Annotated in this window: 51 protein-coding genes, 1 other RNA gene and 2 pseudogenes (1 of these 54 running past the window's edge); 23 read left to right on the top strand and 31 right to left on the bottom strand. The window is 43.6% G+C overall.

Features of this window, described 5'->3' with window-relative positions:
* From QLG00_RS11665 to QLG00_RS11650, 4 genes are all read right to left on the bottom strand, one after another.
* Positions 1 to 388, bottom strand: the beginning of a protein-coding gene (locus tag QLG00_RS11665; protein ID WP_282471050.1) for a ShlB/FhaC/HecB family hemolysin secretion/activation protein. 1,370 nt of this gene lie to the left of the window's left edge; the window shows 388 of its 1,758 coding nt (coding positions 1-388); the start codon lies at positions 386 to 388; its stop codon lies off the left edge, out of view.
* A 210-nt stretch (positions 389 to 598) separates the two neighbouring features.
* Positions 599 to 1,945 (bottom strand): OprD family outer membrane porin, encoded by a 1,347-nt coding sequence (locus QLG00_RS11660; RefSeq protein ID WP_282471049.1) that lies wholly within the window; start codon positions 1,943 to 1,945, stop codon positions 599 to 601.
* Positions 1,946 to 2,025: 80 nt separating this feature from the next.
* Entirely contained in the window at positions 2,026 to 3,411 is a 1,386-nt protein-coding gene (locus tag QLG00_RS11655) for an MFS transporter (protein WP_282471048.1), read from the bottom strand.
* A 171-nt stretch (positions 3,412 to 3,582) separates the two neighbouring features.
* On the bottom strand, positions 3,583 to 4,527 hold the full coding sequence (locus tag QLG00_RS11650; protein ID WP_282471047.1) for a dihydrodipicolinate synthase family protein: 945 nt from the start codon (positions 4,525 to 4,527) through the stop codon (positions 3,583 to 3,585).
* 181 nt (positions 4,528 to 4,708) lie between these two features.
* On the opposite strand from QLG00_RS11650, the gene QLG00_RS11645 reads away from it, so the two are divergent.
* Positions 4,709 to 5,599, top strand: a complete 891-nt coding sequence (locus QLG00_RS11645; RefSeq protein WP_004935706.1) for a LysR family transcriptional regulator — start codon at positions 4,709 to 4,711, stop codon at positions 5,597 to 5,599.
* Between the two features lie 32 nt (positions 5,600 to 5,631).
* On the opposite strand, the gene QLG00_RS11640 is transcribed toward QLG00_RS11645, so the two are convergent.
* Positions 5,632 to 6,540 carry a LysR family transcriptional regulator gene (locus QLG00_RS11640; RefSeq protein WP_151815623.1) on the bottom strand — a complete coding sequence of 303 codons (909 nt, stop codon included), beginning with the start codon at positions 6,538 to 6,540 and terminating at the stop codon, positions 5,632 to 5,634.
* 253 nt (positions 6,541 to 6,793) lie between these two features.
* On the opposite strand from QLG00_RS11640, the gene QLG00_RS11635 reads away from it, so the two are divergent.
* From QLG00_RS11635 to QLG00_RS11620, 4 genes are all read left to right on the top strand, one after another.
* Complete coding sequence (locus QLG00_RS11635) at positions 6,794 to 7,672, top strand: NAD(P)-dependent oxidoreductase (RefSeq protein WP_004935700.1); 879 nt, start codon at positions 6,794 to 6,796, stop codon at positions 7,670 to 7,672.
* 14 nt (positions 7,673 to 7,686) lie between these two features.
* Positions 7,687 to 9,195, top strand: a complete 1,509-nt coding sequence (locus QLG00_RS11630) for an aldehyde dehydrogenase family protein (RefSeq protein ID WP_282471046.1) — start codon at positions 7,687 to 7,689, stop codon at positions 9,193 to 9,195.
* A gap of 3 nt (positions 9,196 to 9,198) precedes the next feature.
* Complete coding sequence (locus QLG00_RS11625) at positions 9,199 to 10,353, top strand: M20 aminoacylase family protein (protein ID WP_282471045.1); 1,155 nt, start codon at positions 9,199 to 9,201, stop codon at positions 10,351 to 10,353.
* Between the two features lie 362 nt (positions 10,354 to 10,715).
* Positions 10,716 to 12,065 carry a DUF3100 domain-containing protein gene (locus QLG00_RS11620; RefSeq protein WP_125268705.1) on the top strand — a complete coding sequence of 450 codons (1,350 nt, stop codon included), beginning with the start codon at positions 10,716 to 10,718 and terminating at the stop codon, positions 12,063 to 12,065.
* 86 nt (positions 12,066 to 12,151) lie between these two features.
* Here the strand turns inward: QLG00_RS11620 and ssrA are convergent.
* Positions 12,152 to 12,511, bottom strand: a transfer-messenger RNA (tmRNA) gene (gene ssrA, locus QLG00_RS11615).
* Positions 12,512 to 12,641: 130 nt separating this feature from the next.
* Here ssrA and glpK point away from each other — a divergent pair.
* Entirely contained in the window at positions 12,642 to 14,129 is a 1,488-nt protein-coding gene (glpK, locus tag QLG00_RS11610) for a glycerol kinase GlpK (protein WP_282471044.1), read from the top strand.
* Between the two features lie 56 nt (positions 14,130 to 14,185).
* Here the strand turns inward: glpK and QLG00_RS11605 are convergent, their stop codons facing one another.
* The 4 genes from QLG00_RS11605 to QLG00_RS11590 all read right to left on the bottom strand — a co-directional run bounded on the left by QLG00_RS11605 (position 14,186) and on the right by QLG00_RS11590 (position 19,852).
* Complete coding sequence (locus QLG00_RS11605) at positions 14,186 to 16,153, bottom strand: gamma-glutamyltransferase family protein (RefSeq protein ID WP_104124517.1); 1,968 nt, start codon at positions 16,151 to 16,153, stop codon at positions 14,186 to 14,188.
* Between the two features lie 198 nt (positions 16,154 to 16,351).
* Positions 16,352 to 17,884: a DHA2 family efflux MFS transporter permease subunit gene (locus QLG00_RS11600; protein ID WP_004935520.1), complete on the bottom strand. Its 1,533-nt coding sequence runs from the start codon at positions 17,882 to 17,884 to the stop codon at positions 16,352 to 16,354.
* 6 nt (positions 17,885 to 17,890) lie between these two features.
* Complete coding sequence (locus QLG00_RS11595) at positions 17,891 to 19,027, bottom strand: HlyD family efflux transporter periplasmic adaptor subunit (RefSeq protein ID WP_282471043.1); 1,137 nt, start codon at positions 19,025 to 19,027, stop codon at positions 17,891 to 17,893.
* Positions 19,028 to 19,354: 327 nt separating this feature from the next.
* Positions 19,355 to 19,852: a thioesterase family protein gene (locus QLG00_RS11590; protein WP_151746691.1), complete on the bottom strand. Its 498-nt coding sequence runs from the start codon at positions 19,850 to 19,852 to the stop codon at positions 19,355 to 19,357.
* Positions 19,853 to 19,961: 109 nt separating this feature from the next.
* On the opposite strand from QLG00_RS11590, the gene hemB reads away from it, so the two are divergent.
* Positions 19,962 to 20,975, top strand: coding sequence for a porphobilinogen synthase (gene hemB, locus QLG00_RS11585; protein ID WP_004935513.1), 1,014 nt, complete (start codon positions 19,962 to 19,964; stop codon positions 20,973 to 20,975).
* Positions 20,976 to 21,004: 29 nt separating this feature from the next.
* Complete coding sequence (locus QLG00_RS11580) at positions 21,005 to 22,132, top strand: FAD-binding oxidoreductase (RefSeq protein WP_282471143.1); 1,128 nt, start codon at positions 21,005 to 21,007, stop codon at positions 22,130 to 22,132.
* On the opposite strand, the gene QLG00_RS11575 is transcribed toward QLG00_RS11580, so the two are convergent.
* The 4 genes and pseudogenes from QLG00_RS11575 to QLG00_RS11560 form a co-directional block, all read right to left on the bottom strand.
* Positions 22,129 to 23,034, bottom strand: a complete 906-nt coding sequence (locus tag QLG00_RS11575) for a TIGR01777 family oxidoreductase (protein ID WP_282471042.1) — start codon at positions 23,032 to 23,034, stop codon at positions 22,129 to 22,131. The two genes, QLG00_RS11580 and QLG00_RS11575, sit on opposite strands and share 4 nt — an antisense overlap.
* Positions 23,035 to 23,105: 71 nt before the next feature.
* Positions 23,106 to 23,552, bottom strand: a complete 447-nt coding sequence (locus tag QLG00_RS11570) for an ABZJ_00895 family protein (protein ID WP_048763854.1) — start codon at positions 23,550 to 23,552, stop codon at positions 23,106 to 23,108.
* A 279-nt stretch (positions 23,553 to 23,831) separates the two neighbouring features.
* Positions 23,832 to 24,287, bottom strand: a complete 456-nt coding sequence (locus QLG00_RS11565; RefSeq protein ID WP_048763856.1) for a GNAT family N-acetyltransferase — start codon at positions 24,285 to 24,287, stop codon at positions 23,832 to 23,834.
* A 260-nt stretch (positions 24,288 to 24,547) separates the two neighbouring features.
* Positions 24,548 to 24,646 (bottom strand): annotated as a pseudogene (locus QLG00_RS11560) (OsmC family peroxiredoxin); the annotation flags it as partial.
* A gap of 121 nt (positions 24,647 to 24,767) precedes the next feature.
* Between QLG00_RS11560 and QLG00_RS11555 the strand changes: the two are divergent.
* From QLG00_RS11555 to QLG00_RS11545, 3 genes are all read left to right on the top strand, one after another.
* The gene (locus tag QLG00_RS11555) at positions 24,768 to 26,018 is read left to right on the top strand and encodes an exonuclease SbcCD subunit D (RefSeq protein ID WP_151977541.1); all 1,251 of its coding nucleotides are present in this window, start codon (positions 24,768 to 24,770) and stop codon (positions 26,016 to 26,018) included.
* A gap of 9 nt (positions 26,019 to 26,027) precedes the next feature.
* Positions 26,028 to 29,624, top strand: coding sequence for an AAA family ATPase (locus QLG00_RS11550; protein WP_282471041.1), 3,597 nt, complete (start codon positions 26,028 to 26,030; stop codon positions 29,622 to 29,624).
* Positions 29,625 to 29,804: 180 nt separating this feature from the next.
* The gene (locus tag QLG00_RS11545; RefSeq protein WP_076032902.1) at positions 29,805 to 30,596 is read left to right on the top strand and encodes a transglutaminase family protein; all 792 of its coding nucleotides are present in this window, start codon (positions 29,805 to 29,807) and stop codon (positions 30,594 to 30,596) included.
* A 93-nt stretch (positions 30,597 to 30,689) separates the two neighbouring features.
* Here the strand turns inward: QLG00_RS11545 and QLG00_RS11540 are convergent, their stop codons facing one another.
* Entirely contained in the window at positions 30,690 to 31,535 is an 846-nt protein-coding gene (locus QLG00_RS11540) for an undecaprenyl-diphosphate phosphatase (protein ID WP_282471040.1), read from the bottom strand.
* Positions 31,536 to 31,640: 105 nt separating this feature from the next.
* Positions 31,641 to 32,333, bottom strand: coding sequence for a YggS family pyridoxal phosphate-dependent enzyme (locus QLG00_RS11535; RefSeq protein WP_282471039.1), 693 nt, complete (start codon positions 32,331 to 32,333; stop codon positions 31,641 to 31,643).
* A gap of 125 nt (positions 32,334 to 32,458) precedes the next feature.
* Here QLG00_RS11535 and QLG00_RS11530 point away from each other — a divergent pair, with 125 nt between their 5' ends.
* Positions 32,459 to 33,493 (top strand): type IV pilus twitching motility protein PilT, encoded by a 1,035-nt coding sequence (locus QLG00_RS11530; protein ID WP_004935479.1) that lies wholly within the window; start codon positions 32,459 to 32,461, stop codon positions 33,491 to 33,493.
* A 32-nt stretch (positions 33,494 to 33,525) separates the two neighbouring features.
* Positions 33,526 to 34,677 carry a PilT/PilU family type 4a pilus ATPase gene (locus QLG00_RS11525; RefSeq protein WP_282471038.1) on the top strand — a complete coding sequence of 384 codons (1,152 nt, stop codon included), beginning with the start codon at positions 33,526 to 33,528 and terminating at the stop codon, positions 34,675 to 34,677.
* A 50-nt stretch (positions 34,678 to 34,727) separates the two neighbouring features.
* Here the strand turns inward: QLG00_RS11525 and fur are convergent, their stop codons facing one another.
* The gene (fur, locus tag QLG00_RS11520) at positions 34,728 to 35,165 is read right to left on the bottom strand and encodes a ferric iron uptake transcriptional regulator (protein WP_004935475.1); all 438 of its coding nucleotides are present in this window, start codon (positions 35,163 to 35,165) and stop codon (positions 34,728 to 34,730) included.
* 111 nt (positions 35,166 to 35,276) lie between these two features.
* On the opposite strand from fur, the gene bamE reads away from it, so the two are divergent.
* Entirely contained in the window at positions 35,277 to 35,675 is a 399-nt protein-coding gene (bamE, locus tag QLG00_RS11515) for an outer membrane protein assembly factor BamE (RefSeq protein WP_004935473.1), read from the top strand.
* Between the two features lie 56 nt (positions 35,676 to 35,731).
* On the opposite strand, the gene QLG00_RS11510 is transcribed toward bamE, so the two are convergent.
* The 9 genes from QLG00_RS11510 to QLG00_RS11470 form a co-directional block, all read right to left on the bottom strand.
* Positions 35,732 to 36,043, bottom strand: coding sequence for an RnfH family protein (locus QLG00_RS11510; protein WP_282471037.1), 312 nt, complete (start codon positions 36,041 to 36,043; stop codon positions 35,732 to 35,734).
* On the bottom strand, positions 36,040 to 37,128 hold the full coding sequence (locus QLG00_RS11505; protein ID WP_282471036.1) for a hypothetical protein: 1,089 nt from the start codon (positions 37,126 to 37,128) through the stop codon (positions 36,040 to 36,042). Before QLG00_RS11505 ends, QLG00_RS11510 begins: the two co-directional genes overlap by 4 nt.
* 139 nt (positions 37,129 to 37,267) lie before the next feature.
* Positions 37,268 to 38,116: a class II glutamine amidotransferase gene (locus tag QLG00_RS11500; RefSeq protein ID WP_004935463.1), complete on the bottom strand. Its 849-nt coding sequence runs from the start codon at positions 38,114 to 38,116 to the stop codon at positions 37,268 to 37,270.
* A gap of 100 nt (positions 38,117 to 38,216) precedes the next feature.
* Complete coding sequence (locus QLG00_RS11495) at positions 38,217 to 38,999, bottom strand: GNAT family N-acetyltransferase (RefSeq protein WP_282471035.1); 783 nt, start codon at positions 38,997 to 38,999, stop codon at positions 38,217 to 38,219.
* Between the two features lie 118 nt (positions 39,000 to 39,117).
* The gene (argB, locus tag QLG00_RS11490; RefSeq protein ID WP_282471034.1) at positions 39,118 to 40,029 is read right to left on the bottom strand and encodes an acetylglutamate kinase; all 912 of its coding nucleotides are present in this window, start codon (positions 40,027 to 40,029) and stop codon (positions 39,118 to 39,120) included.
* A 14-nt stretch (positions 40,030 to 40,043) separates the two neighbouring features.
* Entirely contained in the window at positions 40,044 to 41,465 is a 1,422-nt protein-coding gene (locus QLG00_RS11485; protein WP_282471033.1) for a phosphomannomutase/phosphoglucomutase, read from the bottom strand.
* 186 nt (positions 41,466 to 41,651) lie between these two features.
* Positions 41,652 to 42,104, bottom strand: coding sequence for a dUTP diphosphatase (dut, locus tag QLG00_RS11480; protein WP_004935452.1), 453 nt, complete (start codon positions 42,102 to 42,104; stop codon positions 41,652 to 41,654).
* A gap of 21 nt (positions 42,105 to 42,125) precedes the next feature.
* Positions 42,126 to 44,165: a UvrD-helicase domain-containing protein gene (locus QLG00_RS11475; RefSeq protein WP_004935448.1), complete on the bottom strand. Its 2,040-nt coding sequence runs from the start codon at positions 44,163 to 44,165 to the stop codon at positions 42,126 to 42,128.
* Positions 44,166 to 44,290: 125 nt separating this feature from the next.
* On the bottom strand, positions 44,291 to 44,944 hold the full coding sequence (locus QLG00_RS11470) for an OmpA family protein (RefSeq protein WP_004935445.1): 654 nt from the start codon (positions 44,942 to 44,944) through the stop codon (positions 44,291 to 44,293).
* 244 nt (positions 44,945 to 45,188) lie between these two features.
* Between QLG00_RS11470 and QLG00_RS11465 the strand changes: the two genes are divergently transcribed.
* The 5 genes from QLG00_RS11465 (at position 45,189) to minE (ending at position 49,173) form a co-directional block, all read left to right on the top strand.
* On the top strand, positions 45,189 to 46,115 hold the full coding sequence (locus tag QLG00_RS11465; RefSeq protein WP_025096197.1) for an acyltransferase: 927 nt from the start codon (positions 45,189 to 45,191) through the stop codon (positions 46,113 to 46,115).
* Positions 46,116 to 46,128: 13 nt separating this feature from the next.
* Positions 46,129 to 47,178 (top strand): hypothetical protein, encoded by a 1,050-nt coding sequence (locus tag QLG00_RS11460; RefSeq protein WP_004935437.1) that lies wholly within the window; start codon positions 46,129 to 46,131, stop codon positions 47,176 to 47,178.
* A 122-nt stretch (positions 47,179 to 47,300) separates the two neighbouring features.
* Positions 47,301 to 48,020 carry a septum site-determining protein MinC gene (gene minC, locus QLG00_RS11455; protein WP_004945850.1) on the top strand — a complete coding sequence of 240 codons (720 nt, stop codon included), beginning with the start codon at positions 47,301 to 47,303 and terminating at the stop codon, positions 48,018 to 48,020.
* Positions 48,021 to 48,085: 65 nt separating this feature from the next.
* On the top strand, positions 48,086 to 48,898 hold the full coding sequence (minD, locus tag QLG00_RS11450; RefSeq protein ID WP_004935432.1) for a septum site-determining protein MinD: 813 nt from the start codon (positions 48,086 to 48,088) through the stop codon (positions 48,896 to 48,898).
* Between the two features lie 2 nt (positions 48,899 to 48,900).
* Positions 48,901 to 49,173 (top strand): cell division topological specificity factor MinE, encoded by a 273-nt coding sequence (gene minE / locus QLG00_RS11445; RefSeq protein ID WP_004935430.1) that lies wholly within the window; start codon positions 48,901 to 48,903, stop codon positions 49,171 to 49,173.
* A 54-nt stretch (positions 49,174 to 49,227) separates the two neighbouring features.
* Here minE and QLG00_RS11440 read toward each other — a convergent pair whose 3' ends face one another.
* On the bottom strand, positions 49,228 to 49,527 hold the full coding sequence (locus QLG00_RS11440; RefSeq protein WP_282471032.1) for a hypothetical protein: 300 nt from the start codon (positions 49,525 to 49,527) through the stop codon (positions 49,228 to 49,230).
* A gap of 106 nt (positions 49,528 to 49,633) precedes the next feature.
* Here QLG00_RS11440 and QLG00_RS11435 point away from each other — a divergent pair, with 106 nt between their 5' ends.
* Positions 49,634 to 49,921, top strand: coding sequence for a PA4642 family protein (locus tag QLG00_RS11435; RefSeq protein WP_004935429.1), 288 nt, complete (start codon positions 49,634 to 49,636; stop codon positions 49,919 to 49,921).
* A 47-nt stretch (positions 49,922 to 49,968) separates the two neighbouring features.
* Here the strand turns inward: QLG00_RS11435 and QLG00_RS11430 are convergent, their stop codons facing one another.
* Positions 49,969 to 52,983, bottom strand: coding sequence for a DNA translocase FtsK (locus QLG00_RS11430; RefSeq protein WP_282471031.1), 3,015 nt, complete (start codon positions 52,981 to 52,983; stop codon positions 49,969 to 49,971).
* 263 nt (positions 52,984 to 53,246) lie between these two features.
* On the opposite strand from QLG00_RS11430, the gene trxB reads away from it, so the two are divergent.
* The 3 genes from trxB to QLG00_RS11415 all read left to right on the top strand — a co-directional run bounded on the left by trxB (position 53,247) and on the right by QLG00_RS11415 (position 55,831).
* A complete protein-coding gene (trxB, locus tag QLG00_RS11425) occupies positions 53,247 to 54,194 on the top strand; it encodes a thioredoxin-disulfide reductase (RefSeq protein ID WP_282471030.1) in 948 nt (315 codons plus the stop codon).
* A gap of 73 nt (positions 54,195 to 54,267) precedes the next feature.
* On the top strand, positions 54,268 to 54,993 hold the full coding sequence (gene aat / locus QLG00_RS11420; RefSeq protein ID WP_004935421.1) for a leucyl/phenylalanyl-tRNA--protein transferase: 726 nt from the start codon (positions 54,268 to 54,270) through the stop codon (positions 54,991 to 54,993).
* A 22-nt stretch (positions 54,994 to 55,015) separates the two neighbouring features.
* Positions 55,016 to 55,831 carry an arginyltransferase gene (locus QLG00_RS11415; RefSeq protein ID WP_004935419.1) on the top strand — a complete coding sequence of 272 codons (816 nt, stop codon included), beginning with the start codon at positions 55,016 to 55,018 and terminating at the stop codon, positions 55,829 to 55,831.
* Between the two features lie 7 nt (positions 55,832 to 55,838).
* Here QLG00_RS11415 and rimI read toward each other — a convergent pair whose 3' ends face one another.
* The 3 genes and pseudogenes from rimI to QLG00_RS11400 form a co-directional block, all read right to left on the bottom strand.
* On the bottom strand, positions 55,839 to 56,297 hold the full coding sequence (rimI, locus tag QLG00_RS11410; RefSeq protein ID WP_039910016.1) for a ribosomal protein S18-alanine N-acetyltransferase: 459 nt from the start codon (positions 56,295 to 56,297) through the stop codon (positions 55,839 to 55,841).
* A 109-nt stretch (positions 56,298 to 56,406) separates the two neighbouring features.
* Positions 56,407 to 57,288 carry a metal-dependent hydrolase gene (locus tag QLG00_RS11405; protein WP_004935416.1) on the bottom strand — a complete coding sequence of 294 codons (882 nt, stop codon included), beginning with the start codon at positions 57,286 to 57,288 and terminating at the stop codon, positions 56,407 to 56,409.
* Positions 57,289 to 57,597: 309 nt separating this feature from the next.
* Positions 57,598 to 57,671: pseudogene (locus QLG00_RS11400) on the bottom strand (elongation factor Tu); the annotation flags it as partial.

The following is a 57,671-nucleotide window of genomic DNA, read 5'->3' as shown; positions in this document are numbered from 1 at the left end:
CTTGATTTAAGCCTTGTACACCAAGGCATCTGCCGATGACATTATTTTGCCCATGCGTCACGTCTTTAAGTGTGTACTGAAATTGCTGAGCATCATCCCCCTCAAGCAGAATCGACTGAATGGCAAAGCACGGCGTTTCAGAATTTGATTGTAGGAACTGACGTTGATTCGCCGTGAGCGCGGGAGCGTTTTGCCCCAAATTAACGTTGACCGACGGCTGAATCTGTTTTTGTAAGGCCTCATCACGCTGTTGCTGCAAAATCTGATAATTTGCCGCATCAATCTGCTGCTGCGGATTCGGTTCAGCAGCCATTGCTGCGCTATACGTACCCGTTAAAGCTAAGGCCAATACTGTTTTTTTTAAAGATATTTGAAGCTGAGCATTCATATTTTTCATTATTGTAAAATAAAAGTGAGAACCAGTTAACAAAATAATAGCAAGCTTTACATTTTTGTAAATATTTTTTAGACAGATTTGTCTTTATGATTTAAAAAAAATAATAAAAGACCCAAATGATGAATTTGGGACTGGTTGTCATTGTTTCACTTTCTTAGATACTTATTATTTCCAAATTTTCATTTACAGTTTAATAGCGCATTAAAATGTATAACGATAATTGATCAGTAAGCGATGCTGATCCCAATCTTTTCGGGTCATTCCATTAATTTTTTCGCCTAACGCAGCATGCTCAAATTTGGAATCATAATGCAGATATGAATAACGAAAATCCAGATTCTTTATCCAAGGTACACTGTAGCTAAAGCCAATATCGTAATAACGTTCCTGACCTTCAATCTCGCTGCTGATGTTGCTCTGGTGCGCACCAAATCCATAAGCGTATTTAAATTCAGTCTTGAGGCCCTGAATCACATCCGACCAGTTATATCTAAAGCGAAGCGCAACCGCCGTCTCGTCATTGTTGGTAAAATCTGGCCCTATAGCAGAAGACGTCGGAAAAGGATTGGTTCCGTGATCCTGAGTCAGTCCCCCTGTACGATCTGAATGCGTCGAAAAGTTATCTTCAATCCAGAAACCATCAAATTTTGAGATTGCTACACCCAGTTCGAAGCGCTTGATCATCCAGTTAATATCAAAAAAATAGCCGTTCCCACGATTAGATATCTGTTGTCCTTTTATACAATCCAGATCCGCTTCTGCTGCGCACTTAAACAAATTTCCATCATCTCTTGAAAAGAATGCACCGCCTGTCAATAACCATGTACTGGACGCAAACGGCAATTTATATTGAATCGTTGTGCCGTACTTTTCTAAATAATCCTTACTCTTTAAGTATTCGGTATTTAGCGTCCATTGCTGCGTTTGATATTTCGCACCCATCAAAGCCACATAAGGAATATGTTCGTTGTTATCTGTGACTAACTTTTCAAAGCTGTCCATACTACGTGGCTTCCAGCGGTCATAGTAGGACAGATAAGTATTGAGCTCGGGATTCAGCTTAAATTGAGCACTAACGCCTGAAAATGTATCGGGTACAGTTCGGGTATTGGTACTTTTTAATAATAGTGAATCTTGCAGCTGACGACCGATTTTAATCTCGCTCCCCTCGCCCAATTTGGCTTTAACATAGAGCTGCCCCAAAACTGCAAAATTCTGTGCCAGTTTGCCATTATTTTCAACTTCAAGCAGCTGCGCCGTAGGTTTACCCGTATCAAACAGTTTCGATACCGCATATACAGAACCATCTATTCCCAACCAGTCACGCCAATATACCGAACGGTAATTTAGTTCCATCCCTAGCGCACTTTGCTCATAGCGGCTGGTCGTCGGGTTGGGATTGAGTAATGTTGGATGTGCAACGCCTTGATCATTCCAGTAACGGGTATTGAGTTTAAGTTCGAGTTGGCCATAGTTCTGAGGTATATCTGCATGGCAAAATGCAGTGTATCCCAAGCCAAATACGCTTAATAATAAGCCCTTATTCATTTTAAATATCCTTTTTTAAGCATGAATAAAAACACTGCCTAACCTTTCAGCTAGGCAATTTTTAGATATGTCATATAAAGTTAAGGAGAGAGTTTCTCTAAGACTTGGCCCTTGGTTTCGATGGCAAACCAGAACGTCACCAATCCACCAATTAGTGCCACGATTGCCAGTACGCTAAATACATACTGAATGCCATAGCCTCCAACAATTAATCCAACAATTACTGGCCCAATTGCAGATCCTGCACGTAACCAAGCGGTACTAAAGCCGATTCCCATCGCACGTAAACGTGTCGGATACAGCTCAGCAGCATAGAGATATAGAGAAAATGAGATGGTTTGTAAAATTGCATAACTGAGCGTAGCGAGTACCACAACCTGTATCGCAGATGTTGCGCCAAGCACAGACAGGCTCATTAAAGGAATAATCGCCAAAAAGAAAGCAGCACTATACCAAGGGCGGCGGCCCACTTTATCAATCATGAGCGCACAAATGATCGAAGCAATCACCCCGACTCCCGAGGTAATCCAGCCATAACCAAGGCTGGTCTGCAATGGTAAGCCAAAATGCTGTTTATATAGTGAAGGTAACCAGGTCACCATAGCGTTATTCACCATATATACGCAAAACCACATTCCCCACAAAGTGAAAGTACGTTTACGGTAGATTCCCTGAAATAGCTCACGCCAGTTGGTTTTCGCCATTGCCTGTGGATTGATATCTTTCACGACAGGTTCAGGAAGTGCCTTACCTTGTTTTAACGCCCCCTGTTCGAAAATTTTCACAACTTTATCGGCTTCAGTAAAACGTCCCTTCGAGGCGAGCCAGCGTGGTGATTCAGGTAAGAAAAAACGTAATGGAATAACCAATAAAGATGGAACCAGCCCGACAATAAACATAACTTTCCAACCATAAATCGGCATCAGAAAATATGCAGCCATGCCTGCAAACATCAGTCCCATCGGGAAGAGCACTTCATAAAGCAAGAAAAACTTGCCACGTTTTTCTGCTCCAATAAACTCATTGATATATGCACTCGCGACAGGAACCTCACCACCTGTACCTACACCTTGTAAAAACCTAAAAACCAGTAACGATAATCCGCTCCATGCAAATAAACATGCAATATCCATCATCACAAACAACATGATGGTAAAAAACAAGACCCGTAGCCGCCCAACTTTTTCAGCCAAAGAACCAAAAAAAATGGCACCTATGAGTTGGCCAACATAACCCGCTGCAATGATGGCACCCACGTAGGCTGGAGTTAAATGCCATTCTGTAATCAGCTGGGGTAAAGCAAAGGCAATTGCAAGTACGGTATAGGCATCAAAAAAAGTGGCTATTCCAATGGTGATTCGCATGAATTGCAATCGTTTAGTGACGGGTAGTCGCTCTAATCGTGCAATGATGTGTGCATTTTGTTGATGATGATGAATTGATTCTACATCCGCTAGATTGGTCATCTCCGTTCTCCTTATCAACTACATTCCTCGTAGTTTTGTTGTTTTATACCTAAACCGTTTGACTAAAAATCGCACGCATATTTTCTTGTTATTTTTAAATGACATGCCCGATTTTTGCCTCAGGCAGAGTAAACTGAAAAAAAGGCTAGCGCATAGGCTAGCCTTTTTTCTTCAAGCGATGGCTTGAGCGAGATTGACCTTTCCAATGCCAGCTTGGCGCATCGCTTCATGAATCTCCTGCTCTGCTCCTTCTGCCAGTGGAAGTAAAGGTGAACGAACAGTTGCATGATCTAGAATCCCGCGTGCAACCAAAGCATGTTTGAGTGCGACGGTGCCTTCCATATGCGATCCGCGGTGGTAAACATTACGTGTGACAGGAAGCAGCTGATCGTGCAATGCTCGTGCTTTCTCGTAATCTTTGGCTTTGCCTGCCTTGATCATTTCAATCAATAGCTCTGGAGCAATATTGCCATAGCCGACCAAAGCGCCATCCACATCAAACATGGTATGTAGAAGATATTCATCGTGGCAGGTCAATACCTGTAAATCAGGACGCTCACGGCGAATAATCGGAATTTCGACATCCCAACGACGCATGTTTCGCACACCATTTTTCATGGCAAATACGCCAGGCTGTGCAGAAATATCGAGTAAGGTATCTAAATCATAAGTGGCTTTAGTGGCATCTGGATATTGAAATAAAATTGAAGGTAAGCCACTCTCTTCATAAATTGCTTTATAACGATCTTGTGGAGCACCTTTTTGATATCCAAAACGTAGCCAGCCATGCGAAGGATAAATGAGTCCTGCCGATGCACCTGCACTGACTGCACGCTTTGCTTCTTCTGCCGCAACAGACGTACCTTCAAGCGTGATCCCTGCAATTACAGGAATTCGATCATCGACAGATTTGACAAAGCTTTCAATCACCTGCATCTGCTCTTTTTGTGAAAGAAATGTACCTTCACCTGCGTGGCCTAAAACCACTAGACCTTTTACGCCATCGATACTACCTAACCAAGAACCCAAGCGCTGAATCGCGTCGTGATCTACCGCACCATCGCATGTGAATGGTGTTACTGGTGCTGGGGTAAGTCCACGTAAATCTAAGCTCATAATCGTACTTCCTATACTATGTGATTTATCATTCTCATTCGCCCTTAAGCAGGGCTCATTTTTGATTTCAGAGAACATAAATAGAGTATAGAAAGAGTTCAGATATAGAGGAATTACCATTTCTTGCATTTCAGTTATACTGTTTTTGTATACCTTTTTTAAAACGATTCAGGATTGATCGATGAATTACGCGTTATGGAAAACCTTTTTAGATGCAGTTGAATTAGGAAGCTTAAGTAAAGTCGCAACGCTACAAAATACCAATCAGCCGCAAATCAGCCGACAAATCAATGAACTTGAAGCCGTATGTGGAGGCCGGCTATTTAACCGGACAGGCCGAGGTGTCGAACTGACCGATTTGGGTCAGCATTTATTGCCCAAAATCTATGCATGGATCAATGTAACCGACCAGTTTAATAATGAGATTTTACACTCAACCGATACGCCTGTTGGCACAGTCAGGATTGCCAGCTTACCCTCTACCGCGCACCCATTGCTCACCACGCTCTATAAAGTACTTCAGCAAAAATATCCGCGTATTAAGTTATCGGTCCGCGAGGGGCAAGGCGTACATTTGGAAAAATGGCTTGAAGAAGGTAATGTCGATCTCGCTTTGCTGTATCGGTTTAGTCCAACCCCTAAACATGGTGATATTTATCTGGCCGAAGCGGATACCTATCTGGTCAGTTGCGCAAATGACCCTCTCACCCAAGCCAAAGAGATCGAGTTTAAAGCCATTGAGCACCTTCCTCTGGTTACCTTTTGCCGGCCAAGTAACTGGCGTAATTTTCTTGATCATATGGCTTATGAACACGGGCTAAATCTAAATATTGTATTTGAAGCAGATTCAATTAGCCTGCAGACACATCTGGTTGCTGAAAATGGGCTTTATAGCTTGTTGGGCCCTCAAGCATTAATCAAGGCATCTCAATATACTGCAGTGAACGCCGCAAAAATCGTAAATCCTGAGTTGAAACGTTATATTTCGCTATCGGTTTCAAAGCATGGTTATCTTACACCTGCCTGTAAAGCGGTGATGGAAGAGATCAAGCGTATCGCAGATCTTCTGTAAGTTTGTCTTAAAGCTTTTGAAGTTCGAGTAGTTTAATCGTGATCACGCTTTTTCATTTCATAAACTAACATGTGCAACAGTGTATTAGCAGCGTTGCCCAATTGCCTGCCTAATCGAGTAATAATATGCGATTTTGTTTGCGCAAATGTCGGATGGTGCAACGGAAGTGCGATGAGATCAGGATATAAATGTGCGTGATGTTCGATGGTGAATTTCGGTAAAAGGGTAATTCCGCCATTTATCGCATAAGCTTTTAAAGTAGATAGATTGTTGCACTCCAAAGTTGGGGTTAACACGACACCTGTGAGATTTTCCACCTGAGAAATAATTTGTCGAATTCCGTGTGAAACATCCGTTAAGGCAAGTCGATATTGATTCAGTTGACTCAATTCAATTGGACTTATTTGTGCAAGCGGATGCTCTTTATGAAGAATAATAGACAACGGATGATCCATTGCTAAGTGACTACGAATTTTGGGATCTCTTGCCGGATTAAACACCAATCCTAGATGTGCCTCATCTTCCGTTATTTTTCGAATCACCTCGTTACTGCTACAAATCGATAAATGCAACTTAATCTCGGGAAATTGTGAAGAAAACTCACTGAGCAAGCCCGCAACATCGTCAATATATCCTTCACCCATTGCAATAAAGATGTGTCCCTTTTGCAATCCCTGTAAAGATTGAAGATTTTCTAATAGCAATTCCTGCTGGATTAAATAGGCTTTGTAATATTTGAGAACTTCTTCGCCAGCTTCAGTGGCTTTTATCCCACGTCGATGACGTTCAATTAATGTCACCGCAAGTTCTTGCTCAAGTTGGCTGATCTGTCGACTCACCGCAGAAGGTGCAACATCCAGCGCATCCGCAGCAGCACGGACACTCCCTTTATTCACCGCTTCAAAGAAAAATTTAATACGGTTTTCGTGCACATAGCTCATTCTTTTAACCTAACTTGTGTGTTGCGTTAAAAGCAACAAACTTTAAGAATCGTTGTTATTGATAACCAATTTGTCTGATATCTATACTCGTATTCGTAAATCTTGTAAAGCATATTTGACCGTTATAAAAGCTTAAACAGACCAAACCAATCATGACTTGGTCAACATCTCAAACGCTTCTAAATACGCTTTGGCTTTGCACAGATCTTGATTTAAACCATCTTTAGCGCATTGAGCGTTACGAGTATCAAATATGAAAGTAGGTGTATTAGGGTTAGGTAATATGGGAGCGGGTATGGCCGCCACACTCGTTTCAAAAGATTTTGAGGTTTACGGATTTGACTTATCAACACAAGCAATTATCGAAGCGCAAAAGCATGGTGTACAGCCAGTAAAAAATTTAAAAGAACTTCTGGATCATATTGAGATTCTAATTATTTCATTACCCAAAGCTGAACATGTTGAAGCAGTTATTTTCGGTGAAAACGGTGTACTAACACGGGGTCACGCTGGCTTAATTATCGTCGATACAACCACCTCGACACCAGAAACGAGTCGCAAAGTTGCCGCAGCGCTTGCAGAAAAACAAATGTATTTTGCTGATACACCTGTATCTGGTGGGCCAAAAGGTGCTGCAACTGGCACGATGAGTATGGTGATTGGTGCAGAAGATGACGTCATGCATAAAATTAAACCTGTGCTGGAAGCAATGAGTACAACACAAGTGCATGTAGGTGGAGTTGGCGCAGGAAATATTACCAAAATTGCCAATAACCTTTTGGCAGCAGCACATTTAATTACCACCGCAGAGGCCATGAGCCTTGCTGTTCATTGCGGAATAGATCCAGAAAAATTGCTAGCGGGCATTAATGCTGGTTCAGGGCGTAGCGCTGCAAGCCAAGCCATGTTTCCACAGTGGGTACTCAATAAAGCCTATAACTCTGGATTTAGTATGGGGCTCATGCGCAAAGATGTAGGACTGGCCCAAGATATGGCTGATGCGCTTGAACTCGACTTACCTGTATCTAAAAAAATCGTGGCTTTGTGGCGTGAAGGCAGTAAGCCACAGCTCTCCGACACAGAGGATTTTACAGCGATTGTAAAACATACCGATCTCGAATTTTTTGGATAAGGACAAAGAACATCATGTTTCAAGAATTAAAAAATATCATCAAGTCTTACTTAGGTACAGAACAACTCGGAAGCTGGATTAATGGTGAACTCGTCATTGGAAAAGGCGAACTCATTGAAATGCATTCAGCACATGACAATCAGGTTACGTTTAGCTATCCAGATGCAGATGCGTCAATTGTTGCCTTAGCAAGTGATGCGGCAAAACAGGCACAAAAACAATGGTGGAAACTGACTGCTAAAGACCGTGGTCGAATCATGTACATGATAGGTGCCGAGATTAGAAAAGAAATTGATGGTTTAACACACATTGAATGTGTCACCTCAAATAAACCTTACAACGACGCACGCGGTGATGTGGTTCGTGTGGCAGAAATGTTTGAATACTATGCAGGTTGGGTTGATAAATTTCATGGTGAAGTTATTCCGGTACCGACCAGCCATTTGAACTATGTGCGTTATGAAGCCATGGGTACCATCATGCAGATTACCCCGTGGAATGCCCCCATGAATACGTGTGGCTGGCAGGTTGCTCCTGCCCTTGCTGCAGGCAATGCCGTCATTTTAAAACCATCCGAATTAACCCCGATTAGTTCGCTGGTTGTCGGCATTTTAATTGAGCGTGCAGGTGCACCTAAAGGTCTGGTCAATGTTATTTTGGGTTATGGCCACACAATTGGCCAAGAACTGATTGCCAAAGCAGATATTCGAAAAATTTGTTTTGTCGGTTCACCTGCAACGGGTAGTCATATTGCGATGGCAGCAGCAAAACGTTGTTTACCATGTGTCTTAGAGTTAGGTGGAAAATCTGCCAATATTGTCTTTGAAGATACCCATTGGGATCATGCCGTCAAAGGTGCAATCTCCGCAATTTTTGGTGGCGCAGGTCAGAGCTGTGTATCTGGGTCACGTCTTTTGGTCCAAGAAAGTATTTACGAAAAATTTGTATCTGATGTTGCCAAGGCAGCTCAAAAAATTCGTGTTGGTCATCCTGAAAGTAAAGATACAGAAGTGGGCCCAATCAACAATATCAAACAATATACCCATGTTTGTAATATGCTAGAAAAGGCAGCACAAGAAGGTGCAGAAGTAGTGGGCGATGTGATTTCAGTGCCTAAGATAGATGGCTTCTATATCAACCCAACGGTGCTTAAAGGCCATAATGACATGTATGTCGCGCGTGAAGAAATCTTTGGTCCAGTGGTCATTGCCATTCCATTTAAAGATGAAGAAGATGCTATCCGCATTGCCAATGACAGTCGTTTCGGTTTGGCAGGTGCAGTCTGGACCAATAATGTGGCACGCGCACATCGTGTAGCAGCGCAAATCAATGCGGGTACATTCTGGATTAATGGCTATAAAACCATTCATGTCAGTTCACCATTTGGGGGTTACGGTGACAGCGGTTATGGCCGATCTTCAGGAATTGATGTACTTCGAGAGTATAGTGAAGTAAAAAGTGTTTGGGTCGAAACATCTGATTCCCCCACTTTTAGTTTTAATTATGGTGCTGGAGAGGGATAAGCTATGAACATTTCTAAAGTCTTTATTGATGAAGTCATTACTTGGCGTCAACAATTCCATCGCTTCCCTGAAATCGGATTTCAGGAAATTCAAACCTCAAAACGTATCGCTGATTTGTTACGCTCGTTTGGCTTGGATGTGCTAGAAGGCATTGCTGGCACAGGTGTGGTGGCAACTTTAGAAAATGGCTCTGGCCCAGTAATTGGACTTCGTGCCGATATGGATGCCCTTCCCTTTACCGAGCTGGCAGATATTCCGCATAAGTCATGTCATCACGGTACCATGCATGCCTGTGGTCATGATGGACATACTGCAATACTTTTAGGGGCGGCCAAATACCTAAGTGAACACCGAAATTTTCATGGAAAAGTGCATTTCGTATTTCAGCCTGCCGAAGAAGGTTTAGGCGGTGCAACCAAAATGCTTGAAGAAGGTTTGTTAGATCAGTTTCCAATGTCTGCTATTTATGGTTTACATAACTGGCCAGGACTTCCTGCTGGCCATATTGCCGTCAATCCTGGCGCAATGATGGCATCTATGGATACCTTTGAAATCCAGCTTGAAGGTAAAAGCTGCCATGCTGCTATGCCGGAATTAGGGTTTGATCCAATTGTGGCAGCTGCCCAGCTCATTCTGTCGATTCAGACCATTATCTCTAGACGATTGGCTGCTCAAGATTCTGCTGTACTCAGTATTACTCAAATTCAGGGAGGTGAAGCAATTAATATCATCCCTGAATATGTCACGATCAAAGGTACCTTTCGTTGTTTAGACCCTCAAGTTCGTCAGCAGGTCAAACAACTCCTTCAAGATCAGGTTGAGGCGCTCCCTCCTGTACACGGTGTAAAAGGAAGTATCCAATTTTTTTCCGGTTATCCAGTGACAATGAATCATACAGATGCAGCCATCACCATTCGCGATGTCGCCCAAAAACTATTTGGAGATTCTAAAGTTCACTGGAATATCAAACCTTCTATGGCATCAGAAGATTTTTCATATTTTTTAGAAAAATGTTCTGGTGCATATTTTTGGCTAGGCGTCGATGGAGTAGAACCATCCAAACCACTACATAATGCTTATTATGATTTTAATGACAATGTCATTGAAACGGGTATAAAATTTTGGATCGGTTTGGTTGAAACCACCTTATCAAAATAATCGTCAAAATAAATATTAAAAAATCTCTTATAGCCTCTATAAGAGATTTTTTATTTCCATTAGTAAATTTAAAATGCACTTTTATTATGCAAATTTATTTTAATTCTAAAAAATATTTTGAAAACCTCATGTTCTAATTTAAGCAACAAAATTTTATGTTTTTAGCGCTCAACCATCCATCCAAAAATTCACAACAAGTTATTGAAAAATAAATAATTAAACATGAAATTTAGTGTTTTTATTTTGATGCACATCATTTGAGCATTGTATACATATTGCGTATTATAAAAACAGGAAATCATGGCATATATTTTGCAATTTTATTAATAAATAAATTATGCCCACTAAAAGGAAGAAGTAAAATGCGAGATAATGTTTTTAATATGAAAACCAACGCAAGAAATATAAATTATGGATACGGATATATAATATTATCTGCATTTCTCATCATTTGTATTGCCGAATCTATTGGTACAATTAATATCCCTTTAGGCTCCGGAAAAATTGCCTTACTTCCGATGGTATGGGCTCTGATTTTAGGTTGTACATTTGGCTTACTGAGTCAAAAACAATGGATGCCACTTAAAATAGATAAGCCTTTACAGATTAAAAGTGCACATATTCTTTACCCTGCACTGCTTGTTTTTATCGCCAAACAAGGGCTGATTGTAGGCTCATCGATTCCACTGATTATTCAATCGGGTTGGGCATTATTGTTTCAAGAGCTCGGGCATTTTGTCGGTACTATTTTATTTGCAATGCCAATTGCCTTGCTACTAGGTATCAAACGCGAATCAATTGGTGCAACATTTTCTGTCGGACGCGAACCTAGTCTAGCCATCATTACCGAAAAATATGGATTAAATTCTGCCGAAGGCCGTGGTGTTTTAGCTGAATACATAACGGGAACATTAATTGGTGCTTTATTTATTGCAATCGTTGCCGGTTTTATCGCGAGCTTGAATGTTTTTCATCCATTATCTTTAGCTATGGCCTCAGGTATTGGCTCTGGTAGTATGATGGCTGCAGCAGCGGGTGCTATTTCTGCTCAAGTCGATCCGGCCACGGCTGAACAAGTGATGGCTTTGGCTGCCGCGTCTAATCTATTAACCACAACACTTGGCACCTACTTTACTTTATTTATTTCACTCCCGTTGGCCATTTATGCTTATAAGATACTCGAGCCAGTTTTAGGGCGTTTTTCTAAAAGAAATCAAGTAGAACAGCATGACAATGAGTTTCTTTATAGCACCGTAAAAGAATCTGAAGAGGAAAAAACCAAGTTAAGCTTAGCTGAAAAAGCCTTCACTTGGATTGCACTTATTGCATTAGCGACAACAGCAAATACCATTTTAACTGGAAAATTTAGCGCTACCGTGATCATTGCGGGTGTTATTTTAGTTTTGATCTCAATATTGGGAGATCTGATCTACCATCTTACTGGCAAGAAAGTTCCAACGGTTTGCTATGTATCGATTATCGCGATGTATATGGCTTCTCCATGGTTTCCTTGGCATGAAACAGTTACAGGAATTGTGGGTGAGATTCATATATTATCTGTAATTACCCCTATGCTGGCATTTGCAGGCCTTTCAATTGCAAAAGATATTCCTGCTTTTAGAAAACTGGGCTGGCGTATCGTGGTCGTTTCTTTATGCGCAAATTTTGGAACTTTTATTGCAGCGGCGTTTGTGGCTGAATTTTTTCACTAAAAATTGAATGTGTTATCCGATTTTTAAAAACATTAAAACAAAATAAAAAAAGCCCCGAATGATGAATTCGGGGCTTTTTCGAATTTTGGTGGAGATGGCGGGAGTTGAACCCGCGTCCGCCAGCACTACACTCGAGAATACTACATGCTTAGATATCGTCTATTGATTTAACACCAAGCGACCCGACGAACAGGGTACAAGGCGCGATCCTCTAAGTTTGGTATAAAGCCCCGAGGCTTGGCTCTATACGGACTTGTGTGCGTGCGCTTCGGTCGGGTTCCTAAACCACAAGTATTCTAGGAAGCGGACAAGCTGCCCTTAGGCAGCTAGAGCGTAAGTTTCGTCGTTTGCGACTATAAAAATGCAAATTTTATTTACGAGAGAAAATGCGCTCTCGGCATGCATCTATGAGCTTCATCACCAGCGTCGAAGCCAATAACATCCCCAGATGAGTTTTACACTATAGCACAACCCTGAAAAATTGCTATGCAATTTATAACCAACTAAACAGCAGTCATGTATTTAACCTGATAATTGAGCTACTATTTTATTTTTCAAGACCATCACTATAAAAATATGAGCTACTTGCTTGCACTCGACCAAGGAACCACCTCTAGCCGCGCCATTATTTTTGACGAAAAAGGTCATATCCATGCCACTGCTCAGCGCGAAACCCGTATTAAAACACCGCATTCTGGCTGGGTGGAGCAAGATGCCAATGAGATCTGGTCTAGTCAGATTGCGGTCATCCAGCAAGCGTTGGCTTCCGCTCATCTTCTGGCCAAAGATATTAAAGCGTTAGGGCTAACCAATCAGCGTGAAACTACTGTGGTTTGGGACAAACGCACAGGCAAAGCGTTGGCGCCAGCGATTGTCTGGCAAGATCGGCGTGCTGCATTGTGGTGCAATCATTTAATCGAACAGCAAATGCTGGATACCGTACAGCAAAAAACTGGGCTACGCATCGATCCGTATTTTAGTGCAGGCAAACTGGTGTGGTTACTCGAACATATTGACGGACTTCGTGCTCTGGCCGAACAAGGCCATGTGGCGTTTGGCACCATCGACAGTTGGCTGGTATGGAATCTAACCCAAGGTGCCGAGCATATTATTGAAGCCAGTAATGCCTCTCGTACCATGCTCATGAATCTTTCAACACAAACATGGGATGAACAACTTCTGGCTCAGTTTAATATCCCCCATCAAATGCTGCCCAAGATTATTTCATCAGATGCCTACGTTGCAGACACGGCACCTGGCTTACTCGGCAGTACCATTCCCATTACCGGTATTTTAGGCGACCAGCAAGCTGCGTTGTTTGGTCAGTCGTGCTTCGATGCAGGGGCAGCCAAAAATACCTATGGCACTGGTTGTTTTATGCTGTTCAATACGGGCGACCACCTCAAATTAAGCCAAAACCAGCTCCTGACTACCTTGGCGTGGCAATGCCAAAATCAAACCCGTTATGCTCTTGAGGGCAGCGTATTTATGGCTGGAGCAATTGTACAATGGCTACGGGATGGACTTGGAATTATTCAAAACAGTGCACAGGTCGAACAATTGGCGCAGCAAGTCAAAAGTAGTGACGGCGTGATTTTGGTGCCTGCATTTACCGGACTTGGCGCCCCTCACTGGGACAGCGAAGCCCGAGCACTACTATGTGGAATGTCACGCGGAACCACAAAAGCGCATATTGCACGCGCTGCACTTGAAGCGATTGCCTTTCAGGTTTCGGATGTGCTGTGTGCCATGCAATCTGATTTGTCTCAACCGCTTAAAGAATTACGCGTCGATGGTGGCGCTAGTCAGAACGATATGCTGATGCAGTTTCAGGCCGATATTTTAAATGTACCCGTACTTCGGCCCAAAATGCTTGAATCGACCGCATGGGGCGCTGCTGCCATGGCGGGTTTGAAAGCGGGCGTGTTTTCAAATCTGGATGAAATCTCTGCCTCTTGGCAGCTTGATCGTACCTTTGAGCCTGCCATGCAGCAAGATCAACGTGAATCACGATTGTTTGAGTGGAATCAGGCACTGAAACGCGCAAAATCTGAGTTAATTTAATTCAAAAAGCTGCAACGAATTGCAGCTTTTTTTTACAGTTAAAAATAGGCTTTTGATTACAACGCACCATTGCCCAAAACGATACCTTCACGGCGCGGATCTACACCCCCAACGTACTTCGCTTTTTGGTTTTGCACAGCAATACGCATAATGGTAGCAACACCACTACTTTGCGCAGCGGAATTGATTTTATGGCCTTTGGCTTCCAGCCCTGCCACAAGCGCTTTTAAATCTAGCGATGTATTAGAGCTGTCGACATTGGTGGTAGCACTATTGGTTGCGCCAAAATTTACCAGTGAGGTCGCTTGCTGTGCATCGAGTTTCCAATCTAGCGCACCCACCAAGGTTTTCACCACATATTGAATAATCGTTCCACCGCCCGGTGAACCTGTAGCCATATAAAAGTCGCCCGGCGCAGTTCCCTTAAATACCAGTGTCGGTGCCATGGTACTTCTTGGGCGCTTGTTTGGCTGAACACGATTAGCCACCAAATTGCCAGAACTGTCCATCGGTTGTGCGCTAAAATCGGTTAACTGGTTGGTGAGCAAAAATCCATCGACCATATGGAACGAACCCATGCTCGATTCAACTGTAGAGGTCATGGAAACCACGTTTCCATAGGCATCCACAATAGTAAATTGGGTGGTGCCATGCTCCACTGTTTTATCAATTGCAGCACTACTATTAAAATCACCGGCAGTAGCAACGCCCATCGACTTTTCAGTGTTAATCAATCCAGCGCGTTTTTTCAGGTAAGCTTTATCAATCATGCTGCTAATACCTTGTGCTGGTAAAGCCACAAAATCGGTATCTGCTACATACTTATCCCGATCGGCATACGCCAGACGCTCAGCCTCAGACACTAAATGTACGCCCATGACACTTGGTACACCGCCTTCGTTTTCAGGCTGTGTTGGCGCATATGATGCAAGATCAAAATTCTCTAAAATTCCCAGCGTCTGAGCCACGGCAATCCCTCCTGACGACGGCGGTGGCATGGTACATACATGATACTGGCTACGATACGTAAAGCAGATCGCATCACGCTTTTTAGCCTGATAGTTCGACAAATCATTGAGTGTCATCAAGCTTGGCGTAATCGGAGTTTTGGCTGCATCATCGCCTACGCTTTGCTGGGCTTTATTTACAATTGCCTGTGCAATCGGGCCTGAATACATCGCCTGTGCACCATTGGCCGCAATCGTACGGATGGTTCTGGCATAGTCCTGATTGGTCATGGTTTCACCCACAGCGTAGGCCGTTCCATCTGGGTGAAAATAGGTTTTGACTGCATTGGCATCGAGAGCTAACGATGCTGCATTACTTTGAATGGCTGCCGCTAGACGTCCTGGTACTTTAAAGCCGCCTTCAGCCAGTTGTACCGAATTGTCAAACAACTGATTCCATTTAAGTTTGCCATGCTCATTATGTGCCATTTCCAGCATGCGCATCACGCCGGGCACCCCAATTGAACGTCCACTGCGTCGTGCGCTAGGTACAGGTGCTGATGAGCTGGCATCGTCAATATTTTGTCGAACCAGATAATATTCATTGGCAGCCGCAGGTGCCGTTTCACGACCATCATATGCCGTGACTTTCTGGGTTTTTGCATCGTAATACATCATAAATGCACTACCGGCAATGGTACTTGATTGCGGCTCGACCAAGCCCAGTACTGCCTGTACGGCAATCGCAGCATCCACTGCACTCCCACCGGCTTTTAAAACATCACAGCCAGCTTTGGTCGCAAGTGGTGTATTGGCAACCACCATATATTGATCTGATGTTTTGGCCTTAAGCCCCAAACGGTAAGCCGATGCTGGCTCAGGCGCTGATGGATCGCCTGCCTGCCCGCTCCCCACGACTACCGTTGAGCCATTACTTGCGAGCTGATTACAGCTATTGGGATTATTGTCGGTGATGGTGTAGTTTTGAGTTTGTTCTTGATCATTAGAATCGTTACAACCGTGTAGTAATCCTAAACTTAAAAACCCGCCAAGAATCAGGGTGTATTTTTTTTGCATTGAATCTCCATGCTTTACTTGTTATCGAACGTCCTGTGTCAGCAATTATGAAGCCAATATGGAGAAAAAATACAATGTTTTTTGATCAATCGATCAATTTTCTAGCATATTATTTTATACCATTGAATTTTATTATTTTTTACTTAAAAAATAAAAACGTGGCTCAATACGGCCACGTTTGATCAAAACAAAGATGACTTAATGCGGCGGTGGACCTTCCATCATATGCTTTGGTTTAGGGCTTAACCAGATAATCAGACCAGCCACCAAAAACACCAATGAAAATACCAAGAAAACATGATCGGTGGCCAATGTAATCGATTCTTTATCAACCAAATTGGAAATGGTGCCCAGCGCTGTTTCAGTGCTAAATCCATTTTGCGTTAAGGTATTTTGTACCTCTTGCGGCTGTAGTTTTGACACCAACTCACTGCGCGACACAATGGCGTGGTCATCCCATAAGGTAACTGCAATCGATGCACCAATTGCACCGGCCATGGTTCTCAAAAAGTTCATGAGTCCCGCAGCCGAGGCGATTTCATGTGGCTCGACGGCTGCTAGCGCCAGATTCGAGAGCGGTACAAAGAAAAACGGCACCGCAAAACCTTGCAGGATTTGAGGCCATGCCAAAGCCATAAAGTCGGCGTCGGATGTCCAGAAAGCACGCATCAAGGTCACAACACCCAGCAAGATCAAGCCAAAACAGGCCAATGCGCGCGGATCATGCTTGCTGGCCAGCTTGGCCACAATTGGCGACATCGTAATACTACCAATCCCCATAGTAGCAGTCAGATAGCCTGCCCATGTGGCGGTGTACCCCAAATCCATTTGCAACCACTGAGGAATGAGTACGATACTGCCAAAAAATGCACCAAATCCAAAGGCCAGCGCCAGTACAGAAACGGTAAAACCTCGGTGCCTAAATACCCTCAAATTCACAACAGGCTGTTGATCGGTCATTTCCCAGATCAAAAACAAGATAAAGCCGAGTACCGCAATTACTCCAAAACTTACAATGAGACTGCTACTAAACCAGTCGTGCTCATGTCCCAAATCGAGCATTAACTGTAACGCGCCAATCCAGAGCACCAGTAAAAACAATCCGATCCGATCGATACGTAATTGCATAGTGTCTGTTTCAGCAACACGTAACAGCCGTAAAGTTGCCATGACACAAATAATTCCGACCGGAATATTAATGAAGAAAATCCAGTGCCATGACAGATTGTCGCTGATCACCCCACCTAAAATCGGACCTAAAATCGGACCCAATACCGTGGTCATGGCCCATAAGCCCATGGCCTGCGCGTGTTGTTCTTTCGGGAAAATTCGCATCAGTAAGGCTTGACTCAGCGGCATGAGTGGGCCGCCCGACAAACCTTGCCCGATTCGGCACAGCACCAGTAATTCAAGACTGGTCGACAGGCCACATAAAAAAGAAAACAGGGTAAAACCGATCAATCCCGCGACAAACACACGCACAGTGCCAAAACGGCTGGCCAACCAGCCAGTCAGTGGAACACAAATCGCTTCGGCCACCGAATAGGATGTGACTACCCACGTGCCTTGTGAGGCAGAAACTGCCAGATTGCCCGTAATGTGTGGCACCGAAACGTTGGCAATGGTGGTATCGAGCACCACCATAAAGTTTGACAGTGCGATCACGAAGGCGGCCAGAAAAAGTCGTGCGCCGCTGAGTTCAGCAAATGGAGTTTTTATCTGGGTTGTCATGAGAACTTACTTCTTAGACAAATCAATCGTGGCTTCCATCGACAAGCCCACACGCAAAGGATGCTGTTTGAGTTCGTTCGGATCAAGTGCAATACGAACCGGCAAACGCTGTACCACTTTAATCCAGTTACCCGTGGCATTTTGTGCAGGAATGAGTGCAAATGCCGAACCCGTACCGCCTGAAAAACCAATGACTTTTCCGTGATACACCACATCATCGCCATATAGATCGGAGGTCAGCGTAGCTGTTTGGCCCACACGTACTTTAGTAAGCTGGCTTTCTTTGAAGTTGGCATCGACATAAAGCTGCGAAACTGGCACAACTTTCATCAGCACAGTACCCGGTGCAACACGCTGCCCCACCTGAATGCTTCGACCTGCAATCACACCATCGACTGTGGCACGGATCACGGTACGATCTAGATCTAGCTGTGCTTTTTGAACCTGTGTTTGCGCACTCAGTACATCCGGTGCAGAAGCTTCAGAAGTGCCTTTAATTAATGCCTGTGTGGCATCGAATGTGCTCTGTGCTGCATTATGATTCGATTGCGATTGCGACAGTGCGGCTTTGGCCACATCAAGAGCCGCTTTGGCTGTACGCGATGCAGTTTGGGCAGTGCTTAATTCTTCTTTAGAAATGGCACCCGATTCGCTCAATACCTGACGACGCTTAAGTTCTTCCAAGGCGTTATTGTAATCGGCCTGTGCTTTTAACACTTGCGCCTGTGCGCTGGCAATACCGTCATCACTCACCTGAACCTGTGCATTGAGAGATTGTCCATTGGCAGCAGTTTGACGATAGGTACGCTGTGCTTTGGCCAGCATTGCTTTGGCCTCTGCCAATGCAATTTCGGCATCTCGCGGATCAATTTTGACCAGAATATCGCCTTTATGCACTTGCTGGGTATCATTGACCAAAATTTCAGACACCTGCCCTGTCACCATGGAGGTAATTTGTGCAGTGTCTGCGCCCACATAGGCATTATCGGTATTCACAGTGTGATTGAAAAACACATACCAGATGCCAAACACAATCGCGGCAACAATGACCACCAAAGCAAAAATACTTAATAATTTCTTTCGTTTCGCCTTTAAAGCATCCCCATTTTGATCGGATGCAGAAGCCTGTGGAGAATCAGTCATTGGGTATTCCTAAATCAGCTCAAGTAAAAATTGCCACGATGTTCTTAAGATAATTTTAAGTTTAGGAAGAGAACCTGAACTGAACCTTAAAAGAAACGCAAGATGACAATTGATATTTTCAAAATTTTGCAATTCTACTTATTTTTTTCATATGCTGAGAATAAAAAAATAACTTGAGCGTTCAAAACCGCATGTATTGAGAATACAGCCCTTAGTCTTTTTGAATAAATCTGATACCTGATGTACTGCTTTTAACCCACAAACGCTCGACCACGCAGCAAAGCGCTTCAAGACTGTGGCCCAGATTTGTGGATTTTGGGTGACTATTTAAAAGGCATATGAGGCAATCGCAGTAGCGATCGGGGTTTGCTCGTGGTTAAACATGGTCATGCGCATGGTGCAGCCTTTGCGGCCAAATCTTAAGGTTTCCGCCCGCGCAATAAAAAATTTACCCCGCCCTGGCGCCAAGTAATCGACACGCATATCGACAGTGGCTAAACGTGATACTTTTTTGATGGCCTCTGGCATATCCGCAACTTCAGTACGTTTATAAACTTCTGCCATCGCGACAATTCCACCAATGCTATCGAGTAACGTTGCGGCAACCCCTCCATGCAAAATCTGAAAGGCAACATTGCCAATCAGGCTGGGCTTCATTTCAAAATAACCTTCAATTTGCCCATCGACCACCCGCATGGTCATGGCATTGTGCGAGAAGAAAGGCGAATGATTAAACGCATGACATAACTGGTTTAAAATTACATTTAGGTCAATTTCTTCACCTAAATGAATATGCCCCGTCCATAGTTTTGTTGATTCACTCATAAAACACTCAATATCGATAAATCTGCGTTAACACTAATTCAGTTTGTACAAATGCCTGCTGATGGGTCTACAATATCCCACAAGTTTAATACTGAACCTTGAGATTGTTATGACTTATACGTTCAATCGTCCCGCTTTTCCAGCAACCCGCATGCGTCGTATCCGTAAAAATGATCAACTGCGCGCCATGGTCAGTGAAACGCATCTGACACCTCATCATCTCATTTATCCAGTATTTGTATTGCCTGGCCAAAATCAGCGCCAAGAAATTCCAAGTATGCCCAATATTCATCGTTTGTCGGCAGATCTGTTGCTAAAAAAAGCTGAACAGCTACTCGAACTTGGGGTATCTAAGCTGGCTCTTTTTCCGGTCACCCCGCAAGAAGACAAAAGCCTGAGTGCTGAAGCTGCTTGGCGTGACGACGGTCTGGTACAAGAAACCTGTCGTTTACTCAAAAAAGAACTGCCTGAAATGGTGCTCATCACCGACGGCGCGCTCGACCCATATACCACACATGGTCAAGATGGCATTATCGATGACACCGGCTATGTACTCAACGATGAAACCGTAGAATGTCTGGTCAAGCAAGCGTTAAGCCACGCAGCTGCGGGTGCCGACGTAATTGCACCAAGCGATATGATGGACGGACGTATCGGGGCAATTCGACAGGCACTTGAGCAAAATAACTTTATCTATACCAATATCATGGCGTATTCAGCCAAATATGCCTCAAGTTTTTATGGGCCGTTTCGTGATGCGGTCGGTTCGGCAAGTAACTTAAAAGGCGGTAATAAATACAATTACCAGATGGATGTAGGGAATCGTGCCGAAGCTTTACATGAAATTGCACTGGATTTGCAAGAAGGCGCCGACATGGTGATTGTTAAGCCCGGCATGCCTTATTTAGATATTGTACGTGAAGTCAAAGATACCTTTGGCGTGCCTACTTTTATTTATCAGGTCAGTGGTGAGTACGCCATGCTGGCAGGTGCGATTCAAAATGGCTGGTTATCCGAAAGCGTGATTCTTGAATCACTCATGAGCTGTCGTCGCGCAGGTGCAGATGGAATCTGGACTTACTTTGCAGATGTTGCAGCCCAAAAACTTAAAGAGATGAACTAAACTCACGTGTGAATGAATCGAACATGAGCATGCATATTGCCATTATTGGTGCTGGAATCAGTGGCCTATTAACCGCTTTGGAACTGGTCGAGCACGGCTGTCAGGTCTCGATTTTTGATCAGCAGCGCGCCGGTCAGGCTGCCTCATGGGCAGGTGGTGGAATATTGTCACCGATGTATCCGTGGCGCTATCCACATGCGGTCAATACCCTTGCCCAGCATGGCAAAGACCTGTACCAAACATGGAATGAAAAGTTACTGCCTCAAACCGGTATTGATTTTGAAATCCATAATACTGGCATGCTTATTTTCGATGAATCCGATTTTGAAATCGGGCTGGATTATGCCGAGCATTTTCATCAGCCTATGCAACGCGCTGACTATGTCGACCGTGATGCACTTGAACAGATTAATCCATGGATAGCCAATAAATATCAGCACGCGATTTATTTTTCAGCGCTGTCTAATATTCGTAATCCGCGTCTGTTGCAATCGATTGTGCAGTATTTAAAACAGCATCCACGCGTTGCGTTTTTTGATGATCAACTCATTGAAAAATTTATATTTGACCAAGACAGCATACAGGCCGTGAAGAGTGCTACAGGTCAAGTTTTTCACGCCGACCAATTTGTGCTGGCAACGGGTGCATGGAGTCAACTCTGGAGCGATCAACTGGGCGTTCGTCTGCCGGTACGCCCTGTACAAGGCCAAATGCTGTTATTTAAAACGCCTGCGCACTGGTTACCCACCATGTGTATGAATCAGGTGATGTATTTGATTCCAAGACAAGATGGTCATGTGGTATGTGGCTCAAGCATGGCAGACTGTGGCTACAGCACCGACACCGACACATCCACACAGCAACGTATTTTAGAGGCCTGTTTAGACATGGTGCCTGAACTGGCACAGTTTCCAGTCATTAAAAGATGGGCGGGCTTGCGCCCTAGCTCGCCGACCGGGGTGCCTTATATCGGCATGCTGCCAAATATCGAAAATCTCTGGCTCAACACCGGGCATTTTCGAAATGGACTGTGCATGGGGCCAGCCTCTGCACGTTTGTTACGCCAGCTTATGCTTGATCAACCCACTTTCACCGATCCACAGCCATACGCGCCCGAGCGACTATTTCAGGGCAGCGAAATAGAGCTGGGCGTTTAAGGGTAAATATCTTGCAGGGCCTGCGCTAAAGCTGGAAATTTAAACTGATATCCAGCTTCCAATAACGCTTTGGGTGCAACAAACTGGCCATTTAAAATGAGTTGCGATTGTTCACCCAGTAAAGTTTTAAACAAACACGCCGGTGCAGGGAGAAACGGACGGCGTTTTACTTGCTGAGCGGCGGTTTTTATAAAGGCTTTTTGCGTGGTGTGATCGGGCGCAACGGCATTAAACACAATTTGCTCACTCTGCACATGCAGTAAAAATTCGATAATCGCCAGCACGTCTTCAATATGTACCCAGACTACAGGTTGGCGCCCAGAACCAATCACACCCACTGTATTGAGCTTAATTGGCAGCATCATCTGTGGCAAAATGCCCCCATTTTTGGCAAATACCACGCCCAAGCGCATGATTTTAGTATCAAACTGCGTATACGACAGCGCAGTTTTTTCCCATTGCTGGCAGAGTTCAGACATGAAAATTGACTGCGGTGGTGATTGTTCGTCGCATACCTGTTGCCAAGTTTCACTTTCATCAATGCCGTAATAACCAATGGCAGATGCCGATACAATCCGCTTTGGTTGTTGTTGATGCTGTAGCAGCCATTCAAAGACACGTTGTGTAGTCTTGATGCGACTGTCGATCAGGGCTTGCTTACGTGCTTTAGTCCAGCGCCGCTGTCCAATATTTTCACCGGCCAGATTTACCACATAATCGAGAGGCTGATCGATCTGGTTTAAATCGTCAATCCATTGTAAATTTTCATGTTGAAAGGATTGCGCCAAATGTCGCGTCAGGGCATAAATGCGATAATTCAAATGCAGCAAATAAGGCAATAAATGGCTACCAATAAAGCCTGAGGCGCCTGTAATTAAAAGTGTTGGAAGTTTTTGGTTCATAGTCTGTCACGTTGCTTATTGCTCTTCTTAAGCTTGAGTGTAACGCACTCGATTGATCCACTAAAACCCTGTTACTGAAACATTTTGTCGGCCATACGTTGCGCCTGCTTACCATAAAACCAATACGTAATCAGATACAGTGGAATCGCCAAAACCAGTACCATAATCGCAATCAGGCTCACAAATTGAGGTTGTTGCAAATACAGTAAAAAGTTTTGAATAATTTCTGGGTCATTTCGTGAAAACAAATACAAACCCAGCAATACGCCAGCGCAGTTATAGCCCCAAAAAATTAAGGTGAAACCCAAAGTCAGTTTTTTTCGTTCTTGCTGCGTTGGGGCGCGTTTTTCACGTTTTAAAAACTGATAGAGCACTACAATCATAGCCACCAAATACGGTACGGCTGTTACTATTCCACCCACACCTATTGGCAATATTGCAGCCACTACGCCTGCAATGAGGGTAGTCAGTAAACAGATCAGAAAAAACCAGATAAAATAACGGCGTAAAGCAGTCATGCACACCACAACATCAACAATAAAAATTTATTTTATGTTTTTTTCAATTTTTTTTCATGTTCTTGTCAACCATTTTGGTCGGTCATTCGTTATTAAGGGTATAAGGTCTGCAGCAACCGATTTTAATTGCACGGCATCCGCAATAAATCGGAGACCTTTCACTATGACATCCACTTTAGATATGTTTTGTTAGCAGCCAAACGTGATTTAAAGTTTTTGACCGACGATTTCTCATCACTCGAATCGTCGGTCTTTATTTTTTAGTGATCTGTTTTTTCTTTAGATATAAATCTCAGATTCATACATTTTCATTAACTCTCCTTCGTCAGTTTTCACCATTATTAAAAATTGCCATCCACACTTTTCATAAAAATTAGTCATATCTGTAATTAAATATAATTTTTCAAACCCTCGTGTAGCACAATCTACTTTGACAAAATTTAAAAGCTGTTTTGCCAGATGTTGATTCCTGTATTTTTCTTCCACAAATAATGCACACAGATTAGGTGTTAAATCAGTCCGCTCATGGAAATCATTTTCAATAATGCCAGCCCCAGCCACAATATTTCGATTTTTATCAATCATCACATACCATTCAGGCACAGCATTTAGATGATCAATGGCAACCTGCATGCTCTCTAAATAGGCTTGATAAGGAATATCCCAATTCTTTGAAAACCACTTTGCTGCTTGTTCTTTAAATTCAGGATGTGTTGAAATTTTAATGGTCTGCATTGAAACTATGATCCTCTAATATTGTGATTCATACTGTTATCATGATTTTGATGAGACTAAAAAGCTATGATAAAAACTGAAACCTGCACTATTAATGCAAAATAAATAATATTTACAATTCTGTACACTTTAAAGCTAAGAGTAAAATTGATTTGCGCAAACCGGATTTACAGTAATCCGTCATTGCGTCATAGCATTTTAAAGCTTCAACCTAATCCTGTTATCAACTAAGTTTGATCGTTAGCGGGTTTACTCTCACTTTCAACGACAAAATCACGTTGATAGGATTGATAGGTTTGAGTACCTTCACCTGTGTTTCCAATCCAACGAATTTTTAAATCATATTGATGAATGGTCATTATGAATCTCTTGTTCTGTTTTAAGTAAAAACCAAATCAGCTTTTCACTTGAGTAGCATCTGAATTGGATTGTGATTTATGCTACCTTATCTGCTATTCAAAAACAGGTAGTTCATCAGCAATGACCGTGCGTTTTTTTCATACTTCAGACTGGCATTTGGGGCAGTTTTTTTATAATCACTCCCGCCACTACGAGCATGAACAATTTCTGGCATGGTTACTTGAACAAATCAAGGTCAAACAACCCCATGCCTTATTAATAGCGGGTGATATTTTTGACGTGATTAATCCAAGTTCACAGGCCCAAAAGCAGCTTTATCAATTTCTGGCAGATGCACATCGCCTTGCGCCGCATATGCAAACCTTAATGATTGCAGGAAATCACGATTCGGGTTATCGCATTGAACAGGTCGAGCCGTTATTAGAAAAATACAATGCCAAAGCGGTGGGTGTGATTCGCTGGAATCAAGACAAAACCTTGAATCTTGATCGCTTGATTTTACCGATTTACGATCAGGCACAACAGATTGTGGCGTGGTGCATTGCTCTTCCTTTTTTACGCTCGGCCGAAATTACGGGCGTGAACGAACAGACCAGTAACAGTCAAAATGCGATTGGTTATTTACACCAGCAACTGATTGCCGAGGCCAAACGCCGCAAAACCGACGAGCAGGCCTTAATTATGATGTCACATGCGCATATGCAGGGCGGTGAAACCTCAGATTCAGAACGTCCGATTATCATTGGCAACGAAGAAGCACTTTCTACAGCACTCTTTGAAGACGCGATCGATTATGTCGCACTGGGGCATTTACATAAACCTCAGAAAGTGGGTCAGACCCATATTCGCTATAGCGGCTCCCCTATTCCCCTGTCGTTTAGTGAAATCAACTATAAGCACCAAGTAATGGATGTGACCATTAAGCCAGAAATTTCAGACAATCATCTTCAATGTGATGCCTTGCTGGTGCCAAGAAGCGTGAAGCTGCATAAAATTACAGGTGAATTACAAGATGTTTTAACAAGCTTGGCAGCACTCCCACATGGCGAAATTGAAGAGATTGATCAGCGCGAATACGTCGACATCGAATATTTCAGCCGCACACCACCTCAGCCGAATCTTCGTCAACAATTTGAACAGGCTTTGCCTGCAAACCGTTACCGATTGGTTCGGATTTCCAGACAATACGCCACAGATGGATCAAGCCGTCGCTTAGAGCAACAGGTTCACCTTGAACCGCCAACGCCTGAAAAACTGTTTGAACAACTTTGGGACAAAAAAGGCTATAGCGCAGATGATGACGTTAAAAAAGACTTTATGAGCCTTGTTGCGCAGGCACAACAACAACTTGAAGAACTTAAAAAGAATTAAAGCCATCTCATGAAAATTTTATCCATCCGACTCAAAAATCTGGCCTCTTTGTCTGACGAGCATTTCATTGATTTTGAATCTGAGCCTTTGGCCAGTGCAGGGCTGATCGCGATTGTGGGTAAAACAGGCGCAGGTAAGTCCACCATTTTAGATGCCATGTGTCTGGCTTTGTTTAACAAAATTCCACGACTCAAAGAAAGCGATGGCAAGCTTACCGATGTCGATGGCTCCGAGCTCCTGACCAACTCCCCTTTGACCGTTTTACGCCGAGGCTGTGCGCACGGTTTTGCTGAACTCTGCTTTGTCGCGCAGGATCAAAAACATTATATGGCGCGCTGGGAAATTAAGCGTGCTCGCGAGAATGCCACCGGCAAACTGCAAAATGTTCAACGCTCACTCAAGTGCCTCACCGATGGCGTGGTGGTTGCAGACAAAAGCAAAGCGGTAGAGTCACACATACAGCACATCACGCAGCTCAGTTTTGAGCAATTTACCCGTGCGGTATTACTGGCGCAATCTGAGGTGACGGCTTTTTTAAAAGCACGTGACACCGAACGTGGTGAGCTGCTTGAATACCTGACCAACTCAGCGATTTTTGCTAAAATTGGACAACTGGCATTTGAAAAAACTAGAGAAATCAGCAATCAACGTAAAAGTTTAGAAAGTCATTTGGGCTATATCGAGATACGCTCAGATGAGGAAGTAGCGGAGTTACAAGCGCAATTTGAATCGGTTCAGCAACAGGTGGTGCGGCTTGAAGAAGCAAAGACGCAATTCAGACAACAACAGCAATGGTTTGAGCAACGCGACAAACTTGGTCAGGATATCCGCTTAAAACAACAACATTACGATGTACAACTTAAAGCACAAGAAAGCCTTGAGAAAGATCGCCTGTTGCTGAGCCAGTTAGAAACATTTTCTGAAATACGTCCCATTGTATTTCAGCAGCAGCAGATCCAAAAAAAACTGCAACAACTCATTCCGCAAATTCAACTTCAACACACCGAGTTCAATACCCTAAGCACACAATTCAAGCAAGAAAAAACGCGCTATAGCCAAATCGAACAAAGCCTACATCAGTTTCAAGCCTTTGAACAAAAGTATCAAAAAGAGCTTGCCGATTTACGCGGTCATTTGCAAAAACGCGAGCATATTAAAGAAGACTATAACAAAACCAGACATCGCTTAACCCAAATTACAAACCAGCAACAGCCATTGCTTGAGCAACAACAGCAATTAGAGCAAACCATTCACACGCTTGATGGACAACATACAGCAAGCATGGAACAATTAAAAAATAGTGCTCAGTACGCCCCACTAGACCAAGGCTTAAATGCGCACATGCAGCAGTTAAGCCAATTTATTACGCAGTACCAAAAAGTAGAACAGAGTTTAGGTTCCATTCGGGATGCACAAACGCAGCTTGAGCATGATGAGGCTGAATTAAATACTTTAGTATCGCAGTTTGGTACTCCAGCACAAATTGATCTGCACATCGAGAGTAAACAACAACGCAAACAAGCACAGCAGGTTCATAGCAATCATTTAGACAGTACACAGCAAAAAATTCAGCGTTATTTCGAATTAAACAATGAAATGATCAGTCTGAAACATAAATTTGAGACAATCAAACATCACAATCAACAATTAGACGCATCGACCCATACATCCGAACAAGCCTATGTGTTGGCAAAGCAAGAGCGCGAAAAAATTCAGCAGATATTGCAACAGCAACGTTTACTCCATGCAGAAAATATTGAACATTTACGCGCAGCGCTAAAGCACGGCGAAGCTTGCGTAGTGTGTGGCAGTACCGAACATCCTTATCGTGAAGATCAAAGCCAGCTCTCCAAAGCGTTGTATGAACTCCAGCAACAACAAGAACAGCAAGCCATTGAGCAAGAACAACAGTCTTTCGATCTTTGGCAAAAAACGCAGCAGCAGTACACGCAAAGTCAAACCCAGCTCAAGCAATTGCAAGACGATTTACAGCAACTGCATGAAAAACAAAATGTGCATGAACAGCAATTACAGCAGCATTTGTTGGCGTGCAATATACAGCTCGACTTGCATTTGGCTGAACAAGAGGCGAACGCTCAGCTTGATGCTTTAATGCAAAAGGCCTCTCAGGAGCAACAGCAGCTTGAGCATGAGTTACATCAACTCCAGCAAGCCAGTAAACAGCAACATCAGCTGAGTCAACGTATTCAGCACACCCGCCATCAGCTTGAGACAGTCGATCAGTTACAACAACACGTTCAGCATATTGTCGCGTGCTTAACTACCGAGGATAAATCGGCTTGGTACACGCATGGCGTGACATTTTCACAAACTATATTAAATGCACTACAACAACGGAGCCAGTTACTCGAACAAATAGAACGCTTAGTTAAACACAAAGAGCAACAAGATCAGCAGTTACTATTATTAAAATACAAGCTGGCCGGGCTCAGTGCGCAGCACACAGAATGTACGCAACAATTAAAAGACATTGAGACGATGGGTAAACAAAATACTGAAGCTGCCAACCAGCTCATCGTCACCATGACAGCTTCGACAGACCTTAAAGCCAATGAATGGTTACTACAGCATGACCAGCAGCGCCAGCAATTGCAGCAGCAGTATCAACAGATTAAACAAAGCTTTGAACTCGCGCGCGAACGTTTTGAACAGCATAAAAATGCGCTCGAGCAATTAAAGGCCAAGCAACAGCAACAACATGACTCACTGACACAATGCACCACTGAAATCAATGCATGGCTGGCACAGCAGCCTCTTTTTGAAGAAGATCAATTGCTAGCATTACTGGCGATATCATCTTCTCAAGAACAGCAGATTCGCCAAGCCATCCAACACGCAGATCGTGGCTTGAGCGAGGCTATTTCTGCACTCAACACACTACAACATCAGCTCGATGTACATCTTGAGGCAGCGCCTCAGATAGAGGCTGCGCAGTTATCTGAGCAGATTGCCACCAATCAAGTGGCTTTACAGCAATGTACAGATCAGCGTGACGATTTAAAAATAAAACTCGAGTTACATCAGCAAAATCTGATCAAGCAGCAGCAGTTTGCAGCCCAAATTCAACTGATCCAGCAACAAGAGCATCGCTGGCACAAAATCTCAAGCCTGATTGGCGATGCCAAGGGTAAAGAATTTCGAGATCTGGCGCAGCAATATAATCTGGATATTCTGCTTGAATATGCCAATCAGCAACTGACTCAGCTTTCACAGCGCTATACGCTAAAACGGCTAGAAAACTCACTGAGTCTGGCCATTGTCGATCATGATATGGATGGTGAAATACGTGCTGTGGCCTCACTTTCTGGTGGTGAATCTTTTCTTACTGCGCTGGCCATTTCACTGGCAATTGCCAATATGGCCTCTGGATCGATGAAAATCGAATCCTTGTTCATCGATGAAGGCTTTGGCACGCTCGATGCATCTTCATTGCATATGGTGATGAATGCACTCGATCAGTTGCAAAGTCAGGGTCGTAAGGTGGTACTGATCTCTCATATTCAAGATATGCACGAACGAATTCCAGTCCAGATTCAGGTACAACCACTGGGTTCAGGTTCAAGTCGAATTCAGGTGGTGGGCTAAATACGCTTTACCTTTGTACAACGCATTTTGGGTGGAGCAACAATTGAAAAACTCATCAGAACTGATAGCTTTGATTTTCATTCAGATTCAAAACAAAAAATGATCTCTTCTGACAACAATAAAGATCAATTTTTTAGATGAAGAAGAATTAAATCTTATTTTTTCTTTGAGTTCTTTAATATGCCTAGCTTTAAAATTGACTGTCATCTTCATTACCGGGTGATTCAAGCGACCGAATTTATTTTTCAGTTTGAAGCAGCCAATCATCCATGGCAAACCTGTAAGCAGGAGTCATTTGAGTTTCAACCTCAGCTCGATTTCGAGCAATATGAGCGCGACGGCGGATTAAATCGCCTGATTCGGTTACATGCACCAGAAGGTGAACTGCGTGTTTCTTATCATGCCGACGTAGATACGCATATCCCTGAGCGTAATACCGCATTACGCGAATGTGAAATTCATGAATTGCCGTCTTATACGCTGTTTTATCTGGGTTCAAGCCGCTTTTGCGAATCAGATTTGATTGGCACTATGGTACAAAATACTTTTGGTGAATTGCCCAAAGGTTATGCACGAGTGCAAGCCATCTGTGACTGGATTCATGACAATATTGTGTATCAAGCTGGATCTTCCGACAGTACCACCACAGCACGCGATATATTGGTCAATCGTGCAGGTGTATGTCGTGATTTTGCTCACTTGGGTATTGCGATTTGCCGTGCCTTAAATATTCCTGCGCGCTTTGTGGTGGGTTACATGCCGTTCTACAATGCAGATCCCGACTTCCATGCCATCTTTGAAGTGTATCTTGAAAATCAATGGGTATTATTCGATGCCACACGCATGGGGCCTATCGATCAGTTTGTTCGAATCGGCACTGGACTCGATGCCAAAGACGTTCCTTTCGCCACGGTATTTGGTGAAATCGAACTGTTATCGATTGAACCTGCTATCGAACGTGTTGAGTCTTAAATCATGTATTCAACGTTCAATTGAACAAATACATATAGAAATATAATACGTTGGAGAATCTATGCTCTCCAACGTATTTTGTAAAAGCACAATCTAGGTCAATGCCAACACCACACCTGAAAAGGCCAAGCAATAGATTCCAAATAAATACCAGCGACCATGCTCCAGCCACGCCGAAAGCCATTTCAGTGCCAACAACCCCGTTAGAAAGCTAAAAACCATTCCAAACAAGCTCGGCAAAAATAAGCTACTTAAGGCCAGATGTGCTGTACCAGTGGTGGTCTGTTGGGCATGCAACAAGCGTAACAGCTCTTTGGCAATCACCGCTGGGGTTAAAACTACCGCCAGAGCAAAACTAAACTCTTCTGCTTTCTGACGGGAAATTCCCAAAAACAAACCTGTGGAAATGGTGGCACCCGAGCGAGAAAAACCACGAAAAGGCAGACACAACGCCTGTACCGCACCGATGATGATGGCACTTGGCAAACGGACATCACCTTGCTGACCACGATCCAAACGAGAAGATAAAATAATCAACACACCTGCCGCAGCAAGTGCAGCAGCCATTAATTTGGCGTTGCTGAATAAATGCTCTATTTCAAAGCTACTCGCCCCACCAAAAAATACGTGTTTAATCAGTGATTGCAACAAAAGTCCAAACATACCCGTCATGGCAGTCGCCAGTAACACATACCAAGCGCGCTGCTTAAATGACGCCCAATCAGAAAAGTAGGTTTTTTTCCATGAGTGCCAAAAATACACAATGACCGCAAACATGGTGCCTGTGTGGAGCATCACCAGCAAAAAAGTCATATTTGGCGCCGAAGGGTCGAAACCCATCAGCTTTTCTGCCAAGATCACATGGGCAGAGCTAGAAACTGGCAATAACTCCGCCAGCCCCTGTATCACCGCTAAAATAAAAACATGCAAAAGATCCATGAAATGTCTCGTGAAAACCAGTGTTAGTGGTATACGAGCCAACCATTAAATCTGAATTAAAAAATCTCAATGATCACAAATATTTCATATATCAAATTTGCAGATTTATACACCGTGACTATAGTCACGTGCACCAAATAAAGCCGTACCAATGCGTACAATGGTCGAGCCTGCTGCAATGGCAGCATCCAAATCTGCCGACATGCCCATGCTCAAGGTATCCCACTGTTCAGGATGTGCATGTTGGGCTTTGACAGCATCAAAAAGCGTTTTGGCTGCCTCAAAAGCCTCTGCATGCTCTGGTGCAGGAATGACCATAATTCCGCGTAACTTCAGCTTGGGTAAGCGGCTAATAGTTTGCACCAGTTCCGCGACGTCCTCAGGTTGGCAGCCATCTTTTGTTTGCTGATGATCAATATTGACCTGAAGACAGATATTTAAATCAGCCGCATGCTCGGCGCGCTGCGATGACAGGCGCTCGGCAATAATCAAACGATCGACCCCGTGCACCCAATCAAAATGTTCCGCAAGCAATTTGGTTTTATTGCGCTGAACATGGCCAATAAAATGCCACTCGATATTTAAGTCTTTGAGTGCCTGAATTTTATCGAGCGCCTCTTGTAAATAGTTTTCACCAAAACAACGCTGACCAAGCTCGTACATATCGCGTATCGCCGAACTCGGATGTGTTTTTGATACTGCCAGTAATTCGACCGTTGCCGGATCACGCTGTACTCGCGCACAAGCCGACTGGATTTGATCGATAACGTGATTTCGCGCATCTTTAAACGGATTCATTGACAGGGTTCTCATTTCAAACATATTTTTTACTTAACCTCGGCCTTGAATGTTGTTAAGCTTTGGGAAAAGCACTTAATATTCTACAAAATAATGAAAGATTTTAACGATTTTTTGGGGGAAATATGGATATAACCGAACTGCTGGCATTTTCAGTCCAAAACAGGGCATCTGATTTACATTTGTCTGCAGGTTTGGCACCCATGATTCGCGTCGATGGTGAAGTTCGACGCATTAACCTCCCCGCACTTGAACATTCCGAAGTATACCGTCTGGTTTACGACATTATGAATGACAAACAGCGCCGCGATTACGAAGAAAAGCTCGAAACCGACTTTTCCTTTGAGGTGCCAAATCTGGCCCGTTTTCGTGTCAATGTGTTTAATCAGAACCGTGGTGCAGGTGCCGTTTTTCGAACCATTCCCTCACAGGTATTGACGCTTGAAGAACTTGGACTCGGAAAAATTTTCAGAGACATCTGTGACTATCCGCGCGGCTTGGTGTTAGTGACCGGCCCAACAGGCTCGGGGAAGTCGACCACTCTTGCCGCCATGCTCGATTATATTAATCATCATCGCTATGATCATATTTTAACGGTTGAAGATCCGATCGAGTTTGTACACGAACCCAAAAAATGCCTGATCAACCAGCGCGAAGTGCACCGCGATACACTTGGTTTTAATGAGGCACTTCGCTCAGCACTGCGTGAAGATCCCGATATCATTCTGGTGGGGGAAATGCGTGATCTGGAAACCATACGTTTGGCATTGACTGCCGCAGAAACCGGACATTTGGTGTTTGGTACACTACACACGACCTCGGCAGCCAAAACCATTGATCGAATTATCGATGTATTTCCCGCAGAGGAAAAAGATATGGTGCGTACCATGCTGTCCGAATCCCTTCAGGCGGTTATTTCACAAACCTTGTTAAAAAAAGAAGGTGGCGGCCGTGTAGCAGCGCATGAAATTATGATTGGTATTCCGGCCATTCGTAATTTGATCCGTGAAGGAAAAGTCGCGCAAATGTATTCTTCGATTCAAACGGGTGCAAGCCATGGCATGACCACGCTCGATCAAAGTCTTAAACAACTGGTCGCCAAAGGCATCATTAACTTACCAACAGCACGCGCTGTGGCAAAATCACCAGAATCCTTATAAAACAACAACACAAAGCCATCAGGAAGCACCGCATGGACTTTAATGATTTACTCAATTTAATGGCAACCCACAAAGCCTCCGATATGTTCATTACGGCTGGTGTTGAGCCATCATTAAAAATTAATGGCAAAATTACCCCGGTTTCCAAAACCAAATTAGACGGTGACATGATCGCGCAGTTGATTGATTCGATCACCACGCAAAAGCAACGCGATGAGTACATGGCAACCCATGAATGTAATTTCGCCATTTTAAACCGCGAACGTACTGAGCGCTTTCGTGTAAGTGCCTTTCAGCAGCGTGATTTACCCGGCATGGTTATCCGCCGCATCGAAACCAAAATCCCGACGCTAGATCAACTACAGCTACCACCGATTCTCAAGGACTTGGCCTTGACTAAACGCGGTATTATTTTTTTTTCTGGTGCAACAGGAACAGGAAAATCCACATCGCTTGCGTCGATGATTCATCACCGTAATCTACACTCAAGCGGTCATATTATTACCATTGAAGATCCGATTGAATTTATACATGCACATGCTGGCTGTATTGTTACGCAGCGCGAAGTCGGCATTGATACCGATTCCTACGAAGTGGCTTTAAAAAATACGTTACGCCAAGCACCAGACGTCATTTTGATTGGTGAAATTCGCACACGTGAAGTCATGGATTATGCACTGGCATTTGCCGAAACCGGGCATTTGGTTTTTGCAACTTTACATGCCAACAACGCCAATCAGACCTTAGAGCGTATCATTCACTTTTTTGAGCAAGATCGGCGTGAGCAGGTATTGATGGACTTATCACTTAACTTAAAAGCCGTCATCTCTCAGCAGCTGATTGCTACGCCTGATGGTCAAAGTCGCCGTGCTGCCGTTGAAGTGATGATCAATTCACCTTTGATGTCGGATTACATTCGCCAAGGTGAGATTTATAAAATTAAGGAACTGATGGCACGCTCTGGTGAACTGGGAATGCAGACCTTTGATCAGGCCTTGTTTGAATTACACGAACACGGACAAATCAGTTATGCCGATGCACTCAAACATGCCGACTCACCCAACAATCTGCGTTTGCAGATCAAACTTTCTCAAGAAGCCAATACCGCAATTGATCAAAAAGAGAAAATGCTTGAAGTCGATCGAAAAATCACCTTTGACGGTCAACGTCATGATCTAAAATGAAAAAAAGGGCATTATCTGCCCTTTTTTATTGTTGGATTTATGTGAAATCCTTACTTTTTACGCAGTGCGTCTTTGCAATCTGGGTTGTTGCAATAACCGTATAGATTCAATGAGTGGCCTGTCAAAGTAAAATTGTGCTTTTCAGCAACGGAGTGTTGCTCTTGCTCAATAATATCATTTGTAAATTCAACAACTTTGTTGCAATTTAAGCAAACAAGGTGATCGTGGTGATCTTCCTGCATGATTTCAAAAACAGAGTGATTGTTTTCAAAATGATGGCGCTGAATAATTCCTGCTGCTTCAAACTGTGTTAAAACTCGGTAAACCGTTGCCAGACCAACATCTTCACCTTGTTCAAGCAAAGTTTTATAAATATCTTCTGCACTCAAATGGTGTTGTTTTGAATTTTCTAGTAATTCCAAAATCTTAATTCGAGGAAGGGTGACTTTCAGTCCAGCTTTTCGTAAATCTTGATTGGAAATCGGCATAAAAAAGGGTCTCTCAACAAATCTCAAGTTGGAATAGGCAATCGTGATGAGATGCAGTATGATCTATCCTTGGATCAAATGCATCATAATTTATCGGGATAGTGTAGCAAAATGCAAAAACTTATGTTGGCGTTATTCGTCACTTCACTGCTTGCTGGTTGTTCAACGCTCGGCGTCTATAAGGTTGATATTCCTCAAGGAACCCCTTTAACCAAAGCTCAAGCATCAAAAGTTCAGGTGGGCATGAATTACCAACAGGTAAAGTTTTTACTCGGTAGCCCAACAATTACAGATCCATTAAATCCATATCGCTGGGATTACGTATACAACTATATTCCGGGAACTTATGCCAAAAAAGCAAAAATTCCGGCAGCACGCGGTCAGCATCTAAAAATCTACTTTGACCAGTCTGGTATCGTCACCAATATTGAAGGTATCGATACCTTACCAGAGTCTCAACCGGGCTTACCAGGTTCAAAAGAAGCCATACTGACTGCGCCACCACTATAAAGGCTTCCTCAAAAAAAGAAACCCCTCATTTGAGGGGTTTTTTTATATACTGGCGATCACTTAAAGCGATTACCCTTTTGAAAACGACCAACCGGATTTTTCTCTGCGCGTTTGCGTCGAATGTCCTTTGGATTAATGGTTAAAGTTCGATACACTTCTACCCGATCGCCCGCTTTAAGCGGCTGTTCAAGCGCACATCGAATACCAAAAATACCCACTTGTAATGGCATTTCTAGCTGTGTGGCAAGCAAGAGTCCACTTTTTTCAATGGCCTCTATCGCTGTCATTCCGGCTTCAAAAGCAACAGCAAGATGAAACTGTTGATCTGGTGCGGCATAAGCTACCCAGACCTGCTGAAGATTACTCATGTAAACAGTTGTCCAAGTACCGAAATCATCGCCAGTACAATGCCTAAAGGTAAGACAATACGGACAGCAATCCGCCAAAGATTATAAAATAGCTCACTACTAAAATTCATCGATTTACGCAAGTGACTGATTTTCATAATCCATCCCGCAAAAATCGCGTAGATCAAACACAACAGTAGCCCCCAAAGCATGGTCAGAATATAAAATTCTGCCTGAATGGCAGGAATTGCCCAGATCACAACAGCCACAACTGGAACTGCCCACTGTAATGCCAGCGCAGCCTGACGCTCAATTAACTGTTCACGAGCAAGTTGTAGGAGCAGTGCCGATGCCATCAATGCAGCAATCACCCAAGTCAGTACAGGAACCATTTGCTGAATTGACACAAAGCCAAACGCAATCACAGCCACCAATTGTGCCAACCAGATCGGCAGTACAGAAGCACTGGCTGATGCCTGTTGATCGACCTGTTTTACTGTTGTTTGCCAGTATAGGCCCATACCTAAACCACTCGCCACAAGAGCCAGAACAGTGGCATTGCCCCACTCTTTAAATTCAAGTGATGTCCAGTGCCATGGCTGAAGCTGAGCAGCATCATAAACCTGACCAAGCGCGATAGACGCAATCAACGCAATTGCAGTGATGAGCAGCAAAATCTGGCGTGATACAAAAGATAAGCCAAATGCCAGCACCGCAAGTACAATCAACAATAGATTAGGTGCAACGCCTAAAGTGAATTGTTGTGGTAACAGCACGCTGGCATGAGAAAGAATTCCGCCAGCCAAAAATGCAATGAATACCACAGCCAACCAGCCCACCAAACGCCATTTGGAAGACGCATCGGCATCCCGCGTTAGGCGTGAAAGTGCGTTCAGCGCTGTGGTTTTTGAACGGCGCGCCAGTGCAATTTCCAAATAACACACAGGCAACGCCAAAATCACCATGCTACCGAGCCATAACAACCAAAAATCAAGCTGACGATCAATTTGAATACCGACTGCCGGCGCGAGGGTAACAATAATCACCAAGCTCAAACAAAACGCCATAAGTGGCGAAAGCCATCGTGATAAAGGAGAATCCTGCATCATGCATACCTTGAATAAAGTCTGCCGATATTTTGCCTTTGTCCGACCTGAAAATCAAAGTTTCTATTCAAAAACAGAACGTTTTCGACCCAAAATCATCGATCTCAATTTTGCAACGCCTTTCTATTGAATACCGGGTTTAATACTGGTCGGCACGGGTAATGCGTTTAAGTTCAGGGTTGAGTGCCTCTCGCTCTAAACGCTCTACTCGGGTTAAAGCTTGCTTAATCGGGCGTCCATCTTGAAACACAATCATCTCACCCGGTTGATAAGGCATCCAGACCTCATTTTGAGTCAGTGGCTCGGTGGTAATCACCGCCACGCGATCTTTGGCAGTGGTCACCTGACTAAAATCCACTTCGACATCTAGATCGATCAATCGAGCGGCTTTAAAGGGATGCTCACGGACTAACCAGTGTAATTTCGTTGTGGCATAACTGTATAAAGCCTGACCATTAGATAAGCAGTAATTGAATGTTCCATGTTCGGCTATTCGAGGCGCAATCTGCTCAAGCGCGGTAAAAATCTGATGAATACTGGGCTCGGTATAACCAAAACGTTCTACCAACTGATCCAGCAAATAACAAAATGCACGTTCACTGTCGGTATTGCCAACCGGAACAAAACGGCCAGTCAGGCGTGGATTAAAATGATGCAAATCGCCATTATGGGCAAAAATCCACTGTCGCCCCCACAGCTCACGCATAAATGGATGCGAATTTTCAAGAGTAATCTTACCCTGAGTGGCTTTACGGATATGAGAAATCACATTGCGTGATTTAATTGGAAAATTACGCACCAACTCGGCAATCGGAGATTCTACCGCAGACTGATTATCGACAAACAAACGGCAGGCTTTGTCTTCAAAAAAAGCAATCCCGAACCCATCGGAATGATCGGAAGTAATGCCCGCCCGTTGTGAAAATCCTTTAAACGAAAAGGTAATATCGGTAGGCGTTGCACAATTCATTCCAAGTAGCTGGCACATAACGGTAAAGGCAAGAATGATCTAGATGTAAAGTCTATTGTGCATGAGAGCACAATGCCTTGCAAATCTCAATTTTGATACATCTTATGCACTTTTTCTGCTAAGGACGGCGCTGAACGCGTTTATTCATGACAAAAGACTTGGCAATTTGGTTCACCTCAAGTAATACAAAATAATCCAAACATTGAAAGGCTTCATCATAAAATGCTTGTTTGGATAATCGAGCTTGCATGCTTAAGTACATCTGAAACAGTTTGGGAATACGCTCATCTTGGGTAAAGCTATAAGCTGGATGCTGCGGCTCATAAGGGTGTTTAGAGGCAATATCTAAGCTTTGCGCAGACGTAAGCTGCTGTATTTTCCGATGCGTATGATAGACACGGGCAGCATTGTTATCTAGATGAATACTGACACAACCCATGAGGTACTTGGCTTTCATGGACCACAAAATTTTAGGCACCAGATTCAACCACAAAATAGACAGTGCTTTACCAGAACGAAATTGCGGATGCACACAGGTTCGACCAATTTCGACCACACTGGGTACATGCGATAGATGCCCCACATCAAACTCTTGAGCACTATAACTCTGTGCCAGTTCATGCCCCAAAAAGTGTTTCAAACGTGTATATGCCACGATCTCGCCAGACCATTTTTCACGTAATACTGCATGCTCACAGCCAAAATCATAGACATCCTGATCTAAACCTGAGTCAAAATGAATGCCAAACTGTGGGCCAAACTGTTCAGCACGAAAGCGTTGTACTTCTTCTAATTCTTTTAAGGTTTCAACCCACTCAAACTTATATTGAGTGGTTGAGGGTTTTTGACGTAGCAATGGAAAATTTAAGTGGTGTCGATAATGATTCAATTTGTCTAGCATAAGCTCACCCCGTGTTTTTCTTTGCTTACACTAAAACACCCGCATGACAACTATATGACCAATATCGATACCCATAAAAAAGACCAGTCATGACTGGTCTTTTTCTAGATTCGAAAAATTAATGCTCTGCTTTAGTCGCAACTCGGTTGGTAATCAGAGTGCCTACACCATGATCGGTAAAAATTTCCAATAAAGTGGCATGTGGTACACGACCATCGACAATATGCGCACTAACCACGCCACCTTTAACTGCATCTAAGGCACAGCCCACTTTCGGAATCATGCCACCATAAATCACGCCAGTTTCAATCAGACGATCGACTTCTTTGGTCGATAGCCCAGTCAAAAGATTTTTGTTTTCGTCCAGTACACCCGAGATATTGGTGAGCAGAATCAGTTTTTCTGCGCCCAGTGCTTCAGCCACTTTGCCTGCAACCAAATCAGCATTGATGTTATAGGTGTTACCACTTTCATCGACACCCAAAGGGGCAATCACAGGAATAAAATCGCCTTGAGTAAACATTTCAAGGACATCGGTTTTCACGCCGACCACCTCACCCACCATACCTAAATCGATATGTTTGATCTCGCCTTGCTCATCTTGTTTTTCCATCAACAATTTGCGTGCACGAATCAGGTTACCGTCTTTCCCGGTTAAGCCAATGGCACGTCCACCATGTTGATTGATCAGGTTTACAATCGATTTATTGACACTTCCACCCAGCACCATTTCTACAATTTCCATGGTGGCCTGATCGGTCACTCGCATACCATCAATTCGATCGGACACTTGCCCCAAACGGTTGAGTAAAGAGTCGACTTGAGGCCCACCACCATGCACCACAATCGGATTTAAACCGACAGTTTTTAACAAAACGATATCACGCGCAAACGAGCTTTCCAGCTCAGGATCGGTCATGGCATTACCGCCATATTTGACCACAAGTGTTTTTCCTGAAAAGCGCTGAATATACGGCAATGCTTCTGTCAAAATTTTTGCTTTATCGATGCCGGTGTGCTGATGTGGCATTCGCCTCTCCTTAATTAGGCCTGTGAAAGATCATGTGCAAGTTTAGGGTATTTTTTTTGCAACATGGTCACGAATATCTGTTTAATCTCTGCCAATCGTTGTGGTGTTTCTGCATCAAAACGCGCAGTGAAGTACTCTCCGGTATTCGATGCACGTAAAATGCCAAATCCATCGTGAAAATCGAGACGTATCCCATCGGTACGACTCAGTAGCGCCTGAAAGGTCTGCCCTTGTGCTTCAATATCCTGCAATACATGCACAGGATTTGCTTCATAAGTATTGATGTACAGATCTTCTGTGCTACAACGCTCAGGATAGGCCGCCAGTAAGCTCGATAACGACTGTGTCGGATGTGCCGCCATGTATTCAAGTAAACGTAATGCCGCGTATGGGCCATCATCGAAGCCATAGCCTCGGCCATCATTAAATACATAATGCCCTGCGTATTCACCCCCAAAAATCGCCCGTCCAGCCGATTTTGCCAAATATTGACGCAAGAAAGTGCTACCAGTTCGAATCATGGTGGGCTGCCCGCCACAGGCCAAAATGGTATTGCGGACCATGGTCGAGCATTTCACATCAAAAACCACTTCATGCGCTTGCTGTGCAACCAGACACAGTTGACTAAATAGTGAAATTAAACGATCTGCACTGATAATCGTGGCATGCTCATCGACCACGACCAAACGATCACCATCGCCATCAAGTGCAATACCCAAATCGGCCTGCTCTGCCAAGACGTACTGACGAAGTGTCTGCAGATGTAACGCCTGTGAAGGATCTGGCGCATGATCTGGAAAATGACCATTGGGCTCACAGCGAATTGTGACAACCTCACATCCCAAACGCTCTAGTAAGCGACGCGTTCCTTCACCTGCCGAACCATGTAAGCCGTCTAATACAATTTTAAAGCGATGATTCAGCTGAATATCTTGAACGAGTGCATCTTCATAACGGTCGAAATAGGCATTTTCTTGATGTACTACAGTCGATTGGAGATGTAAGTAAGGACTTAAATCAACACGAATTTGAGAGGCATACCATCCCACTTGCTGAATGATCTCGGGACTTGGTGGTTGATTTCCCATCACCCATTTAATGCCATTGTCTGTCTTAGGATTATGACTGGCCGTAATCATGATGCCATTGCCATCATGTGATCGTGCAGTAAAGTACATGAGGGGTGTTGAACAGCAACCAATATTGGTTACACAAAGTCCGTGTTCACCCAAGACTGCTTGAACCAGCGCAGCATAATAAGGACCAGTCAAACGGGCATCATAGCCGAGCACAAGCTTTGTATGACCCGCAGCGAGGTATTGCTGTGCCAGTCCGTGTGCAATGGCCACGATGCGCTCCGGTGTCAGCACATTGAGCTTTCCCCGAATATCATAGGCACGAAAAATCTGAAACGGAAAAGTCTGCTTTATATCCATAAGTCTGTTCTTCTTATGCCTATGTTAGCAAAACGGGAAAAATTGAAAAAAATTTAGGTACAATGACAAAATAAAGACGCCAAAATAAAAAATCAGATCGATAACCCGATATTATTAATATAATTTTTTGTAACATTCAATTGTAAATAAATAAATGCCTGTTTACACAGGCATTTATTAGAAAAATTACTGCTTTCCAGTGTGTCCAAAACCGCCTGCACCGCGGTCTGTTGCGACAAAATCTTCGACCTGTTCAAACTCGGCCTGCACCACAGGAACCAGCACGTATTGTGCTAGACGCTCACCCGGCTCTAAACGAAATGTGGTTTGACCACGATTCCATACCGAAATCATCAGCTCGCCCTGATAGTCTGAATCGATTAATCCTACCAAGTTTCCAAGCACAATCCCGTGTTTGTGTCCCAAACCTGAGCGCGGCAAAATCATGCCTGCGAATTGGGTATCCTGAATGTAAATCGCCATACCGGTTTTCACCAGTACCGTTTGCCCAGGTTCAATCTCAATGGCATCATCTAAACAAGCACGCAAATCCAGTCCAGCAGATCCTGCTGTTGCATACGTTGGCAATGGCCATTCTTTTCCTACACGAGGATCCAGTAATTTGACTTGGACTTTCATCATCATTCCTAAGTTGTTACATTAACGTTTTAATAAAGCTTTTAAATTGGCCAGATATTGCTGTGCCTGTTCTTTCGGATCGACATTAGCCGCAAGTTTTTTCTTACGGCCAAGCCATTCAAGTTCATCTTGCGGCAATTCATCCAAAAAGCGGCTCGGTGTCATTTGTTTCATCTGACCGCCATTTTTACGCTGTTCGGCCAAGGTCAGGGTAAGGCCTTGTCGTGCGCGAGTAATTCCCACATACATCAAACGGCGTTCTTCTTCGATGGTATCGGCAGCAATCGAGTTTTTATGCGGCAGCAGTTCTTCTTCTAGCCCCATAATGTACACAAATGGAAACTCAAGACCTTTGGCAGCGTGTAGGGTCAGCAAGTTGACCTTGTCGGTATCTTCCTCTTCTTGCTGCTGTTCGAGCAGATCGAGCAGCACCAATTTTCGGATCACACTTTCAATGTTTTTATCATCAACATCGTCGGTACGATTCAGTAGATTCTGGATACTGTTATACAGACTTTCGATGTTGTCGAGCTTGCTTTTTTCTTGCGCAGGCGTTGCCGCTTGCTCACGAATATAGTCGATATAGCCTGCCTCATTCATCATCTGGCGGACTTTAGGCACAGGTTCATCGTCATCGAGTAATTCTCGCGTAAAGGTCTGCACAAAGTCTGCAAATTCATGCAACTGTGTCATGGCCTTTTTCGGTAGCACCATGCTTAAGCGCTGATCCGATGACGCGCCCAAAAGGGACAAGTGATTTTCCTGCGCAAACAGTCCGAGTTTTTCAAGGGTGACTGGTCCGATCGCGCGTTTAGGCGTATTGATAATACGTAAAAAAGCACTGTCATCTTCTGGGTTAATAATTAAACGCAGATAACTCATGACATCTTTAATTTCAGCGCGGGCAAAGAACGATTGTCCACCCGAAAGCTTATAGGGAATCTGCATCTGGCGTAACTGGGTTTCCAAAATACGCGCCTGAAAGTTACCGCGATACAAAACCGCATAATCTTTCCAGTTTTTCCCGTTCATGAGCTTATGCGTCATCAGGTCTTTCACCACACGCTCGGCCTCATCGTCATCATTACGGCAGGTAATGATCCGGATGACCTCTCCATGACCTTTATCGCTCCACAGTTTTTTATCAAAAATATGTGGATTATGTTCAATCACGGCGTTGGCCGCTTTCAATATCCGGCTGGTTGAACGGTAGTTTTGTTCAAGCTTAATCACTTTAAGATTCGGAAAATCTTCTTTGAGTAAGGCCATGTTTTCCGGTTTGGCACCCCGCCATGCATAAATCGACTGGTCATCATCACCAACCGCAGTAAACTGCCCCATTACTCCCACTAGAAGCTTGACCAGAATATACTGGGCGGTGTTGGTATCTTGGTATTCATCGACCAGCAAATAACGGGTCCGGTTTTGCCATTTGTCACGTACTTCGGCATTTTCTTGCAATAGACGTGTTGGCAATACAATCAAATCATCAAAATCTACTGCGTTGTAGGCACGCAGATTTCGCTCATATAACTGGTATAAGTGCGCAAACTGAACATCTTCTGGCGTTTCACAGGTACTGTGTGCCTGCTCTGGCACAATCAGATCATTTTTCCAGTCAGAAATCTTTTTCATGGCCTTGGCAATGAGTTCTTTGCTTTCGGCGCCCGATAAATTATCGCGATGCATTAAATCCATCAGAATTCGTTTGCAATCGTCGGCATCTAAAATTGAAAAGTTATTTTTTAGCGGCGTATGCTTGAGCTCAATGCGTAATAAATTCAAACCGAAGGTATGGAATGTCGAAACAGATAGACCTTTGGCTTCTTCACGTGACAATAACTGCGTCACACGCTCTTTCATTTCACGCGCCGCTTTATTGGTAAAGGTCATCGCTGTAATACGATGTGCAGGAATGCGACACTGTTTAACCAGATAGGCGATTTTTTGCGTAATCACCGATGTTTTGCCCGAACCCGCTCCTGCAAGCACTAACAACGGTCCTTGAGTATATTTCATGGCTTCTTGTTGTTTGTCATTTAAATGACTGGCTGCAGACATATGTATTCCCCTGATGATTCCGAGCGTGATTATAGACATCTATTGCGCCAATGCCCATCGTAATGAAACGGATTTTAACCATAAAAAAACCACCCGAAGGTGGTTTTTACATATCCGTGCGACGATTATTGACGCTCGTAAATGCTGATTTCAACACGGCGGTTCTGCTCACGCCCTTGTGCAGTTGCGTTTGACGCGATTGGGTTAGATGAACCATAACCTTGTGCATTGATACGTGCAGAAGATACACCCTGACCGCTCAAGTAATTAGCAACAGACTGTGCACGCGCTTGTGACAATGGAATGTTGATCGAATCGTTACCAGTATTATCGGTATAACCTGTAACCAAAATCGCACTACGGTTATCTTCAGACAAAGTTTGCGCAACTTTGTTCAAAGTTGAGTAGAAGTTCGGTTTGATGTTTGACTTGTTGGTATCAAATGTAATGTTGCCCGGCATTACCAAGCCGACAGAACCATCTGGGTTGCGGTTAACTTCTACACCAGTACCCGCCATTTGTTGACGTAATTTTTTCTCTTTTTGGTCGAGGTACAAGCCACTTGCACCACCAAGAATCGCACCAATTGCAGCAGCACGGTTATTTTGACGGCTAGAGTTTGCATTGGATTTAGAAATACCATAACCTGCCGCAGCACCGATGAGTGTACCTAGGGCAGCTTTATCGTATTCTACGCCACCAAGATTGTTTCCAGTTGTTTGGCAACCTGCAAGTGCTACCGCCGCCCCAACTACAGTTGTAATAACTAGTGCACGCATTGCATGCCTCCTCGTTTGTCTTGTTGTCTGTGAAAATGATGAAATAAAAAAGCCACTTAGACCATTGATATTTTGTTAAGAATATCGCTTTTATTTACATTTTGTAATATTTAATACCCAATTAATTGTGCAGTTCATCACATTTTATTCATTCTTTATCGGGATGCCTTTTTTATTTTTAGCACTCGGTCTATATTGATCACACCCTCATACCCTTAGAAATTGGATCGTCAGGACTTTTCATATGTCTACGCAAGCAAACAAGCAATCGGCGCTAAAAAAAATTACACGCGGGCTGACTGTAGGCAGTGTCATTACAGGAAGTACGTTTTTACATGGCCCACCCGTACTGGCGTTGGGCTTGACCAAACTGTTCAAAAAATCGCGGGTGGTGGATCAAACCAACATCCAGATCACCAACAGCTGGTTAAATGTTAATAACTGGTTGATCGACCATGTTTTGCCACATTTAGAATGGGATATCACTATCGATGAAGCCCTCGACTTAAGCATGCAAGGTCGTTATCTCATGACCTGTAATCATCAAAGCTGGGTCGATACCACGGTCAATCAGTACTTTGGACTAACACGTATGCCGTTGACGCGTTTTTTTACCAAATGGGAGCTTATTTTTATTCCCTTTGTGGGACAAGCCTTTAAGATTTTAGGCTTCCCAATGATGAAACGTCATACCAAAGAACAAATCCAGAAAAATCCCGAGCTCAAAACCCGTGATCTTGAAGAAGCACGTCAAGCCTGCGAACAATTGCTAAGCCAGCCGTTTACCTTATTGAACTATTTAGAGGGTACTCGCTTCACTCCAGAAAAACATGATCAACAAGGTTCACCTTATCAGCATTTACTCAAACCTAAAGCGGGTGGACTGGCCTTGGCGCTGAATATTCTGGGCGATAAAATCGATGCTTTGGTCGACATGACGATTGTGTACCCAGACGGTATACCTGGCTATGGCGATTTCTGGCTAGGTGATGTATCCAAAATTGCGGTGAATTTACGCAAAATTGAACTGCCAGACTGGGTATTGGGTGGAGATTACGAAGATGACGAAGTCTATCGTAAACGTTTTCAAGACTGGGTAGATCAGCTCTGGACTGAAAAGGATCAGTTGATCACCGAAATGAAAGCCAAATACTCCAACAGCTCTACTTAAGATGTAACGCCACATGAAGCAAAAAAGTTCAGACATTAAAAATAAATACCAGCATCTAAAGCCCGGCAGTTTGTCCTTCAAGCTGTTTTTGCTTTACGATATTTTTATGGTTTTTATCATTGTGTTTAACCTTTTTTGCTTAGGTGCCAATTACTTTTTGATGAGCAGCATTGGCGAGTGGCTGTTTCAGCAAATTCACCTTGAAACATTATTAACATTTTACCGCGCCGAACTGCACCCTTGGGTGATTGTCAGCGAAGCGTGGTTCATTGGCTTTTTAATTGTGGAACTGCTGATTCGCTGGGCAATTGCAGTGGTGTACAAACATCATCAGCGCTGGTTTTTCTTTCCATTTATTCACTGGTACGAAATTTTAGCGATTTTGCCGCAACTACGTTTTTTACGTTTGTTTCGCGCGGGAATCATTGGCTATCGACTCTATGAAATGGGCTATCAAGTCATACCAGGCAGTTGGCTTAAACGCGGTCGTTTTTATTATCAAGTTGTGATGGAAGAACTCTCCGATCGAGTGGTTATCACGGTGCTCGATGGTGTTAAGCAAGAGCTTGAAACCAGCTCGACCCATAAAAAGATTTTACATGATTTGATTGATCATCATCGGGCACTATTTGCGCAGACCTTTGCCGAAATTTTGCAAGACTCATTGGCAGAGGCTTTAAAAACCCAGCAACCGATCATGGCTGAGCGTGTGGGTAAAATTGTTAATCAGGCGATTGAAGATACACCCGAGCTAACCCAACTGCTTCGACTCATTCCGATTGTAGGTGGGCGCATTGAATCGCAAATTCAGAGCATTGGTCAGCGTTTGGGCGAAAATATTACATCGGGATTGATTGTTCCATTTGTTGAAGGCTCTGTAGCGCAGCCCAATGCCAATTATCAGTTAATATCGAAACGGCTTAGTGAAGTGAATATTGATAACCAAAAACTTGAACAACTGGTCGAATCAATTGTATTTGAAAGTCTGGAATCTATTCGTAAACAAGTTAAAGTGAAACATTGGCAGCAAGTACTTAAACAACACGATCAAGCCAAAGAATAAGCATATCGATAAAATATTTAGGCTAGTCCCTAGAGAATTCGGATAATTTGTTCTAGGATTTGATCTATTTACTCACCCAACTTCAGGGCCAGTGGCACGTCAGAAGTTCTCAAGGAATCATTATGGCTGATATACGGATTACAGGAAGAATGGTTAATTTTACCCGATTAACCTTCGATACCAATGATCATGATGTCATCCGGCAACAACTTACCGCAATTTTAAATGAAGATGCCTATCAAGGCACATTGGTTATTCTTGACAGTACGGTAGAACAAGAACTGATTGCACTGATTCAGTTGCTGATTAGTCTGGGCTTACAGCCAATGGCCGTGATAGATGGCCTATTGAGCGATGAGGCCAAATCGATTCAGTTTCCTGTGATGCCAGCCGACCAACCTCTGCAGCGGATCAAGGCCACGAAAGAAGAAGTTGTGGTTCAGTCAGCCAAAGTGACAGAGAAAAACGCTGAAACAAAAACACCAACAACGAAAACAGCGATTTCGCACAAAACATCTTACCATGACGAAATTTTGCGAACCGGACAATGTCTGGTACAAGATCATGGCGACATTATTTTAAATGCAGGAATGAACAGCGGTTCTGAAGTGATTGCTTCAGGCAACATTCACATCTATGGAAATGTGCGTGGCCGCATTATGGCGGGTGCAGGTGGAAACCCTGCTGCTCGCATCTTTTGTCATGCCCTTGAAGCCGAACTTGTTTCAATTGCAGGCACGTATTGTGTTGCAGAAGACATCCCTAAAGATGTATTAAAGAAATCTGTACATATATATTTAAACGATAAGCAAGAACTTGAATTTCGGGCTTTGGAATTTTAAGGTATAAATTAAGCACCAAATAGGCCCATAAGATCGGGCGTATGACCATAATAGGAGTGGATTCGGTGGCCAAAATTGTTGTCGTAACATCAGGCAAAGGTGGTGTAGGTAAAACTACAACAAGTGCATCTTTTGCAACAGGTTTAGCCCTACGTGGTCATAAAACTGTTGTGATTGATTTTGACGTAGGTTTACGTAATCTTGATTTGATCATGGGGTGTGAGCGTCGAGTTGTCTATGACTTTGTGAATGTCATCAACAATGAAGCACGTTTGCAACAAGCGCTGATTCGTGACAAAGATATTGAAAATCTTTATATTTTACCAGCTTCACAAACACGTGACAAAGACGCCTTGACTGACGACGGTGTGGCTCGTGTTATTGAAGAATTATCACAAGAATTTGATTATATTATTTGTGATTCACCTGCGGGTATCGAGCGTGGCGCAATTTTAGCCATGTATCATGCAGATGAAGCGATTATTGTGACCAATCCAGAAATTTCATCGGTACGTGACTCTGATCGTATTATTGGAATGCTGGACAGCAAAACAAAAAAAGTCGAACAGAACGAAGGGCGTATTCGTAAGCACTTGTGTATCACACGTTTTAATCCAGAACGTGCAGATCGCCAAGAAATGCTGACGATTGATGATATCTCAAAGGATATCTTACGCATTCCAACCTTAGGGGTTATTCCTGAGTGCCCGGGTGTTTTACAAGCTTCAAACGAAGGTAAACCGGTCATTTTATATTCTGAAACCAAATCAGGCCAATCATATGATGACTTGGTTGCACGTTTTTTAGGTGAAGAACGCCCTTATCGACACATTACAGTACAACCAAAAAGCTGGTTGGCTCGACTATTTGGAGCATAACGATGGCAGGATTTTGGAGTAAACTGTTCGGAACTGACGAGAGACCATCAAGCGCACAAACTGCCAAAGATCGTTTGAAAGTAATTGTTGCCTCTGAACAGGGCTTAGGACGACGTTTGAGTCAAGACAAAATTGATCAAATGAAAAAAGAGATCATGCAAGTGGTCAGTCGTTATGTACGTGGTGTGGGTGAAGACCATATTCAAATGCAGGTACGTTCAGAAGCAAATATTGAAATGCTTGAAATGAATATCAATTTACCTGAAGAACGATAATTTCATTACTGATTGGTCAATCACCCAGAAATTAAGGCAAAATATGAGACTGGATCAGCAAAGCAACGCTTTGCCCAGTCGCAAGACGAGAAGCTGTGCTTCGAGTGGACTGGAGCGAGCATCTTTACCCAGTCGCAAGACGAGAAGCTGTGCTTCGAGTAGACTGGAGCAAGCATCTTTACCCAGTCGCAAGACGAGAAGCTGTGCTTCGAGTAGACTGGAGCAAGCATCTTTGCCCAGTCGCAAGACGAGAAGCTGTGCTTCGAGTGGACTGGAGCGAGCATCTTTGCCCAGTCGCAAGACGAGAAGCTGTGCTTCGAGTAGACTGGAGCAGGCATCTTTGCCCAGTCGCAAGACGAGAAGCTGTGCTTCGAGTAGACTTGAACAACGGTGCGTCTCGTTAAAAGATTCAAAATATCCTGTCTCAAATTTTGCTTTTAAAGTGTAAGAGGAGCGTGTTATGGCATTATCACAGCCAGCAACTTTCAATGAAGAATGGTCAGATGAACGTGTTTTTGCCTACCTTAACCAACTTCCTCCAGACGGTGTAAATGCCGATTTTCATGTGTTGTATCATGCATTTAAACACATGCGTCCAAACGACTATGAGCGTCTTTTGACTCAGTTTGTTGCCGATGGCCGTGATGTAAACGCGACCAATCCTGAAGGTCAGCGTATTCATGATGTGATTGCTGAATTTCCGCGTCAGCGCGAGCCTTTTTTAGAAGTGCTAGCAAAGTTTGCATAAGTGCTAAAAAAACCTGCTTGATGCAGGTTTTTTTATGATGGTTGAGTTTAGACCAATATTTCTCGTTTACCGTTGGCGCCCATGGCACTTACGATGCCATTTTCTTCCATCTGATCAATGATTCGAGCTGCTCGGTTGTAACCCAAACTAAATTTACGCTGTAAGGATGACGTCGATGCCTTACGGGTTTCCAAAACAAATGCCACACATTGATCATAGAGCATATCTCGATCAGATCCCCCTTCTCCACCATCTTCAAAACCACGTGCGCTTGGCTCTTCATCAAACGGTGTTAAAATTTCATCGACATAATTCGGGGCACCGCGTTCGCGCCATGCATCACAAATCCGATTCACTTCATCATCGCTAATAAAGGCACCATGTACACGCTCAGGCTCGATTTTTCCAGGCCCAAGAAATAACATATCACCATGACCTAACAGGTCTTCTGCACCACCCGCATCCAAAATCGTTCGTGAGTCAATTTTACTGTTAACCCGCAGTGCAACGCGTGTAGGAATATTGGCTTTGATTAATCCCGTAATAACGTCTACAGAAGGACGCTGAGTCGCCAATAGCAAATGAATGCCGGCAGCACGAGATTTTTGCGCCAGTCGGGTAATCATTTCTTCGGCTTTTTTACCTACTTGCATAATCATGTCGGCAAACTCATCCGCCACAATCACAATTGAAGGTAAAGGTTGTAAGCGTGGAGCACGTTCTTGGGTGGCCGAATCACTTGGCTTCCACGTTGGATCAATCAAATCTTCACCGTTGGCAATAGCTTCTTCAACCTTACGGTTATAGTCTGCCAGTTTACGGATCTTTAAAAATGACATCAGCTTGTAACGGCGTTCCATTTCATTGACACACCAGTTAAGTGCACTCACCGCGTCTTTCATGTCTGTGACCACTGGAGTAAGCAAGTGTGGAATATCGTTGTAATTGGCCAATTCAAGCTGTTTCGGGTCAATCAGAATGAGGCGAAGCTGATCTGGGGTATATTTGAGCAGCATTGATAAAATCATGGAGTTGACTGCGACCGACTTACCCGAACCAGTCGTTCCTGCTACCAGCATGTGCGGTGCTTTACCCAAATCGGTAATGACAGGATTACCTGAAATATCTTTACCCATAGCCATCGAGAGTAAGCCGGCAGGGTCTTTAAATGACGGTGTCTCAAGCAGCTCGATCAAGCGCACCATTTCACGCGCGCTGTTTGGTACTTCAATACCGATATAAGGCTTGCCGGGAATGACTTCAACCACACGTACCGATGCCATCGACATCGAGCGGGCCAAGTCACGTGAAATATTGGTAACTTTAGATGCTTTCACACCGGGCGCCAGATCAAGCTCAAATCGTGTAACCACCGGGCCAGGCTGAGCCTCGACCACTTTGGCCTTCACATTAAATTCTTGTAACTTGATTTCGAGCAGTTCAGATAAACGTTCGAGCTGCTCGACAGTGAAGTTGACCTTCTTATTCGGATCAACTTTATCAAGTAACTCAAAGCCCGGTAACGTTGGTAAATCACGACGCTTTTGTGCCACCTGCATTGCACGTGACATCGGTCTTCCCGAAGTATCTGTGAGTGGGGCGTCAAAATCAAACTCATCTTCTACCGGCTTACCTGCGGTTTCCTGCCAAGCTTCAATGAAGGCTTCTTTTGAAAGTGCTGCCTGCTCGCTTTCTGGCGTTACTGCTTTGGCAACAGGCGCTTGTTTGAGTGGCTCTGGTGCTCTGATTTCTTCTCCAGTCAAAAGATCAGACTGCTCTTCTGGTTCATACGCCGCATATCGATTTTGAGGCTGATGCGTTGTAGATGACGCTTTAAGCGTCTGCTCGACTTGTTCGATCAAATGATCAGTCTCTGAACGCGTAGTTGGCTGCGCTTGCGAGACAAACGGCGTGTGAATGTCAGATCCCGATTGATTCGGCATAGCGGCCAGTAATTCATCAAAAATCTGATCGTCATTCCAGTTCAGTTTATCTTTATTTAAAGGATTTGACTGATCATGAGCTGAGGCTGAATCTGTGTGTGCACGCTGAGCTTGTGTATTTAATTGTCCGTGTTCATCATCTGCGGCACGAAGTAATGCATCGATTTCCTGTTTGTGAGTCAGATCATCAGATTGCAGCGCTTTCCATACCTCTCCGGTCGGTACCAAACGCTTGGATTCACTTTCAAGCCGATGTGCCTTTTCAAGCGCTTTCTCAAATTCCTGATCATCTACAGGTAATGGATCTTGATATTGCTGCTGGGCACGCTGTTCTTTCGCAACGACATCTTGGAATAACCGCTCAACCGTCTCGTCATCTGCCACATACTGATGGGTACGAGCCGCTGGTGCAACACTTGGCTTTTCTTGCTCTGGTTGAACCGCTTGTTCTGGTAAAGCAGAAGCGCTTTTAGATGCAGCACTGACCGATTGTGGCGCTTTCTTGGCTGATTGCTCCGTCAAATCATAGTCAGACTCATTCGGAGAAACGTTTTTATAAAATAGGTCTTGTAAATAAGCTGGTGTTGCTTTGAGTGTTGCCCATGTACGATTCCATTGAATACCAAATGCCAAGGTGAGCAATAGCACCCAAAATACCAGCAAGAACAGCGTTGCACCATAAATGGTCAGGATACCGGACAGACTTTCACCCAGCTCATAGCCAATAATGCCTCCTGAGGCATTGGCTAAGGTATCTGCTGGTACATTCCAGTACAGATAAAGCAATGTAGAGGTGGCTAAGATAATAAAAAACTGCGCTGCATAGCGAAACGGTCGGTTTAGAAAACTGCGTGGCCACCAGACTTGAATGGCTTCAATAAACAAAAACAATGGAATCAGTAAACTCGCCCAGCCTAAAAAACCAAACAGCAAATCAGCAATCCATGCACCGGCAACGCCGCTGGCATTCGAGACATTTTGAGTGTCGCTTGAAATATGCATCCAGCCGGGATCGAATGGGGTATATGTCACAGTCGCGACAAACAGATAAATCCCGAACGAAACCAAAAATAATGTAATTAATAAACGCTGTGCATAAACGCTCGACACCGCAGTCATATACTGTCCTGTAAAACCAGTTTGAATGAATTCATTTGTTCTTTCGTTGGCTCAAAACCGGCAACGAATTAATTCACATATTATGCACCTGTTCTGTAAAAAATGATGCATGATTGTTGAAGCTTGTTGTTAACATCTTTCAATAAAATCGTATATAGCTCAATTCGATTTAGTTGATCAATATTATCCACATCAAAACGACGCCATTTGGCTCAACTTTCACGTATAATTTCAAAAATTTCGATATTAATAAGGAACTCGTCATGAGCGCTCGTCACTCTCGACTTATTATTCTTGGTTCTGGTCCTGCAGGTTATAGCGCTGCAGTTTATGCTGCACGTGCCAATTTGAAGCCAACGCTGATTGCAGGCTTACAACTTGGTGGACAGTTGACTACAACAACTGAGGTAGATAACTGGCCTGGCGATCCTGAAGGTTTAACGGGTCCGGTATTGATGGAGCGTATGCAGGCGCATGCAGAACGTTTCGGTACCGACATTGTCTATGACCATATCAATGAAGTTGATTTAAATACCCGTCCGTTCGTTTTAAAAGGCGATATGGAAGAATACACCTGTGATGCTTTAATTATTGCAACAGGCGCGACTGCACAATACCTCGGTCTAGAATCGGAAGCTGCATTTATGGGTCAGGGCGTAAGTGCCTGTGCAACCTGTGACGGTTTCTTCTACAAAGGTCAAAACGTGATGGTTGTAGGTGGTGGTAACACTGCTGTTGAAGAAGCACTCTACTTATCGAATATTGCAGCTCACGTCACACTGGTTCATCGTCGTAGTAGCCTTCGTTCAGAAAAGATCTTGCAAGATCATCTGTTTGAAAAAGAGAAAGAAGGCAAAATCAGCATTATCTGGAACCATCAAGTCGATGAAGTTGTGGGTGATAATACGGGCGTTACAGGCGTACGCTTGAAATCGACTCAAGACGAAAGCACACAAACTGTTGATGTACAAGGCTTATTCGTTGCAATTGGTCACAAGCCAAATACGGGCATGTTTGAAGGTCAGCTTGAGCTACGTGATGGCTATATTCAAGTCCAAAGCGGTACGCAAGGTAATGCAACTGCAACCTCAGTTCCGGGTGTTTTTGCGGCAGGTGACGTTGCAGATAACATTTACCGTCAAGCGATTACTTCGGCGGGTTCGGGCTGTATGGCTGCACTTGATGCAGACAAATACTTAGAAAACATCTAAGTCATACAGCAGTTCTCATCACATTAAAAGATCGGCTAAAATAAGGCCGATCTTTTTTATTCTCTCTCCCTTCATGATTTTACCTTCGATGTATGTGTTTCCCGATCCAGTTGAAGCCGACCCAGAGGGTCAAGGGTTGATTTGCATCGGGGCAGATTTAGAACCTTCAACACTTTTTGAAGCCTACACACATGGATTATTTCCTTGGTTTAATGAAGGTGATCCGATCTGTTGGTGGAGTCCCGATCCGCGTTGTGTCATCTATCCCGAGCAATATCGGCCAAGTAAAACACTTATTCGGAGTATGAAAAAATACGATTATCAAGTGACCATTAATCGTGCCTTTGAGCAAGTGGTTCGTGCTTGCGCCCTGCCCCGCAATTACACCAATGACACCTGGATTTCAGAAGATATCGTGCAAGGCTACGTCGAACTGTTTAAAGCAGGCTACGGCTATAGCGTCGAAGTTTGGCAAGAAGATCAATTAGTAGGCGGATTATATGGTGTGAGTATTGGTAAAGGCTGCTTTGGAGAATCAATGTTTAGTACACGTACCGATGCCTCCAAAATGGCATTTTATACGCTCATGCTGATTGGGCAAGAACATCAAGTGCGCTGGATTGACTGTCAACTGGTCAATGACCATTTATTAAGCTTAGGTGCTTGTACACTTTCTCGTCAAGACTACTTAAAATCGTTACAAGATGTAATTATTGAGCCCCCTATCAATTGGAAAAAGTATTCAGAACGTGTATTTTCAAGTAAAAGAATTGCCCAAATTGCAAAACTAACCGAATGATAACAATGAGGGGACATACACGATGAAATCTTACCACCCAAAGTCCCTTCTTAATGACTTACAGTACTATATTACCCCGCCCCACGACTGTAGCTATCTAGACAACAAATCTGCGCGCATGGTGTTTCTCGATCCAATCCACCGGATTGACGTAGTGACGCTTTCTGAACTTTCACGCGTTGGTTTTCGTCGTAGCGGCGACTTTGTGTATCGCCCAGAATGTCATTTGTGCAGACAGTGCCTGTCTTGCCGCGTACCGGTCGACGAATTTGAAATGAACAGCATGCAGAAGAAAGCCTGGAAACGAAATCAGGATCTTCGCATGTCGATTGTGCCCACACATGCCGCCACAAATGTGCATTATGCCTTGTATGAGCGTTACATCAATGAACGCCATGCCGATGGCGATATGTTTCCACCGAGCCTAGATCAGTTTGAAAAGTTTCTGGTGCATAGTTGTACCGAAAGTTTCTTTTTAGAATTATGGAAAGATGATCGCTTGGTCTGCGTTTCAACATGTGATTTGATGGACGACGGATTGTCTGCGGTTTATACCTTTTTTGATCCAGCCGAGCAGCGCCGATCTTTGGGTGTGTTTGCAATTCTTAAACAGCTCGAATATGTGCAATCGTTACAGCTCGATTATTTATATTTAGGTTACTGGGTGCCACATTCACAAAAGATGAATTACAAATCTCAGTATATTCCCCTCGAATTACTTTTAGACGGCCAATGGCGCCGCCTGAATCGCGCACTGTCGCAAGAAGAAATTGATCAACTGGGTGAGTCATTGATGACCATTTTACCTTCTGAATGGAACAGCTTACTGATTAAATAAGCACTGCTTACTTAAATAAATCGGCAAAATTATCACTGCATGCTTTGACCATAATGATGGCATGCTCACGTCCGCCTTCTGGTCTTGGATAATAATTGCGTCGTAAATCAATTTGGTGAAATCCAGATTTTTCATATAAACGAATCGCTGCTGCATTACTTTCGCGGACTTCTAGAAAAATTTGCACAGGTTGATTACTTAAAAGATTGATCGACGCATCGAGTAAGTCAAAGCCAAGCCCTCTGCCCTGTTGCCGAGGATCAATTGCCATCAATAACAAATTGGCTTCATCAAGCACAGGCTGCAAAATACAAAAGCCCGCCAATTTATTCTGTATTTCAATCACGGTACTTTGATATGAATCCACCGCTTCATAAAATTGCTGTGCTGACCATGGATGAGTTTGAACCAAGCGCTCAATCGCCACGATAGCTTCAACATCGTCATGTTGCATTTTACGAATCACGGGAGTTTGCATAATAAAGATTTAGATGAAGAGACTCGGGGCACAATCTTAACCAACAACTCGGCATAAAAAAAGGGCAATTGCTTGCCCACGGAGTTAACTTTAAATCTTATAAACCCAGTTTGGCTTTCCATGTTGCCAACAGGTTATTGGTATCTAAATCATTCGGATGAAACCCAGGCTTAAAATACGCCAACATTTCATCTAACATGCCAGTAATAATACCTTTAGATGGGCTATAAGCATACGTATAAATTGTGCCAAGCTCTTTCAGATTTAATTTACCATCTTCTTGTAAAAGCTTAGCAACAAAATATGACTGAGTAATAAAAATAGCCAGCATAGAGACTACCAATGCCGTATTTCTAAGCGAATAAGCTTTTAAATCCCGACCAAAGATTCCCTCAAACACATCATAGGCTACGGCTTTATGCTCATTCTCTTCAATTGCATGCCAGTACCACATGGTCGACATCGTATCATCAGTCATAAGCGCTTGAATATGTGGGTTTCGTAATAATTGTGAGGCAATGGTCGCAGTAAAATGCTCAAGTGCTGTAGTGGCGGTTAAATCAACCATTTCTTGTGTCATACCAAACGGTTTGACCAGTTTTGCAAAAATTTTACGGCCGGTCTGAATGACTTTTCCTGTTCTTTGCTCAAGGCTTGCCACATCGTGACCATATTTTTGTGCCGAGGCATTAAAGCCAACATGCTCTTGAGTATGCATGGCTTCTTGACCGATAAAGGCACTGATTTCTTTTTGCAATGCATCGTTGTCTTTGATTGCAGGATGGTAGCGTACTGCACGAACCGAATCGATAAAAAACTTCTCACCATCCGGAAATAAAGCAGATAAAGCAGTCATAAAATGGGTCAGACCTGCAGAACCATTCATCCAATATTCGGGTACATCGTTGAAGTCAAAGTTCATACGACGAACTGGAAAACTTGCACCTGCACGGTTGGTAATATTCACTTTAGCGTTCATGCCAACGACTCCTCAAGGGTAAAACACCCCTGCTTTCTTATTTAATTTCTTGATTAAGATCATACTTCTTTCATAAAAACGTGTAAGTGCAGTTTAGGACACAGAAATGTCAGTTAAGGACATGAGGAGAAAAAGACGTGATGAGTGAAACGGATTTTTCGACGCAAGAGAAAAAGGTGTAATAGATAAAACGGATTTTTCGACGCAAGAGAAAAAGATGTAATAGATAAAACGGATTTATTTAAATCTCGATGAATTGATGACATAAAAAAAGCGCCCCAGAGGAGCGCTTTTTTCACTGAATAGTGATTATGCAGTTACTTTCGCAACAACACCAGCACCTACAGTACGACCACCTTCACGGATCGCAAAACGTAGACCTG

It is taken from the genome of Acinetobacter sp. V89_7 (assembly GCF_029967895.1).
Classification (GTDB): Bacteria; Pseudomonadota; Gammaproteobacteria; order Pseudomonadales; family Moraxellaceae; genus Acinetobacter; species Acinetobacter soli.
This window is presented reverse-complemented; position numbering and strand designations above follow the sequence as displayed.

Bases quoted from the DNA above. Each gene is read 5' to 3' on its own strand.
- QLG00_RS11660 (WP_282471049.1), bottom strand. From the start codon at position 1,945: ATGAATAAGGGCTTATTATTAAGCGTATTTGGCTTGGGATACACTGCA.
- QLG00_RS11655 (WP_282471048.1), bottom strand. From the start codon at position 3,411: ATGACCAATCTAGCGGATGTAGAATCAATTCATCATCATCAACAAAAT.
- QLG00_RS11650 (WP_282471047.1), bottom strand. From the start codon at position 4,527: ATGAGCTTAGATTTACGTGGACTTACCCCAGCACCAGTAACACCATTC.
- QLG00_RS11645 (WP_004935706.1), top strand. From the start codon at position 4,709: ATGAATTACGCGTTATGGAAAACCTTTTTAGATGCAGTTGAATTAGGA.
- QLG00_RS11640 (WP_151815623.1), bottom strand. From the start codon at position 6,540: ATGAGCTATGTGCACGAAAACCGTATTAAATTTTTCTTTGAAGCGGTG.
- QLG00_RS11635 (WP_004935700.1), top strand. From the start codon at position 6,794: ATGAAAGTAGGTGTATTAGGGTTAGGTAATATGGGAGCGGGTATGGCC.
- QLG00_RS11630 (WP_282471046.1), top strand. From the start codon at position 7,687: ATGTTTCAAGAATTAAAAAATATCATCAAGTCTTACTTAGGTACAGAA.
- QLG00_RS11625 (WP_282471045.1), top strand. From the start codon at position 9,199: ATGAACATTTCTAAAGTCTTTATTGATGAAGTCATTACTTGGCGTCAA.
- QLG00_RS11620 (WP_125268705.1), top strand. From the start codon at position 10,716: ATGCGAGATAATGTTTTTAATATGAAAACCAACGCAAGAAATATAAAT.
- glpK (WP_282471044.1), top strand. From the start codon at position 12,642: ATGAGCTACTTGCTTGCACTCGACCAAGGAACCACCTCTAGCCGCGCC.
- QLG00_RS11605 (WP_104124517.1), bottom strand. From the start codon at position 16,153: ATGCAAAAAAAATACACCCTGATTCTTGGCGGGTTTTTAAGTTTAGGA.
- QLG00_RS11600 (WP_004935520.1), bottom strand. From the start codon at position 17,884: ATGACAACCCAGATAAAAACTCCATTTGCTGAACTCAGCGGCGCACGA.
- QLG00_RS11595 (WP_282471043.1), bottom strand. From the start codon at position 19,027: ATGACTGATTCTCCACAGGCTTCTGCATCCGATCAAAATGGGGATGCT.
- QLG00_RS11590 (WP_151746691.1), bottom strand. From the start codon at position 19,852: ATGAGTGAATCAACAAAACTATGGACGGGGCATATTCATTTAGGTGAA.
- hemB (WP_004935513.1), top strand. From the start codon at position 19,962: ATGACTTATACGTTCAATCGTCCCGCTTTTCCAGCAACCCGCATGCGT.
- QLG00_RS11580 (WP_282471143.1), top strand. From the start codon at position 21,005: ATGCATATTGCCATTATTGGTGCTGGAATCAGTGGCCTATTAACCGCT.
- QLG00_RS11575 (WP_282471042.1), bottom strand. From the start codon at position 23,034: ATGAACCAAAAACTTCCAACACTTTTAATTACAGGCGCCTCAGGCTTT.
- QLG00_RS11570 (WP_048763854.1), bottom strand. From the start codon at position 23,552: ATGACTGCTTTACGCCGTTATTTTATCTGGTTTTTTCTGATCTGTTTA.
- QLG00_RS11565 (WP_048763856.1), bottom strand. From the start codon at position 24,287: ATGCAGACCATTAAAATTTCAACACATCCTGAATTTAAAGAACAAGCA.
- QLG00_RS11555 (WP_151977541.1), top strand. From the start codon at position 24,768: ATGACCGTGCGTTTTTTTCATACTTCAGACTGGCATTTGGGGCAGTTT.
- QLG00_RS11550 (WP_282471041.1), top strand. From the start codon at position 26,028: ATGAAAATTTTATCCATCCGACTCAAAAATCTGGCCTCTTTGTCTGAC.
- QLG00_RS11545 (WP_076032902.1), top strand. From the start codon at position 29,805: ATGCCTAGCTTTAAAATTGACTGTCATCTTCATTACCGGGTGATTCAA.
- QLG00_RS11540 (WP_282471040.1), bottom strand. From the start codon at position 31,535: ATGGATCTTTTGCATGTTTTTATTTTAGCGGTGATACAGGGGCTGGCG.
- QLG00_RS11535 (WP_282471039.1), bottom strand. From the start codon at position 32,333: ATGAATCCGTTTAAAGATGCGCGAAATCACGTTATCGATCAAATCCAG.
- QLG00_RS11530 (WP_004935479.1), top strand. From the start codon at position 32,459: ATGGATATAACCGAACTGCTGGCATTTTCAGTCCAAAACAGGGCATCT.
- QLG00_RS11525 (WP_282471038.1), top strand. From the start codon at position 33,526: ATGGACTTTAATGATTTACTCAATTTAATGGCAACCCACAAAGCCTCC.
- fur (WP_004935475.1), bottom strand. From the start codon at position 35,165: ATGCCGATTTCCAATCAAGATTTACGAAAAGCTGGACTGAAAGTCACC.
- bamE (WP_004935473.1), top strand. From the start codon at position 35,277: ATGCAAAAACTTATGTTGGCGTTATTCGTCACTTCACTGCTTGCTGGT.
- QLG00_RS11510 (WP_282471037.1), bottom strand. From the start codon at position 36,043: ATGAGTAATCTTCAGCAGGTCTGGGTAGCTTATGCCGCACCAGATCAA.
- QLG00_RS11505 (WP_282471036.1), bottom strand. From the start codon at position 37,128: ATGCAGGATTCTCCTTTATCACGATGGCTTTCGCCACTTATGGCGTTT.
- QLG00_RS11500 (WP_004935463.1), bottom strand. From the start codon at position 38,116: ATGTGCCAGCTACTTGGAATGAATTGTGCAACGCCTACCGATATTACC.
- QLG00_RS11495 (WP_282471035.1), bottom strand. From the start codon at position 38,999: ATGCTAGACAAATTGAATCATTATCGACACCACTTAAATTTTCCATTG.
- argB (WP_282471034.1), bottom strand. From the start codon at position 40,029: ATGCCACATCAGCACACCGGCATCGATAAAGCAAAAATTTTGACAGAA.
- QLG00_RS11485 (WP_282471033.1), bottom strand. From the start codon at position 41,465: ATGGATATAAAGCAGACTTTTCCGTTTCAGATTTTTCGTGCCTATGAT.
- dut (WP_004935452.1), bottom strand. From the start codon at position 42,104: ATGAAAGTCCAAGTCAAATTACTGGATCCTCGTGTAGGAAAAGAATGG.
- QLG00_RS11475 (WP_004935448.1), bottom strand. From the start codon at position 44,165: ATGTCTGCAGCCAGTCATTTAAATGACAAACAACAAGAAGCCATGAAA.
- QLG00_RS11470 (WP_004935445.1), bottom strand. From the start codon at position 44,944: ATGCGTGCACTAGTTATTACAACTGTAGTTGGGGCGGCGGTAGCACTT.
- QLG00_RS11465 (WP_025096197.1), top strand. From the start codon at position 45,189: ATGTCTACGCAAGCAAACAAGCAATCGGCGCTAAAAAAAATTACACGC.
- QLG00_RS11460 (WP_004935437.1), top strand. From the start codon at position 46,129: ATGAAGCAAAAAAGTTCAGACATTAAAAATAAATACCAGCATCTAAAG.
- minC (WP_004945850.1), top strand. From the start codon at position 47,301: ATGGCTGATATACGGATTACAGGAAGAATGGTTAATTTTACCCGATTA.
- minE (WP_004935430.1), top strand. From the start codon at position 48,901: ATGGCAGGATTTTGGAGTAAACTGTTCGGAACTGACGAGAGACCATCA.
- QLG00_RS11435 (WP_004935429.1), top strand. From the start codon at position 49,634: ATGGCATTATCACAGCCAGCAACTTTCAATGAAGAATGGTCAGATGAA.
- QLG00_RS11430 (WP_282471031.1), bottom strand. From the start codon at position 52,983: ATGACTGCGGTGTCGAGCGTTTATGCACAGCGTTTATTAATTACATTA.
- trxB (WP_282471030.1), top strand. From the start codon at position 53,247: ATGAGCGCTCGTCACTCTCGACTTATTATTCTTGGTTCTGGTCCTGCA.
- aat (WP_004935421.1), top strand. From the start codon at position 54,268: ATGATTTTACCTTCGATGTATGTGTTTCCCGATCCAGTTGAAGCCGAC.
- QLG00_RS11415 (WP_004935419.1), top strand. From the start codon at position 55,016: ATGAAATCTTACCACCCAAAGTCCCTTCTTAATGACTTACAGTACTAT.
- QLG00_RS11405 (WP_004935416.1), bottom strand. From the start codon at position 57,288: ATGAACGCTAAAGTGAATATTACCAACCGTGCAGGTGCAAGTTTTCCA.